The organism is Marinobacter sp. Hex_13, from assembly GCF_001566815.1.
Classification (GTDB): domain Bacteria; phylum Pseudomonadota; class Gammaproteobacteria; order Pseudomonadales; family Oleiphilaceae; genus Marinobacter; species Marinobacter salarius.
Map to the genome: position 1 here is coordinate 111622 of NZ_LSMM01000002.1, position 54210 is coordinate 165831.

Sequence of the window (54210 nt, forward strand, 5' to 3'; positions counted from 1 at the left end):
CTTCAGCGTTGGGTCCAGTGTTATCGCACCCATTTGTTCCCGGTGCAGGCTACTCACACGGTTGCCCGTTGCGTGGAACATACGCTTGATCTGATGATAGCGGCCTTCGTAGATCGTTACCCTGGATTCGTTGGCAGACAGTGGTTCCAGGCGCGCAGGAGAGGTGGTCAGTTGTTCGTATTCGAACCAGATTCCCTGTGCGAAGCGCTCTATGGCATCGGTTGAAACCGGTTCGACCGTGGTGACCCGATAGACTTTGGGGAGCTTTACCCTGGGCTCCGTAAGCCTTCGTGACCAGGTTCCGTCATTGGTCAGTATCAACAAACCGGTGCTGGCACGGTCAAGCCTGCCGGCAATGTGAAGGTCTTTTCGCAGTTCCGGGTCGATCAGCTCCATTACGGTTTTGTGAATCTTGTCCGCCGTGGCACTGAGGTATCCGGCCGGTTTGTTCAGCATCAGGTAGTGGGCCCGGTCCCCGTGCTGGATAACCCTGCCGTTGCAGGCTACAGTGCTGAAACGGTCGACTTCCCAGGCTGTCTCCCTGCAGATACAACCGTCCACTGTAACCGTTCCGGCCGCGACCAGGGCGTTGGCCTGCTTGCGGCTGACACCGTTTTGATTACTGAGAATTCGGGAAAGCTTCATAGTGGCAATGTTATAGTCTTTCCGACTTTCTCCGTGATTCCCAAACCTGGGTGATGATAACACCGTGGCTCAACGATCCGTGATCCAAAAATCCCTGCGCGCGCTTGCCTGGTTACTGGTGGGCTTTTTGCTGCTGATAATCGCATTGATTGTCCTGCTACGGTTCGTGAATCCGCCGACGTCCACCTTCATGCTGGGGCATCTGTTTTCCGGTTCCAGCCACGAGCTCAGACAGGAGTGGGTTAGCCTGGACGAGATATCACCCTGGGTACCGTTGGCAGTGGTGGCCAGTGAGGATCAACGCTTTCCGTACCATCAGGGGGTGGATTTCAGCGCCATTCGCAAGGCACTTGCGGAATACCGTGCGGGCCAGGGTTTGCGGGGCGCCAGCACCATCACCCAGCAGACGGCAAAAAACCTGTTCCTGTGGAACGGACGCAGTTTCGTGCGCAAGTCGTTGGAGGCCGGACTGGCGCTCGGTATCGACGCTATCTGGCCGAAGCGTCGGATCATGGAGGTGTACCTGAATATCGCCGAATTCGGCCATGGGATCTACGGTGTTGAGGCTGCCAGTTGGGCCTTTTTCGGCATTCCCGCGAGCCGGCTGTCGCAAACCCAGGCAGCACGGCTTGCTGCGGTTCTTCCCAATCCGAAAGTGCTCAGTGCCGCCAGCCCCTCGTCCTATGTATGGGAGAGGGTGGCCTGGATTCGTGGGCAGATGGCTCAGCTGTCCGGGTTGCATTATCTGCGTGGACTGTATAATTAAGAGTTCGGTTTCTCTCAACGTAAGAGTCTGTCTGTGATGTCACTGAACCTGGCCCTGCTGTCCGCGTTTATCCCGACGTTTTTTGTGGTGTCCATTACGCCGGGCATGTGTATGACCCTGGCGCTGTCCCTTGGTATTACCATTGGCGTGAAACGGGCGCTGTGGATGATGGCCGGGGAGCTGGTTGGCGTGGCGGTAGTGGCGACTGCGGCGGCAGTAGGTGTGGCAACCTTCATGTTGAAGTACCCGACGGCCTTCGACGTATTCAAGGTTGTAGGCGGCGCCTACCTTGCCTGGCTGGGCATCCAGATGTGGCAGTCCCGGGGCAAAATGGCCATGCCGGAGGAGGATTCGCAACCGGTGGAGAGTTCAAGGGTGCAATTGGCGCTCCAGGGGTTTGTGACCGCTATTGCCAACCCGAAGGGCTGGGCGTTTTTCATTGCGCTATTGCCGCCGTTTATCGACAGTAAACTGCCAATGGCGCCACAACTCACGGTTCTCATCCTGATCATACTGGCCCTGGAGTTCCTCTGCCTACAGCTCTACGCCCACGGTGGAAAGACTCTGCGCAAGGCTCTAAAGCAAGGCGGTGGTGTTCGCACGGTTAACCGTGTGGCGGGCAGTCTGATGATGCTGGTGGGCGCCTGGCTGGCGTTCGGTTAGGCCGGTCAGTTACTGGCGTAGCGCTGATGAAGGATTCCAACCCGTTCCACATAGGCGCGGGTTTCCGCGTAGGGTGGTATGCCGCCATGGCGCCCGACGGCCCCCGGGCCGGCATTGTAGGCGGCCGTTGCCAGCTTGATGTCACCGTCGAAGCGCTTGAGCATACGGGCCAGGTAATTGACTCCACCGCGAATATTCTCCGGGGCCACCATGGCATTGCGAACACCCAGCTCCTCTGCGGTGGCAGGCATTAACTGCATCAGCCCCTGGGCTCCCTTGGGCGACAGGGCTTTGTCATTAAACGCCGATTCCGCATGGATGACAGCCCGAACCAGAGCGGGGTCAACGTTGAACTCCCTGGCGGCCGTCTTGATTTCATCCCGGTAGGGCGACAGGAACAGCGGTGTGGTGCGCCAATTAACGTTGGAATCCGGATCGCAGGCGTAGCAGTGGAACCGGATGACACTGAAATTCGAGCTGGCGGGCTGGATACCACTGTAGGCAACTACGCCATTGTCGTCAGTGTAGCGGTAAACCACTTCATCCTTTGTTGACGCACGCTTGTCGCCACTGCCCTTGACGTTGGTGTACTCCACGGTACCGTCGGGGTGCACAATACGCTTGATACTGTCCGCCGATACGGGCGCAACGAAAGCCAGTAGCAGAAATGCCAGCGAGGAAGTGAGAAGGGTTTTGCCGCTTATCATCGTTGACTCTTGGAGTGCATGATCAAGAACACCGCCTGCATTCGTAAATAACAACCGTAAGGCGGATTATACGGCGTTAATTGCCTGAAGAAACCGCAATGTTTGTCGGAAAAGTGTTACTTTTCTCAATATAGCCGGTCAATTCTCATTGTTGGCGACATCCTGGAGATTCTGTGCCTTTGAATACGTCCCGCAGCAACCTTGTACTCATCGGAATGCCCGGCAGCGGCAAAAGTACGGTTGGGGTGCTGTTGGCAAAACAGCTTGGCCTGGGGTTTATCGATACGGACCTGCTGATTCAGGAGGAAGCAGGTCGCACCTTGCAGGACATTGTCGACGGTGATGGCTATCAGGCACTAAGGCGAATTGAGGAGCAGGTATTGCTGAGGCTGGATGTGCGGCGTCAGGTGATATCCACGGGCGGCAGCGCCGTCTACAGCGAACCTGCGATGAGCCACCTGAAAGCTGATGGTCTCGTGGTGTTTCTTGATATTCCGCTGGAGGTGGTCATTGCGAGGATAGGGGATTACAGCGCCCGTGGCATCTCCCGACGACCGGATCAGTCGCTGGAACAGCTGTTTTGGGAACGTTTTGAGCTTTACTCGCGGGCTGCGGACGTGGCAGTCAATTGTGTTGGTAAGAGTCAGGAAGACGTTTGCGACGACATATCGGCGGTGATGTTGCAGATGCCGGCGACACGTTAAAAACATGCCGCCGGACGCGAAGACTTCTAGGGCTTCGGTCCTTTGCCCCGAAGCGCGTTGGCCACCAGTGAAATAACCAGCAGAACCAGAAAGATAAAGAACAGAATTTTCGCAAACCCTGCGGCTGTCCCCGCGATACCACCAAAACCAAGTACGCCGGCGATTACCGCGACGATCAGGCATACAATAGCCCAATAGAGCATAGTATTTCTCCTGTTGTGTAACGTCACCTTCAAAGTGGCACATGGGCCTGAAAGCCACAAATAGTGGAAGTCCGAAAACGCTTCGCAAGAGAATGATTTGTGCTGCAAACGATTGTTTTGTTGGTCTAATTACCTTTATTGTCGGTTGATTAAGCTTTGCTAAGGTGCGGTTTTACGACAAAAGTTGTTACTGTCTACCAAATAATATCGGGAGAATTTCAATGCTCTTCAAACAACTCGGTTATTCTCTGGCTTTCGTTCTTGCACTTGGCATGTCCGGTTCCCTGCAGGCGGAATCGTCCGGGGATTCTTCGGTTGAGTCGCTGAAAAAAGAAACCCGCGAGCTTGGCCAGGCGTTGCAGGAGTTCGGTGCGGACCAGAAAGCAGAGGCGGAAACAGCCATTGAAAATACGCTCTCAGCTCTCGACAAGCGCATAGACACGCTACAGCAGGAACTGGATCAGAATTGGGACGACATGAGTGACACGGCCCGGGAACGGTCAAGGAAAAGCCTTGAGTCACTGCAGGAGCAGCGGCAACGCGTCCAGCAATGGTATGACGAGCTGCAGGCCAGTTCATCCTCCGCCTGGGAACGTGCCAAGCAGGGCTTCTCCAACGCCTACGACGCTTTATCAGAACAGTGGAATGAAACCGAGCGCAAACTGATGGACGACTCGGACAAGAAGAACGGCAGCATTTAGATGGCGTTTCGGAATTGCACCGGCCATACAGACCCGCCCTGAACATCTGTACTGGTTGTTAATTCCGTTTACTGTATCTGTTTTGTTTGTCAGTCACAGGTTACAGTGGGCAGACTCACATTCGTCTGCCTCTCGGTTAACCGTATGCCCCCGATTTTCTATTCGTTTTTTGTGCCGGCGCTCTTTGTTTGGCTGTGGAGCACGGGCTTCATTGGCGCCAAGTATGGTTTACCCTTCGCTGAGCCGTTTACGCTCCTGCTGATACGCATGCTGTTTACGCTGGTACTGCTCAGCGTACTCGCCTGGATAATGAAAACCCGCTGGCCTGGTTGGCGTGGTGCCGGTCACCTGGCGGTCACAGGCCTGCTGGTGCATGGCTGTTATCTGGGCGGGGTTTACTACGCGATTCAGGGGGGCATGCCGTCGGGAATCGTGTCGCTAATTGTCGGCCTGCAGCCGCTGGTAACCTCGGCTGTAGCGATTCTGGTACTGAAGGAAAGTGTGTCTGGCCGGCAATGGCTGGGGCTGACACTGGGCCTGGTCGGTGTAACACTGGTGTTGCTGGAAAAGTTCGGCGGTGGTGCTTCCGCCTCCGATTTCCCGATTTGGACTCTGCTTTGGGCTGCGCTGTCCCTGGGCGGCATATCCTTGGGCACGGTGTACCAGAAACGTAACGGCACCCAGTCGGATCTCGTCGCAGGTACGTTCATTCAGTACAGTGCTGCGGCAACGTTTTTCGCCGTTGGTGCCTTTGCGTTTGAAACCCGTGAGGTGGTGTGGGCTCAGCCGTTGATCTGGTCGATGGTCTGGCTGGTGTTCGGTGTTTCCATCGGGGCGATTCTGCTGTTGATGTGGCTTATCAGGCGCGGTGCTGCCTCACAGGTGGCCAGTCTTTTCTATCTGGTGCCACCTGTCACAGCGCTGGAAGCATACTGGCTGTTTGATGAAAGGCTGGGCGTGCTTGCGATGATTGGGGGTGTTATCTCCATCACCGGGGTTGCCCTGGTGGTAACGCAGCAGCGAAAACAGGCGGCCTAGTTCCAGGGGTCTACCCGGAACAGGGTACCCAGGCCGGATTGCGGGGTCAGTTTGCCGCACAGCCTCAGCCCCTCCCAGAAGCTGACCTGATTAGCGGTCAGTACCGGCTTGCCCGCCGCTGCCTCCAGGTCTTCCAGCCAGGCGGCGGAATGCAATGCGGTATCGGGAATCAATAGCGCATCTGCGTCCGGGTGGTCATTGTCCGTCACGAACCTCAATACGGCCTCTTTCTCCAGCGTGCCCACCTCCGCTGCGGTAATAATGCCGCGGCAGTTTATGTGCACCACCTCGATATCGAAGTGCTCCAGAAACGTTTTGAACAGCAGGGCTATGTCCCGCGGGTAGGTAGCCGCGATGGCGACCCGCCTGGCGTTGATGGCGGTAACCGCCCTGGCGAATGCCATGGCCGTGGTAGAGGCCGGGATATGAAGCAGGTTTTCGAGCGTCTCGATCTGTTCCCCTATACCGTCGATGCCACGAACGAAACTGGCACTGGTGGAGGTCCATAAAACGGCTTCCATATCCGCATTTTCAAGGTGTCCGGCTCCTTCCGTAAGGCGCGCCGGGCTTCCCATTTCGGTGAGTGCGTCAACGGTATGTGCATCTTCATCGAACGCCGTATGTATGACTCTCACCTCAGCTGGTGGTGAGATCATTCCGGCCAGACGTGGGTAGTCATCCTCGGCAGCGTGTCCAGGATAAAGAAAGGCGAGGCGGGGAACCGGTGTGTTCTTGTCCATGCCTGAACAATATTAGAGTTCAGGCAGTGTTGGCAACAGGATTGCGGGATGTCAGAAGGTGGTGTCCAGTACGGTGCCCATTTTTTTCTGACCCAGTGCATTGTCGAACGACGTTCCGTGCCACGCTGGATGACCGGCAATCATCACCAGGGGCACCACACCGTCGGTGCGGTTAACCAGTTGCTCGTGCTGAAATGCCTCACGGTACTGACGTTGCACCGTATTGTTGTGGTTCATGCGGCGCAGGGCTGACGGGTCTACCAGGATAAGGTCGGCCTGATCGCCCACTTCGATGCCACCCCCTTTGACGCCAAATACACGCGCAGGGTCTCGGGTGAGACGGCGTACCATATACGCTACATCCATGTCGCCGCCGTCAGAGGCCAGTTTCAGGGCTCTGAGGTTGCCGTCGTAAAAGGCCATGTTGGTGAGATGGGCACCACTGTCATTGAAACCAGGCAGAAGTTGCCGATCCATCAGCAGGTTGCGGACAACGCGTTCGTTACGATTCGCGGACACGGTATACCAGCTCAGGTCACGGTCGAACGCCCGCAGCATCGCCAGCACGAAATCGCCTTCGTCTTTCACCCCAGAGAAGTGTTCTTCCAGCAGGGCCCGTTCCGCATCGCTGCCTTCGAGTGGTTTTTCTGCGTTGGCGGCTTTCACCCGCGCGAAGACATCGGCAAAGGTAAGTCCTTGCCATTCTCTCAGGGGGCATACGTCGATGGTCATGTCCGCCAGGGTACGATTGAAGGCGTAGTCCTCCAGGCGTACCAGTCGTTTGAGGCGCTTGAGACCAAAACCGGTTTTGCCGCTCATCCACATGGCTTTGAACGACTCGATGTAGGCTGGATCGTTGAGGATTTTCAGCCGGCCTTCACGGTCCTCCAGTTCGGTCTCATTGAGAATACGCAGTTCCTCAATCTCCTCGGAGAGCGGCGTTACGGCGCCGTCGGACCATACCTTGAAGGGGGCGGCCAGGGCCTGCAGGTGGAAGTCACCCCGCAAAAGGCGGGAATTGAGAACCCGGGCCAGCAATCTCGCCAGCCGCACGATCTTGCGGTTGCTTTGCACATCCAGGGCAGCCACCACCGTTGTTCTGAGTGGTTTGCCGTGGAGTAGGCCACAACTGAGCAGAAAAGTCTTGATGGTGCCCATGGTGCTGTCTTTCGGTGGCGTGGCCTGCCAGACACCGCCCTTGCGCCGTACCACGTCCGTCAGCCGTTTGATTTCCGGGTACTTGGCGAACTGCGTGGGTATGGTCTTGCGGGTATTGGGCTGGTTGGCCAGGTAATGGAACGGCAGGGCATCGGTGGAGAATCCGGCATAGCCGTCATCCATGGCCTGCTCCAGCAAGGCCTCCATGGCATTGAGTTCGTCTTCCGTGGGGTCACGGGAAATGCTGGCGTCAAACCCCATGACCTCAATCCGCAACATTGAGTGCGGCACCATGGTGACCAGATTCGGGCCCAGGCTAAGTCTGTTCAGATGCTGGATGTATTCCTTCGGGTTCTTCCAGTCCACTCGATCGGCGGTCGCCCGCAGGACGTCCTTGGGAATGTTCTCCACTCGGGCGTAACAGTCCACAATCGGGTCTGCACCGTCCTTGCGCTGTGCGCCAAACGCCAGCCCCAGGCTACAGTTGGCAATGACAACCGTGGTGGTGCCATGGCGCACGGATTCGGGCAGGCCAGGGGCAACCTCCAGCTCCAGGTCGTAGTGGGTATGAATGTCAAACAACCCTGGCATGGCCCAGCGTTCAGTGGCATCGATGACCTTGTGCGCTTTTTGCGGATCAAGGTCCGGCCCTCGTGCTGCGACCCTGCCATCTGCGATGGCGATGTCTTCGCGGACCGGTAATTCGCCAATACCGTCGAAGACCTTGGCACCCTGGATCAGATAGTCCCAGACTGTATCGGGTGTGGTATCGCTCATGCGTGCCTCATGGTTTGTTGTTATGGTTCTCCCTAGAAGCCAGACGGGGTGCTAGGGCCTGATCTCGGTGGTGCTACCGGCCGGATTGGCGGGCTCATCCTTGGCTATAACATAGATGGCGCCGAGCACGATGGCCAGGGCTGCGATCAGAACGCCGGCGGCGCCGATAATCATTTTGGGCCTGGAGCTCTGAAGGCTCCCGCATTCCGGGCATTTAGGCGTTTCGGTGGGAAGGCTGGCTCCGCAGTTGGAGCATTGGGTCTTTGCCATGTTGTCTGTCCTCTTGGTGATGACGGGTCACAGGCATAGGGTGACATGTACCGAGTTAAGGCCAGAAAGCATTGGGGATAAATCCGTAGTGACCCTGAGTCAGAGCGCAAACACCGCCACAAGGGCGGTGAATACTGCCAGGGTGCCCACGATCACCAGGAATTGCATCCAGGGGAACCGCGGCTTTTGCTGAACGTTCAGTTCGGATTCCAGGTGCTCCCTGAGCAGTTGGGTATTCCGGACATTGGCCTTCCAGGCGAAGTCGAAGACGTCGCCAATGACCGGAACAAGGCCGCCGAAAAAGTCGATCAGCATGTTCCTGACCATTTGCTGTTTGACCCGGGGGCTGGCTCCGGCACGGTGCGCTTCCAGGAGTACGTAGCAGGACATGAGCAGCCCGGCCAGGTCGCCGAGTACCGGAACAAGGCCGATGATGGGTTCCAGCCCGATCCGAAAGCGCGTGAAGGGTATGCCAATAGCGTTATCGGCCATCTGACTGAATCGGTTCAGGCGGGCCAGAGCTGCCTGTTTCTCTTCCTGGCTTACGGGCGTTGACATCCCATCAATCCCAGGATTTTTCCTTGAGCCGATAGAACTCCTCGACCACGGCATCCATGGCACCGGCGTCATAGTCACGAAGGCCACTGACCACAAGCTTTTTGGAAACCTCGCCGGCAACGTTGCCGTCTGAGATCAGCCGGTAGTCCAGTGAGACATTGCCACGCTTTCCGTCCGGCTTCAGCTCCGCGTTATGGAGTTCAAGGTCGGGGCTTGGCGCATCAAGCGTATCCAGGGCCAGGCTCATGCTTTGATACATGATCATTGGCCGGTCCGGATTGAACATCACGCCAGCATTTTCCATCAGCGGTTTGAGCGTATGGGGGAAGTTCTTGCCGGACGCGGCCACGTAGCAGCGAGTGAAGTTCTCAATCACGGTGTCATCGTGAGTCCGCTCACCACTGCGTTCCACCTCGATGTAGACCTTGTCATTCTGATCGTAGACGCGAATCAGGCCGTCGTCGTCCTCGCGGAAGTCCAGTGGAACATTTTCGCCGAGCAGGCTGCGAAAATGGAAGGTCATCTGTCGGGACAGGCCGAAGTGTGACAATAGCAGGGCAAACAACAGGTCTCCGGGAACACAGAAACGCCGGGCATCCGGATTGTGGATCGGATTAAAATCACCGGCCACTTCCTTGGCAAATCGACTGGCCTGGGTCGCGCTGATCAGTACGAGTCCGTTCTGGGTGGCGTGGTAGCGTTCAAGAAACATGCGTTGCCTTTTCGTTTTCGCAAATAGAGATGCCATGATAGTGGCCTGAAACGTCCTTTGCAGCAAGACACTACGAAACCAATGTCTAAGGCCTGGACGTAAATAAATGGTTTCGCTATGTCGCCCGGCGATGATGGCGGCCGGTTTGCATGTACACCAGAGTGCTCAGGCTGTGGGTACCCCGTCGGTATGGCCGAGTGATCGATCGGGCGAGACTTCATTTCGAACCAGTTGCTTCAGTTCCCGGATGTCGGGGAAGCCTTGCTGTTCCTTACGTGACCAGATGCGTTTGCCATTGACATGAATTTCAAAAATTCCGCCTGTGCCCGGTATCAGGGTCAGTTCGTTCAGCTCCTCTTCAAAGGTGCTCAACAGTTCCTGGGCCATCCAGGCGGATCGAAGCATCCACTTGCAGCCCGCACAGTACGTGATTCTTACGCTGTTTGGCATGGGTGGTCTCCCGTTGATTCGGTGATTGTGGTGTTTCAGGCTTTTGCGGTGGCCCCCAGACTATCCATCCGCCGGGGTTTTGCAATACAGAATCCCTGCCCGAAATCTACCTGGATCTCTTTAAGCAGCTCTAATGTCTCCATATCTTCCACATATTCGGCGATGGTTTTCATGTCGAGGAAATGACACAACTCGGTGATGGATCGAACCAATGCGTAGTTGGTCAGGTTACTGGCCATGTCACGGACGAATATGCCGTCCACCTTGACGTAGTCCACCGGTAGTTTTTGCAGGTAGGCGTAGGAGGACAGGCCGGTTCCGAAGTCGTCCAGTGCAAACCGGCACCCAAGCCGCTTCATCTCGGTCATGAAATCGGCGGCGTAATGCAGGTTGGCAACGGCGGACGTCTCGGTGACTTCGAAACAGATCTGATGGGTGAGGGCGTTGTGCTGCTTCATCCTCGTTTCCAGGGCGAACAGAAAGGCGTCGTCACTCAATGATGCGCCGGAGAGGTTGATGTTGAACGTATGGATGCTCTCCATGGCGCCTGGGTGTCCTTCCATCCAGTCTATTGCTTCGTCAATCACCCAAAGGTCAACACGGGAACTCCGGCGGAACTGTTCCGCGGCCTCAATGTAACTTTGTGGGGAAATTTCCTGGCCGGAGGAGTTCTGAAGGCCTAGCAGCAGTTCGTACATGTCACCGTTGCTGCCATCAGTCAGGGGAAGGATCCGCTGTGCTCTCAGGTACAGGCTGCCATCGCGTATGCTGCGGTCAATTTCGGGTACCCACTGGGGGCCCGAGGTGGGCACTTGCTGGGATTGGTCCCGAACCAGTTCAACGCTATTTCCGCCTTTCTTCTTGGCGGATTTGAGCGCCAGGTTGGCCTGGTTCATCAGTTCGCCGGCAGAGCGTAGGGTGTCTTCGAAAGGGCACACGCTCGCACTCAGGGTGGCGGAGAATTCGGTGTCGTCAACGGTATGTGACTCGGTTCGAAAGGCGTCACGCAGCCGTTCGGAGAAATCCAGTCCTTCCTCCACCGGCATCTTTTGGGCCAGCAGTGCGAATTCGTTACCTCCCAGTCGACCGATGCAGTGATCGCCGGAGTGTCCCGAAGCCTGATCCTGAAGCAGGGAGGCAAACCGTTTCAGGAGCTCGTCGCCGACGCCGGTGCCATAGGTGGCATTGATCACACTGAATTCGTCGATGTCGAACACCATCAGGGTATGACTACCGGGTTTGCCGTCCATTACGGACAGGGCCTGGGCCAACTGCTTCTCGAAATCATGCCGGTGAAGACATCCCGTGAGGGCGTCGTGAGTGGCTTCGAAGTTGAGCTTGCTGTAGACCCCCTGAACGATGTCGAACAGGCTCTGGTCGACAAAGGGAATGTCTCCCTGCTTGACGAGCCACGCGTCACCGCGGGCCAGTCTCGACACGAATTCGGAATATTGATAACTCACCTCACCCAGTCCCTGGGGCGAAAGGAACACAAAGCGAAAGACATCCTTGCCGCCCCAGACCAGTCGCATGCGACGTTTTTCACCATTGTCGAGGACAATCTCAACCCAATCGCCCACGCCAATTTCCTGGGCACGCCGGGCCCAGCGGGTGTCAACTGACTCTGTAGAGGCCTCCGCTTCCTCCAGCTGGCAGGAACCCGGGGGATAGGCGTCGAGGGTTACTGTTTCGGTCGATACCTGCTGATGCAATTCCCGGGTCAGCCTCGCCACCACATCGCGAACTGGAGACACTTCGCCAACCGTACGTAGTTCCCTGTCGATAAGCTGGATCAACGCGTCGCTTTCCAGTTCCCGCTCAAATGCGAGATCCTTGCTGGTTTCTCCGCCCGATAGCCAGAGGCGGATCTGCTCAACGATGTTAATGAAACTTGTGGCGGTTTGGCTCTCAGCGCCTTCCCGCAATACCGCCAGTACGATCAACTGCTCCCAGCCTGCGTTCAAAAGATCAAGCAGTACTGTTGGCACGGCTTTATCCGCCAGGATCATGTTCAGGCGTCGCTGCACGCCGAGCCGCGTCTGCCGCAGGCGCTCCTTGCCTTCCAGGGTCTTGGCGATACGCTCAGAGTTCCTCTGGAACGACTGTTCCTGGCGCTTTACCAGGCCCCTCAGCCGGGTGCCGATGGATCGGTAAAATGCTTCATCGCGTTCTTCCGTCTGGATGAGTTCGTCGATAATGCCCGTCACCGTCTGTTCCAGGTTGCGGCTTGAACTCCGCTCGGCGAGGCAGAGGCGCATAAGATCGTTGACGATGGTTCTCGCCGGGTGGTTGTCACGGTCAAGGAATTCAGAGGTATCGAGCAGGACCTCCAGAACCGGAAGTCTCAACTGTTCAAGCTGTTCCCTCAGCGTTCTGTTCAGCCCCTGTTCATGCTCCAGCGGCGCAAACAGACGATCCACGAGGGTGACTTTGTCCCACGTACCGTCATCAAGTGCCTGTTCCAGATCCGGATTGGAGGATGCCAGGTTTCGAATGGCCTCCTCCATGCTGGGGCCCGGCTCGCCCAGCACCTTGCGCAGATCGTCTCTGTGCGGTCGCAGTTCGGCGGTAAACTGTGGGTTGGTGCGTGGCCAGGTATCCCGCAGGTTACCCGGATCCTGTTGCAGGCTCATCAGTCGCAGTAACGAACGCCCAGGGGCAGAGGCGGGTGCCGCGGGGGGCGTGGAATCAACCACCGATGCTTCAGGATGGGGCGTCTCCGTTGGTGCTTCCCGGGCCTTATTGGATTCCCTCAGTGACCAGTTGGAAGGCAAGCTGGTCAGATCGAGCGCCAGCAGGCCCGCTGCACGAAGGTCGCGGTTCAGCGACTCTGCGGCTCGGGGCCAGAGGTCATCCAGCACGGTCTCGAAAGCAAGGTAGAGCGTGCCGCGATGCTGTCGGGCAATACCGAGTCGATCAATGGCGAATTGCAGACAGGTGCACAGTGACAGTGGTGAAAGAGGGTTGCTGCGGTCGCTGATATCGCAGGAAAAAAGCTGGTTGAGCAACTGGCTGAGCACGAACAGCGTATTGGTGTGTTTGCTGGCGAGCTCGGATGCCACCATCTGGAGTTCCAGCCAGTCCTCAAAAACATGCTGCTCCACGACCCTGAGTTCGCCGTTTTGGCTGTCGTTGTCCTTACTCGGGTTGAGCTGGTGGTCGAACGCTTGGAACTGCAGCGTAAAATCCCGGTATATCTGCTCCCCCCGACTGTTGAAGATAAAGCGCATGTCCTTCAGACGGGTGATCTCACGTACTTCCGCCGCTTGTTCAAGGTCGTTCCCGATACCCTCGCAGGCGTGGTCGATGAAGTCGGCTACCAGGGTGCCCAGCAGGCGCCGGGTGTGTTTTTGGTAGGTATCTCGCAACGACGGCAAGCTGGCGGAGGGTGGGGTGAGCTGATCAGGAATCCTTTGTGGCAAGCGTCGCAGATACTCAATGGTTTCCGCGTCGTGGGGATCACTGGTCATCCGCACACTGTCCCCAGCGGCAGCTTGTAGACCACCACTCACACGCGTGGGGTGATTACCGTCAAACAGAAATAGTTCGGCGGGAGTGTGGTCCGACCCATTCAGGTGTTGTATCAGACCAGGCGAAGTGAGGTTCGCCAGTGTCAGTTGGGCGCCGTCGTCGCCGGACGAGGCCGCGACCAGTTCACATCCACAAGGAATAAAACCGCGAACAACGATGAGAGCGTTTTGACGGAGGCCGGTGATACGGGTCTGGCTTTCTGTCATAAACGGGGTCCCTGGGCAGGCCGGCTGCCAACAATTCCATAAACATGCATTCAGATTTTACACTTCTTCACACCTCACGGTAGACCAGTTTCAGCGGAAAATCTGTTTATTCCGATGGATAAAGGTATTGACGGGTGTATTGGCATTATTGCTCAAAGTGACTAGCCTAAACTACCAATACCCCTACCCATTGCGACGAGGACAAAAGCATGCCAGCCAAACCAGGCCCAGAAATGACCGGCCCGTTGAAGTTCATTAGACCGGTCTTGCAAGGCCTCCTTATGCTGGCGGTGGTGTCGTCGGCCGTTGCTGACGAGAAGCTGTATATCTTCACCGAGAACTACCCACCCTATAACGCGTCAACCACGGGGCAGGGCTTCGCCCATAATGAAGACGATATCACCGGTATCTGTACCGATATGGTTAAAACCATGATGGAGCGGGTGGACTACGAATACGTCATGAAGATGCGGGACTGGAGCCGTGCCTACGAATGGGTCCAGGGGCGGGAGAACCATGCTCTGTTCTGCACTGCCAGAACCGAGGAGCGGGAAGACGAGTTTCAGTGGGTCGGCCCGCTGGCGTCGATCAAGTGGACCCTGTTTGCCGCGCCCGATTCCAACATCCAGTTGGAGTCCCTCGAAGGTGCCCGGCAGTACAAGATTGCCGGGTACAAGGGCGACGTCATGTCGGACTATCTGGTGAGTGAGGGGTTTGATCTGGTCATGAATGTATCCGGTGAGCAGAATCCTCGACGTTTGGTGCTGGGCCAGGCCGACCTTTGGGTGACAGATGGTCTCGTGGGGCCTCTGGTGGCGGAGGAAGAGCACGACATCACTGGCCTGAAACCGGTTCTCGTTTTCCGTGAGACGCCGATGTACCTGGCGGTCAGCAACGAAACGGCCCCGGCCATTGTGGAGGACCTTCAGGCAGCGCTTGATGAAGCGCGCGACAGCGGCGCCCTGGACAGTATCGCTCAACGCTACGAGCCTTGAGCGGTGGTAACAAATCCTTAACGCAACCAGTGGGGTTGTGGACAGCAGTAATGGCAAGCTTGTGCTAGCTTTTAACGTGTTTCCCGACGAATGCGGTGGCGTTAATGAGCAATCCCAAGCATACCCTTTTCTGGATGACGCTCTTCCTGGTGGTCGTTGTGGTGGTTTGTGCATTGATCCACAAACCATTGCAGGCCGCGTTTATGGCGAACTGGGTGTTCAACCTGTTAATTGTTTGTGTGCTGCTGGTTGGCATTGCCATCACCTATCGCCAGGTGTTTGTGCTGTTTCCGGAATTGCGCTGGATTGCGCAGTTCCGCACCGGCAACGCCGGGCTCTCCGTATTGCAGGAACCCCGTCTTCTGAAGCCGCTGGCGCGACAGTTGGATGACGACTCCAAGCGTGACCGCTTCTCGTTGTCCACCATGTCGTTGCGTACGGTGCTGGATGGCATCCACAGCCGCATGGACGAACAGCGCGAAATCACCCGCTATTTCATCAGTCTTCTCATCTTCCTGGGATTGCTGGGCACCTTCTGGGGCCTGCTTGGAACCATCAATTCCGTAGGCGCCGTCATTGTAAACCTGGATATGAGTCAGGAAGACTTCGGCAAGGTGTTTGCGGGCCTGCAGTCTGGGCTGCTGGAACCCCTGGAAGGCATGGGAACGGCGTTCAGCTCGTCGCTGCTGGGGCTTGGCGGCTCCTTGGTCCTGGGTTTTCTAGATATCCAGGCGGGCCACGCCCAGAACCGGTTTTACGACGGCCTGGAGGAATGGCTGACTGGTGTAACCAACCTCGTGGACCGGGTTGACGATGATCCGCGATAGCAGGCCAGTCCCATGATCGGTTCCCGGCGTCGAACCCGCAGCAGCATCAACGTATGGCCCGGATACGTCGATGCGTTGTCGGCACTGCTGATGTTGATCATCTTCATGCTGCTGATTTACGTGGTCAGCCAGCTGTACCTGTCGCAAACCCTCTCGGATCGGGATTCGGAACTGGCCAGGCTCAATAGCCGCTTGCAGGAAATTTCCCGGTTGCTTGGTCTTGAGCAGGAAGAGACCGCCGCCCTGGAAAACGAGATGGCGGCGGTCCAGAACCGCTTCAGCGAAAGCCTCGCGCTGAACGATACACTTCGTGAGGAGCTGGAGGAGGAGAAGGCCCGGCGGTTGGAGCAACAATACAATGCCGAGGCCCAGGCCCTGCGGGTTGAAGATCTTGGCAAGGCCGTCGCCAGGGCGGAGTCGGAGTTGGAGGATGAAGAGCAACTGACGGCTTCCCAGCGCGCAATCATCCAGCAGCTTTCGAACCAGATTGCGGCGCTGCAGGATCAGCTCGGCCGCATCACCGCTGCGTTGCGTTTACAGGAGGACCTCACCGCCGAGAAGGAAGCCGAACTTGAAGAGGTGGGAAAGCGCCTGAATACATTGCTTGCCGAACGAGTCAATGAACTGGAACGCTATCAGTCGGAGTTCTTCGCCAGGCTGCGGGATATTCTGCAGGATAACGAGAACATCCGCATTGTCGGCGATCGCTTCCTGTTACCTTCGGAATTGCTGTTTGCCTCCGGCTCCGCCAGCCTTGGGCAGGAGGGTCAACAGGAGCTGGACAAACTGGCAGAAGTGCTGCTGGACGTGGTGGACGCCATTCCCGAGGATATCGACTGGATTCTGCGCATCGACGGTCACACCGACCGGATTCCCATCAATACCGAAGCGTTTCCCTCGAACTGGGAACTCTCCACGGCCAGGGCAGTCGCCGTCGTGCGCTACCTCGCCTCTGCAGGCGTTCCCCAGAACCGCATGGTAGCTGCCGGTTTCGGGGAGTTTTTCCCGGTTGCTTCGGGCGGTTCTGCCGAGGCGCTGCGACAGAACCGACGTATCGAGATCAAGCTGACAGACCGTTAAACGCTAGAGGCTGTGTCAGCCTGTCCGCCCGAAGAAACGTTCGAAGAACCCGGTTTCCCGCACGTCGGGAATGGGCAGGTCGGCGTTATCCTCAAGCGCCTTGCGCCAGAACTTCTCGGGGTCATCGAGGTGGGCAACTTTTTCCCGTTCCTGTGTGCTGTAGGAATTGTGGTCTCCACTGAGCCCGTGTTCCATGAGTTCCTGTTCCCAGAGATACAGGGCGCAGCGAACAACGCGAAGCAGCTTGTTATAGCTGTCCCTGCTGATGGTAATGGCCAGTTCGGCGGTCAGGTTGATATGCGCCTGAAGCGTGGCCATTTCCTCTTTGTCGAAAACAATACGGTGGCCCGTGCCTTTCTTGCAGGCCATACAGGTTTTTTCCAGGGATTTGATGCCTTCTGGCATGTCCCGATGGCCGAAGTCCTGCTTCTGCTTGTCGTCGACCGGGGCGGGGATCCAGCCATACTGGGGTGAGCGGGCCACGATATGGCCGGGAACATCGCGCCGGTAGGGCGGGAGTTCCGAAGTATCACTGTAGCCGTCAAACTCGATTCGCATCCACGACGCCATCGTCCGGTGGCGCAACATCATGGCCAGGGTGATGGCTGAGGGCATGATCTCCTCAAGTGATTCTCCGTCGTCCCGGAGCCGTTCGTCCAGATGATCAACTGCTGCTGACATGGCTGTTCTCCATTTACCACGGGCAGAAGGGCCCACCTCCTGCCTGGCTGTTGTTCTTGTCGGAAATTCTGTCCGGCGGCTTTACCGGAGGCATTGATTAAAAACTAGGCGCTTTCTGTCATTTCTTCCGTTGTAGAAAAGTAGCCAGTTTGTTACTGGAAGTAAGGGCTTCCCGGCAGGTATGCTCATACACCTTTGTATTCGCGAACCTGGCTCCCGGAACCTCGATACCTCTATGTCTGACTTGGCGTTGTACCAGTATGTCCTGATTGGCCTGATTTTTATCTGGAGCGGGTTTGTCCGTTCCGGGCTGGGATTCGGCGGGGCGGTGCTTTCACTGCCTTTCCTGCTGCTGGTGCTGGACGACCCGCTGGTGTTCCTGCCCATCATTGCAGTGCACCTGTTGGTGTTTTCCTCCCTGACCATCTGGATGAATAATCGCAAGTCGTCGGGTACGGGTGATGATGGCGCGGCGGTCGTGGGTACGGTCGATTGGCATTATCTCTGGCGGATTCTGGCGATCATGATCGTGCCCAAGCTGATCGGGGTGTTCGGACTGATCACACTGCCGTCAGAGATCATGAGCACGATTATCTTTGTGATTGTGTCCCTGTACTCCATCTCCTACATCCTTGACCGGCCTTTTCGCAGCGGCAGCCGGACTGTGGACGCGGTGTTTCTGATGGTGGGCGGCTACATCAGTGGTACGTCCCTGATTGGTGCCCCGCTGATTATTGCCGTTGTGGCGCAGCATCTGCCGAAAGAGCGCCTGCGGGACACCCTGTTCGCACTCTGGTTCATCCTGGTGGTGATCAAAATGGCGGCGTTTATCTGGGTGGGCGTCGACCTGCAGCTGATCCACCACCTGTGGCTGTTACCCTGCGCTGCCATTGGTCATGTCATCGGGCTTTACGTTCACGACCGCATGCTGAAGGCGGAAACACCGATCTTCTTCCGGGTGCTGGGCGTTGTGCTGTTGATCGTCAGCAGCATCGGTATGGCGAGGGTGTTGTTTCCCGGCTAACCCAGCGTGGCGTCAAGGAACATCATGATGACGAAGCCGCCCAGAAGCGAGAAGGTGGCCAGGGTCTTGAAGCGGCCACGATGGGTCTCGGGGATGATCTCATCACTGATAATGAACAGCATGGCACCGGCCGCGAAGCCGAGGGTCCACGGCATGATGGGTTCTGCCAGCCATACCATGGTGCTGCCGAAAAGCCCGCCAACGGGCTCGAGCAGCCCGGTCAGCACCGCGATCCCGAAGGATTTCAGGCGTGAGTGCTCGATGGCCAGCAGGGAGACGGCCACGGCCAGGCCTTCGGGGATGTTCTGAAGCCCAATGCCCACCGCCAGGGCCACCCCATTACCGATGTCACCACCGGCAAACCCGACGCCAACGGCCATGCCTTCAGGGAAGTTGTGCAGGGCAATGGCGATGATGAACAGCCATATCCGGCGTATACGTGCGCTGTCAGGGCCTTCCCGGCCCAGGGTGAAGTGTTCGTGGGGTAGCCGCTGATGAATGCTGAAGAGCAGGCCTGCGCCCATGAGAAGGCCGGCGATAACCATCAACGCGGCGCTCCAGGTAGCGCCGGTGAGCTCCTCGCCGTATTCGATGCCCGGGAGTAGTAGCGAGAAGAACGACGCCGCCAGCATGACCCCCGCAGCTGCGCTGAGCATGCCGTCCTGCAGCTGTGGCGTGAGCTTTCTGACCAGGAATACACCCAGGGCGCCGACACCTGTCCCAAGGCCTGCCAGCAGGCTGGCAATCGACCCCAGCCAGACAACATTGACATCTTCCAGCATCGGTCTCCCTTAGTTCGTCGGTGGCGGCGTTACAGCGCCGTTAAACCTTGACCATGTTGATGGCAAGTTCCGCTACCATGGCTTATACCTTAGTACGTCAAAAATCCAAAACAGACCCAGGAAGACGGTATGCAATGGTTTACTGGTTGATGGCCAACCCCAACGCCGGGGAAAAGGACAATCGTGGCGCTGAGTTCTGGCGAAATTACCTGGAAAGTGCGGGCATTGTCGATATCCGGGATTGCAGTCTTGACGATAAGAGCTGGACCGAAGAGGTGGGCCCCAGGGACTTCATCCTCGCGGCTGGAGGCGATGGCTCAGTAAATGCGGCGGCCGGTTTTTGTCTCGATACCGGCGCTACCCTCGCGGTTCTGCCTTCCGGGACCGCCAATGATTTTGCCCGCAACCTGGGGCTGCCTGACGATCCCCAGCATGTTTGCAATCTGGTCTCGGCAGGACGGACCCGTATGCTGGACGTAGCCACCACCGATAACGGTCTGTTTCTGAACGTGGCTCATATCGGACTCGGCACATTGCCGGTTCGAGAGTCGTCGGCGGACGCCAAACGACTTCTCGGTCGCTTCAGCTATGGCGTAGCGTTGCTGCAGAAACTGCGGGTGTATCGGGGTTTCCATGGCCTCATCGAAACCGAGAAGGGAACCGTGGCCGGGCGGTGGCTGACCATTGCGGTGTCCTCCGGTGCTTTTTTCGGCGGTGGCAACGAGATTCCCCAAGCGTCGGCAGGGGATGGTCAATTGGATGTCGTGGCCGTGAGGCCGCGTTCGCTGTTCCAGCTTTTCATGACTTTTCTGACGGTGCGGTTGAGCCGTAACTCTCCGAAACGAACCAGCACAGTGGTTCACCTCAAAAGCCCGACCGTGTCGATCACCACCCGTTCGCGCCGAACGGTCACCATGGATGGGGACATCGCCGGCGATACACCACTTCGTGCTCAATGCAGGCCAGCCTGCCTGAAGGTCATCTGTGAGGAACTGGTAACGACCTGAAGGCTTTGTCCTTCAGGTTCGGCTGTCCGTGCTCTCGAAAATCTTGTCCGCCGAGGCGGCAACAAAGCCACTGTAGAGCTCTCCGTCAGGCTTGGCATAGCGACGTGCGAACTCGTAGAAGCAGCTTGGTATGGCCGCCGTCTGATCTGTAAACCGGACGTCGGCGCGGTCCGCCATGGTGGAAGATTGTTCCAGCAGCTCTTCCGGAGAGCCTTTGATCTCACCTCCGGAACTGTTCACACGGTAACCGTTGTCTTTGAGGGTCTGATTGATTTCAGCCACGGTTTTGAATCGGCTGAGATGATTGATGCTCACCGTAAAGTGGTTGGCCCGATAACCCCAAGCCGCTACCCAGGCCGCGTATTCACTTTCCTCCAGCAGGGTCTGGTAGGTGGCGTGGTCGACATCCCAGTGACGACCGGAATAGAGAAAGTCGTCCCGGGTGACGGCGGTAGGGTCCATCTGGCTCACCAGGCCTTCCACAATGGATTGCAGCGACCCGGAACACTGATCAACCAGCAATTCGGAAATGAACACCTTGGGGGCAGTCGGATCCGGATGCTCGTAGTGTTTTGCGTACAGTTTCTTGGCGTCGAAGTGATAGTCGCCGCCTTCGTGATATCCCAGCGCCAGGAAGTGCGCGGCCAGTTTGTCCAGGTTTACCTTCTCGATGTTGAAGGTACGCAGGGCGATGTGGTCATTCACAATTTCGCCGCCCTGGGTGTCATCCAGCAACCGGTGGATATCCTGTGCCGAGGGTGTCACCTCGCAGTAATTGTCCCAAAGGTGGCGGAACAAAGTATCTCTATCGGTGTGCATGGATGGCCTCCTGTTGTTGGCGCAGTGGAATGGCTGTGGTCGCAGCTCCGCTCTGTGCGGCTGCAAGTTCCATGAAACGGACTTCTCCATCGTTGCGCAGATTAAGCGACTTTGCCAGTGCTGCCGGTACCTGCAGGAGATTGTGAGCAGGCAGGTATCGGGCAGCACTGGTGACGGTGGCGCGGAAATTCGCCGTTTCGGTATTGGTGATGGCCAACAGTCGGCCCTGGCCACCCCGGTTCCATTCCTCGAGCGTCGGTCGCACATCATCAACAATCTGGATACGGCAGCCGACGGACGTCGATACCGAGCGGATATCGGCCAGTCTCGCCTCAACGGTCGGGCCGGCATCAAACAGATCCACGTAACCATTATGGCGGAACCCTTCGGCTTCGAGCATGGCCAGCGCCGGACGGGTTTGCGGGTGTACCTGCCCGATAACAGCGCGGGCGTTTTCGTCCATCAAATGGGTGTAGAGCGGGTGTCGGGGCATCAGGTCGGCGATAAAGCCGTTGTCGCCCGTGCCCACCATGCGTGTCACCGTGCTGAAATCAAGATCCACGAAATGGGTCCGCAACCAATCCCAGAAGGGCGACTGCCCGCCTTCGTCCGAGATGCCCCGCATTTCAGCGATGACAGTCTCAGCAAAACGCTGCGGATGCTGGGCCATAAACAGAAAGCGAACCCGGGAGAGCAGCTTGCCCGCGTGCGCCCGCCGAAACCTGGGCCGCAAAAACAGTGTGCAGATCTCGCTGCAACCGGTGTAATGATTGCACATGTTGAGGACTTCCAGTCGGCGGAGCAGATTCAGTTCCGGCGAGTGGTGAACGACCTGGCTGCGATGATAATGATACAGAGGGCGTCGGATGCCTACAGAGGCTTCAATACCGGTGGTACCCATGATTTCGCCGGTTTCCGGGTCTTCCAACACGAACAGATAGCCTTCGTCGCCTGGGGTACCGGTATGGCGGTTAAAACTGTCCATGGAATGACGGATTTTCTGGGTCAGGAAATCACGGTCATCGACCAGTGAGGTGAAACCGGGGCCGGATTCCACGGCAATCTGCTGCAGAGCGGCGAGGTCTGAGAGGGCAACCGGGCGGATAATCATAGACATGTCCTCATCTGCTGACCGCTGGAAGCGGAGAGTGGCAGGGCCAGTATGATGGGGTGTAGTGCCATTTTGTAGCGTCAAAAAATGATAAATGATGATATATTATGGCAATTTGACCAGGAATGATGTCGATATGATCAGCAAGCAGGACCAAAGGCTACTATTACACCTGCGCCAGAATGCCCGTTGCAGTGTCTCGGACCTGGCCAGGGCACTGGACCTGTCGCGCTCAACGGTGCAGAACCGCATTGCAAAGCTCGAAGCGAGTGGCGTGATTCGCGGGTATTCCGTTGAGCTTGGAGGCGAGTATACGGCAACCCAGGTGGAGGCCCATGTGTCGATCAAGGTTTTCCAGAAGCTGACGGCTCGAACCAACGCAGCCCTGGAACAGATCAGCCAGGTATCCCAGTTGTATTCTGTCAGCGGCGAGTATGATCTGATTGCCATCGTCCAGGCTCAGTCCCTGGAGGAGCTGAGTGCGGTTCTGGACGAAATCGGCAATCTTGAGGGTGTGGAGCGAACCAATTCGGCGGTGGTTCTGGAGACGCGTTTCAGGCGTTGATACCAGTATTTCCGGAAATGGTTTGTAAAAGCTGTAATGAGTTTCAACATCTTTGCATATGCGACATATCGTCTGAGTGTTGATTCCTCGCCCAGGTCTGTACCCATTCAGGTGGCTGATTTTACGGGGCAATGCTATTTAGGGCTGAGATAGGGGCTGGTCATTAGAGCTCGAAGTGGAAAACGCCAAGGGCGTTCGGCTAAAAAGTGTCAAGTTTTGATACGTAGGGTGTAAAGCAAACCAGAAAACTCTGTAAATGTGTTTAAAGTGCAGTGATTGTGTTGGCTCCTGTCTGCAAAAATCTCAAATCCGTACTTTTTCGTGCTCTCCTGAAAAAATTCCGTCGTCACCCGCTGTCAGCAATGTATGCAGGCGTGCTGTTTTCCGGCGGTCGTGGAAGTTGTCCAATGTTGGCTGTCGGTCCTGAATGTGCCTGGCTGTTGTTGTTAACTGCCTGTTTGAGCATGGGATTCCGATGGACCCGTAGTTCGGTTTTTTCACTTGATATCTCGCTGGCATGGAAGCTGCTATTTCCCTGGGGCTCGTCGCGAAGGGCACGACGCCCTGGCCGTTGTTCGCGGCTTCGACGGTCTGAGGACCTGATAGTCCAAATGGGAGAGAGGAATGAATATCAAGGAAACGTTCGAAACGAGCGAAAAAACGTACAAGAAAGTCAACATGTGTCCCGGCCATGGCATGGGCGGACGGCACCCGTCACGCAAGGGGCTTGACCAGTTATCCGGCCACGATGACCCAGGCATGTTTGGTCGTATGTTTCCGGGCCTGTCGGCCCTGGATGTGCCAGACAACAAGTTACAGGCGCTGGCGGAAGCCATGCTGGATCCCGATCCGACGGACAGTTCACTGGACAATCCGGGCATTCCGGGCGGTTACACCTACTTTGGCCAGTTTGTCGACCACGACATCACGCTCGATCTGAGCTCTTTGTCCGATAAGAAAAGGGACCCGCTGGGACTGGAGAACTTCCGTACCCCGGCGCTGGACCTGGATAATGTCTATGGTCTCGGCCCTGACGGCTCACCCCATCTGTATGCCAGGAACCCGGCGGACCCTTCGCAACGTGGTCCCAAGTTGGTGATTGGCCGGAACATCAACGTCGATTTTGGTGGCATCACCGGCGATTTTGCCAACGACCTTCCCCGCAGCCCGGAAGGCGTGGCATTGATTGGTGACCCGCGCAACGATGAAAACCTGCTGGTTGCGCAGACCCACCTGGCCTTCCTGAAGTTCCATAACGCTGTGTGTGACAAGCTGCAGAGCGAGGGCGTAGCGGCTGAACAGCTCCTGACTGAAGCCAGGAAAACCGTGACTTACCACTATCAGTGGATGGTGCTCCACGACTGGATGGAGCGTCTGTGCGGGGAAGGTGCGACCGACCGAATTCTCAACGATGGCCGGCAGTACTACCGGTTCAAGAAAACCCCTTACATGCCGGTGGAGTTTTCAGTGGCGGCCTATCGTTTGGGGCACAGCATGGTGCGCCAGCGCTATAGCCACAACCGGATCTTCGCGGATACCGGTTTTGATCTGTTGTTTGCGTTCTCCGGACTGTCTGGGGACATTATTGGAAATCTCGCACCGCAGCCTCCCACCGGGCCAACGCCAGTCAGTGTGTTGCCCAGCAACTGGATTATCGACTGGCGGCGCTTCCACGACCTTGACCGTCCATCGTCGATGCCATTCAATCCGTCGCGGAAACTGGACCCGTTGTTGGTGGAGGAACTTCATAATCTGCCGGGTGGTGGCGGTAACCTGGCTTTCCGTAATCTCAAGCGCGGCGTGAGCCTGGGCTTGCCCTCCGGCCAGGATGTGGCCCGTGAAATGGGCGTAGCCAATGCGTTGACTGCCGATGAAATTGCGACCGGGCCGGATGGCGAGGAAGCCAAGCGCCAGGGGCTGCATGAGTCAACACCGCTGTGGTACTACATCCTGAAGGAAGCGCAGGTGAAAGAGGCCGGTGACCGGCTGGGCCCGGTTGGGGCAGCCATCGTGTCCGAGGTGTTCGTGGGGTTGATCCACGGTGATCAGCAGTCGTTCCTCTGGCAGGAGGGCAAAGACTGGAAACCATCCCTGCCGGCAGCCACGCCAGGAACCTTCACCATGGCGGATATGTTGAGGTTTATTGGGGATATCAATCCCCTGGGAGACTGATCCGCGCAGACGTACCGAGGCGGGGAGGCGTGTGGTGAATGAGCGCCTCCCCGCCCATTCTGGGTTATGCGTCGGTGGTTTCGTTCAGCAATGAGGGTTTTTTCAGGGCCTTGGCGAACAGGTCCTTTTCCTCGGCAATGGCGAGTGCCGCTTTTTCCGCCATGGCTTCATCCAGGCCCTCAACTCGCGCCTGTAGAAACTGGGTGATTTCCTCGGCCAGTTCCAGGACTTTGTCCCGGGCATCGGCTTCCGCTTTGGACGAGAAGAGCATTGTGTCGGGGTGTTTCAGTGCCATCTCCAGTCCATCCCTCTCCGAGTAATACAGCGCTTGTACGGCCATGACGTTCTCCAGTGTGTTCCCGCACGTTGTCGTGTCTGGTGGGGTTCATTGAATCTGCGGTGAGTATACTTAAGGTATCTGTATATGTATACAGTGTTTTCGGTCGCCTGGGCGGCAGATGTCGGGCGGAAAAATGTGATAGTGTCTTAGGCCGGCGATGACCAGACCCACCATCAAGGAACCGATACGCTATGCACGACCGACCCATGGCCAGCCCAGGCCAAACGCCCTTTCAGCTTGCTGCTCTGGCCTTGCTGGCCATGCTGCTCACAGGCTGCGGCATCAACAACATTCCAACGTATGACGAGCAGGTTAAATCAGCCTGGGCGCAGGTGGAGAACCAGTACCAGAGGCGGGCGGATCTGGTGCCGAACCTCGTTGAAACGGTGAAAGGTTTTGCGGATCAGGAACAGGAAACCCTGACGGCAGTCACCGAAGCGCGCTCGAAGGCGACCTCTATTCAGGTCGACGAAAGCATTCTCAACAACCCCGAGAAGCTGAAACAGTTCCAGCAGGTTCAGGGTGAACTCAGCAGTGCGCTCAGCCGCCTGATGGCGGTTTCAGAGCGCTACCCGGATCTGAAGTCAAACCAGAACTTCCTGGCGTTGCAGTCGCAACTGGAAGGTACGGAGAACCGTATCTCGGTCGCAAGGCGTGACTTTATCCAGGCGGTTGAACGCTACAATACGGAAATCCGGACCTTTCCAGGCCGTCTCTGGCACAGCATGCTTTACAGCGACCTTGAGTTGAGGGCCAACTTCGAGGCCACTACCCCCGATGCCCAGGAAGCGCCACAGGTGGAGTTCTGATGCCTGTTCGTTTCCACCCCGTTATCGTTTTTCTGGCCTTGATTGTGCTGTGCCAGGCCAATGCCCAGGCGCAATCCACTCCTGATTTCCCCGACCTGACCGGTCGCGTGGTGGACCGCGCCGACATGCTGCCCGCCAAAGTTGAACGTCGCCTCAGCCAGATGCTGGAGGCCCACGAGCAGTCAACGACCGAACAGGTGGTTGTGGTGACGCTGCCGAACCTTCAGGGCTATGCCATTGAAGACTTTGGCTACCAGTTGGGTCGCCACTGGGGAATTGGCCAGGAAGGTGAAGACAACGGTGCGTTGCTGTTGGTAGCCAAGGATGAGCGGCGGATTCGCATCGAGGTTGGCTACGGCCTCGAAGGTCGACTGACCGACGCCACATCCGCCACGATTATTAATCAGATCATTACCCCGGCGTTCAGGCAGGGGGATTTTGCCACCGGCATTGCCAACGGTGCTGCGGCCATGGTTCAGGTATTGGGTGGTGAGCCACTTGCGGTTCCGAAGTCCAGTCGCCAGGCAGCCGAAGACGACCGGCCCCATCCGGCGTTGGGCATCCTGTTTTTCGTCATTGTGCTGATTGCGTTCTTTAGAGGCGGTGTCGGCGGGGGCCGTGGTGGCCGCAGTGCCCTGCTGGCCGGTGCGCTCGCTGGTGGTCTTGGTGGAGGTCGCGGCGGCGGTTTTGGCGGTGGTGGCTTCAGCGGCGGAGGCGGTGGCTTCGGCGGCGGTGGTGCCTCCGGCGGTTGGTAAACCAGCGACTCAACGCGAGTAGACAGCGAACCTATTGATTCAGCAACACCGGAACGAACATGACGACGTTACTAACAGACAGTGAGCAACAACAGGTGGCTGCGGCCATCACAGAGGTGGAGCGTGAGACCGACGCGGAACTGGTAACGGTTCTTGCCGCAGCCTCCGATGATTATTCCTATATCCCTCTGCTCTGGGCCGGGGTTATTGCACTACTGGTGCCCGGAGCGATCAATTACTTTACCGGTTCGCTGGGCGCGGACTGGTTGCTGGTGGTTCAGTGGGTGACCTTTATCCTGTTATGCCTGTTGTTTCGGTTTCCGGGTGTGGGACATCATCTGGTTCCAAAGGCTGTTCGCTTCTGGCGGGCGTCCAACATGGCCCGGCGGCAATTCCTGGAGCAGGATCTTCATCACACCCAGGGCGGCGTTGGCATGCTGATTTTCGTCTCGGAAGCGGAACACTATGTTGAAATTCTGGTGGATCAGGGCATTGCCGATAAGGTCAGCGACGGCGTTTGGGAAGAGATTGTCGGCACCTTTACCAACCAGGTTCGCAGTGGCGATACCCTGGCCGGCTTCCTCGGTTGCATCGAAAGTTGCGGCCAGCACCTGCGGGAGCAGTTGCCCGCAACCCGCGAGAAAAACGAATTGCCTAATCATCTGGTGCTAATACCGAAACGTTCTTAATGCCTGCCGCCGGTCTGCCGATAAACAGGGGCAGGCTGCGGAAGCATCCCATGTCCTGCCTGCAGACAGCGCTGATGAGGGGTGAGGGTATGGTTTCTCCAATTAATATTCCCGGTTCCGGAATGCCAGGTCGCTCCGGCGCGGAGCCATCGGGAAGCCGGTCGACAAACAATGCCCCCGAGCCTACCAAGGTCCGGGAACAGGGCAGGGGGGCGATCCGCACGCCCGAGGATGCTATTAACGCACTTCGAAGCAGGCTTGAACAACAGCTTCAGCAACGACTCGGGGCATCCGGCCCCGACACATCTGCCTCCACCCGAAATCGATTCGAACCGCCGACCGCCGCCGACGTGGCCAGCCGCGTGCTGGGCTTCGTCCAGCAGCGCCTGCAAAAGGAAGCGGCTGCCGGTGCAGACTCGGAGCGCCTGGCAGGCCTGCTTTCCGATGCACGCCGTGGTGTTGAGCAGGGGTTCTCCGAGGCGCGGGAGCAGATCGAAGCCCTGGGGTTGATGACGGACACATTGAATCGTGATATCGACGACAGCTTCACGCGCATCCAGGACGGTTTGTCTGATCTGGAATCGCGGTATCTGCAAAACGGGATGCCGTCAGAGAGCCGGGTAGCAGCGGCGATGGTGGAGAGCGCCAGCAAAGAGTCTTTTGCGTTTGAGGTCACCACCCGTGACGGCGACCGTGTGACCGTTCGCATGGAGGAGCAACGCTACTCGGCGATGTCGGCAAGTGCCCGCGAGAGTGATGGCGTCCGGTCTGAAGAAGTACGCTCGGCCAGCCTGTTTTCGGGGCGTTATGCATTCTCGGTGGAGGGCAGTCTGGATGACGGCGAGAAGGCCGCGCTCGCGGATCTTTTTGGCAAAGTGCAGCAAGTGTCTGGCCGTTTTTTCGACGGCGATATCCAGGGTGCCTTTCAAGCGGCCCAGTCGTTGAGTTTGGGCGGGGATGAACTGGCGAGCTTCAGCCTGAACCTCTCTGCTACCCGGATGGTGTCTGCCGCTGCTTACGAGTCTGTATCCCGTGAGCCTTCATCCGAGCCCTCCGCAAACATGCAGTTGCGACCGCTTGGCAGTCTCGCCCGGGATATCCAGGGGCTTGCTCAGGAGTCGGTTGCCAAAGGCATGGACCTTCAGGCAATGGAAGGGCTCATGCAGGAACTGCTGGACGATATCCAGCGGCTCCAGAACGAGCGGGGCGGCGAAAACAACCCCGCGCCGCGCTCGTTAATGGATGATTTCCTGTCGTCAGTGTTGGCCGCTTTCGAAAGTGCCGGCCAGAAGGGCGAGCCGGCTTGAGGCATCAGGCCGGCTTGATCGCATAACCCTGTTTCGGGAAGTGGACATGGACCTGCCCGACACGCGCGTGGGAACGCTCCAGAATCAGGGTTTGCTCATCTGCGAACACCAGGCGTCCTGCGACCGGGTCGCGCCCGTAGTCATCGGGTGCGACTTCGACATTCTTTCCTGTTAGCTCATTACCACCGGCAGACTCAATGGCTCGCGGCGTTTCATTGCGGGCAATGTCCAATGCCTGGTCAGCGGTGATCTCACTAGGTTTGCCGTGTCCGAAGGCTTTCATTCGCTCCAGCCACGCTGCCACGTTGGGAGCGTCCCGCAGCCAGGGTTTGCCCGCCAGATCGCAGACAAACCACAGGCCATGATAGGCCGAAAAATCCGCAATACAGGGGGTGTCACCAAACAGAAAGTCTTTCGCCAGCATCGACTCCATGGTTTCGATGTGCGCCATAACCTTGGCTTTTGCCTGCGGCCCTCGTACCGCTTTCACGCGGGACTTTGTGCCCATGGTGATGCGGTCCTTGAGGAAGCGTAAGGCGTTCAGCAGCGACGTGTCGCGGATCAGCTTCCGCAGCATGCGGCCATCGCTGGCGGCAATCACGCAGGCAAGAAACACCTCAAGGTCCGTGGTGCGCACAAAGTCGATGACTGCTTGCGGCTGGTTGGCCAGGCTCAGTTCCGGTTTGCCACTCAGGCGTGCGATTTCGTCAGCGATGGCGCGGCTGTCGCAGAACACATCGGCGCCACTCTGGGCCACGGGAACTTTGCGGTAACCGCCCGCCAGCGCGGAAAGCATAGGCCGGGGCGGCATTTCCCGGACGATAACAGACTGCCAGGAAAGGCCGGCGTAGCCGAGCATGGCCCGGACCTTTTCGGAAAAAGGCGACATGGCGTAGTGGTACAGAATGAACTCTTGCATGGGGAAACCCATCCTTATTTGGCAATGTTATCTGGCGCGACCCGGGAGGTTACCCTGCAATCCTGTCGGGCGAAAGCCCGGGAGTTGTCCGTGTGGGCCAGCTGGCCCGTCACCATCGCCCAGGCTTGAGGAAACGGGAAATACAGGTACTATGCTTTAGTTGCCCAAAAATAACGTCAGAAAAGACGACAACAATAAGGAGCCCTTGATGGCTGCAGACAGCAACAAGCAAACGTCCCTCCACTGCCTGTATTACTGGGCAAAGCAAACCCCCGACAAGGTATACCTGACCCAGCCATTTCCGGATGGCACCACCGAAGACATTACCTGGAAACAGGCCGCCGACCAGGTGTCCCGGATGTCGGCTCACTTGGCAACACTGGGCCTGCCGGAACGCAGCAATGTCGCCATTCTTGGCAAGAACAGTGCGCACTGGATCCTGTCAGACCTCGCCATATGGGCTGCCGGCCACGTTTCAGTTCCGCTATATCCGACGCTCAATGGTGAGACAGCAGCGTATGTGCTGGAGCACAGTGAAGCGAAACTGCTGTTCCTGGGGAAGTTGGACGGCAAGGCGGACGGCTGGAACGATATCAAGGGCCACATTCCCGGAGACCTGCCGGTTATTTCTTTGCCGATGTCGCCCCGGGACGACACGCCGAAATGGCTGGACGTTATCGCCCAGCAGCAGCCGGCCGAACCCAGCTTGCCGGACCCTGATGACCTGGCCACCCTGGTTTATACGTCTGGAAGCACCGGTCGCCCGAAAGGCGTTATGCACAGTTTTCGCACCATGATTTCCGTCGCCGATGGGCTGCAGCAGATATTCCCTGTCACCCAGGATGAAAGAATGCTTTCCTATCTGCCTCTTGCCCATGTTGCTGAACGTGCGGCGGTGGAAACCCAGTCGCTTTATTACGGATTCCACCTGTATTTTGCCAATTCCCTGGACACCTTCCAGGAAGATCTGCAAAGAGCCCGGCCGACCCTGTTCTTCTCGGTGCCCAGGCTGTGGATGAAGTTCTACCTGGCCATCAACAGCAAGTTGCCGCCGAAGAAGCAGAAGGTGCTGTTCAATATTCCGGTACTGAACAAACTGGTGAAAAAGAAGGTATTGAAGCAGTTGGGCCTGGATCACTGCCGTGCGGCCCTCACGGGGGCGGCACCGCTCTCGGGTGAAATTATTGGCTGGTACAGGAACCTTGGGCTGGAGCTGCTGGAGGTGTATGGGATGTCGGAAAACTTCGGCTATTCTCATGCCAATCGCCCGGGCCGGGCCAAGGTGGGTACCGTGGGTGTCACCAATCCTGGTGCGGAGCATCGTCTGGCTGAGAATGGCGAAGTGCAGGTCAAGAGCCCCGGCCAGATGCTGGGCTACTATAAGAACGAAGAGAAAACCCGCGAGGACGTTACCGAGGATGGCTTCCTTAAAACCGGGGATATGGGAGAGATCGACAGCGAGGGGTATCTGCGCATCACTGGCCGCGTGAAGGATCTTTTCAAAACCTCCAAGGGCAAGTATGTGGTGCCAGTGCCCATCGAAAGCCGTTTTAATCATCCCAAGGCAGAGGTTGTGTGCGTGGCGGGAGCCAACCAACCTCAGCCCTGCCTGATGGTGCTGTTATCCGAAGAAGCACGGGAAGCGCTGGAAGCAGGAGGCAGTCGTGATGAGCTGGAGAGGGAGCTGGCTGCGGAGCTGGACGCCGTTAACAGTGGGTGCGAGGCTCATGAGAAGCTGGCGTTCGTGGTGGTGGTGAAAGAACCCTGGACCATGGAAAACGGTATGCTCACACCCACCATGAAGATCAAGCGGAATGTGATCGAGGACTTCTACAACCGCAAAATGGACGAGTGGTTTGGCAAGAAGCAAAAGGTGATCTGGGAGTTCTGATCCCCAAAACGAAAACACCGGTGAGCCTGGGTATCCAGGGCCACCGGTGTTTTCGAAATCTGTCTTCCCTTACTTTCCCATACAGGGACGGGCTTAGTGCTCGCCCTGCATCATCTGGGGCATCTCCGGCGACGCGGTTGCTGCCCTCTTTCTCCAGGAATTCATCTTCCGGCTGATAACCTGTACGGCTTGCTTTGCAGCTGCACGGGTATATTGGCGCCTGACCTCAGTACTGTTGTGGAGGATACTGGACGGCAGCGGGTGTACGGTTGCGATATGGTCTTGAGTCATAGCGCCTTCCTCCTTATCTGGTGGATTAAAATATTGGTTAGCTGACTATATAAAGAAGTTTACGGCTTCGTATTTGCAGTTTAAATACGTTAAACTCCGTACTCACGTTGCAAATATGCAGTATCTATGGATTGGGATTATCTTCGATATATACACGCCCTGGCAATAGGGGGAACCCTTGCCAAAGCCGGTGAGATGCTGGGCGTTCACCAGACCACGGTGCTTCGTCGCCTGGATCAGATGGAAGAGCAGATGGGCGTTCAGTTCTTTGAGCGCAACCGGGATGGTCTGCAACTCACACCCGTGGGTGAAACCGCATTCCGCGAAGCCGAAAGGCTGGCCGCCGATATGGAAAATCTTGAACGGCAGTTGGTCGGGCAGGATTCAGCGCCCGTCGGTAAGGTCCGGTTGGCGGCCACCGACACCATGGTGAATGCCCTTATCAGTCCGATGATTGCAGAGCTCGTCCGGGAATACCCGGACATCGAACTGGAAGTGCTCACCGACAACGATGTGCTGAACCTGAGCCACCGCGAGGCAGACCTGACACTGCGGCCGGTAAACAAACCCCAGGCCACACTGGAAGGGGAGCGAATAGGCACGATCGAGTCGGCTATCTACGCTGCTACCAGCTACCGTAAGCGTCATACCGACCTGGACCTTGAGCATTCGCCGGAGCAGGCGCTCTGGATTCTGCCGGATGAGAGCTTTAGCCACCTGGCAACGGGGCGGTGGTATCGCAAGCACCTGAAGAATGCGTCGTCCATCATCCGTTGCAACAGTCTCCAGGCAATGCACGCCCTGGCGCGGGCCGGGGCAGGGCTGGCGGCATTGCCCTGCTACCTGGGCGACAGTACCAAGGAGCTGACGCGCCTGTCGGAGCCACTTGAAGGCGAGGGCGTTGACCTGTGGCTGATGGTGAACCACGACACGCAACAGATGGCACGGGTACGGATTGTAATGGAGTTCCTGACCGCCAGGCTGACCCAACTGACACCCCAGGTGGAAGGCGAGAGCTGACGCCGAATCATTGTCTGGGCTTACCAGTCACCACAGAAGGGCCAGAACTGGTAGAAACGCCAGCACTGGAATTCTTCCTCGCAGGTCTGGAGCTGGCGGTCATAGCGGAAGGCCCGGTTCTGGACCCGAGTGGCCAATGACCTTACCTCCGGCTTGGCGAGGTAGCTCTGTCGCTGGTAGCCGGTCCTGCCTTCGTGGTAGGCGAGGTACAGTTTCTCGGGGCTGGTGAGAGGAATGCCCACTTCTCTGCGGGTCAGGTGGTTATACCAGCCCACGAAATCGAGTGCGTATTTCATGTTGGTTCGTACCACGGACAGACCGTCTCCGTTTGCGGCCAGGTACTCGGCCCACGCCGGGTCGAGCGCCTGGGCGTAGCCGTAGGCGGATGTTGGCCGGCGCCAGGGAATGAACCCCAGCAGGCGGGTCCGTGGTGGACGGGCATGACTGCGAAACGACGATTCGTAGTAAACAAAAGCCATCTGCGTTGCAATCGGGGTGCCCCAGCGCTCCCGTGAACGGCTGGCATAGTCGTACCATACCGGATGCTCACGGAAGATCTCACAGACGTCGTCCGGGTTTGCCGGTGGGTCTGGCTCCAGCAGGCTGAAACGCATGATGGCGACAATGGCGATTGCCAGCCCCAAGCCCAGTGTTGGCAGGCCATACCATCGCATTCGGGACTTCCAGATTTTCACCCGGTTGCTTTTAAGTCGTCCAGGTCGTCTGTTTTTCGGTCGATTACGGCGTTTCTTCATGGGCGGGACCGGGCCCTGTCACTCCACACTACAAAATGGTCATCTGTTACTGGCCGGCTTTGCTTGCAGCTCTCGCCAGCTCCATGGCATAACAGACCCTCGTTATCAGAGGATACTAGGTTCATGCGCACACTATCCCAAGTTAAACCGGCATTACTTTTTCTTTTGCTGGTCTGTGGTTCTGCCACCGCAAGCCCTTTGGCGGACTCGGTGCTCCGGGTGTCGCCCATTGATGAGGTTGTCGCCCAGTACCCGGCGATGATGAGCCAGGGCATCCGCCAGGGCCTGAAACAAAGCGGGCGGGTTGAGCCGTTTGTTGCCAACACCATCAGCAGTGTTGTGAGTAATGCGTTCAGTGTTGCCGAGATTCGCGCGCGGCTGATAGAAGACCTGGACCAGGGGCTCAGCGAGGGGCAGTTGAACTCGGTACTGGCCTGGTATGAAACGCCGCTGGCGGAGAAAATTTCCAAGGCCGAGGTGGCCGCCTCCAACCCTGACACCTGGAAGCAGGTGGAAGCCAATGCCGCGTCGTTGCAGGAGAAGTACAAGGGCAGCGAAAGGGCCAAACTGTTTACCCGCTTTGACCGGGCTGCCCGTGCAACGGAGAGTGCCGTGGATACCACCGTTGCTGTCCAATTGGGTTTAGCCTCTGCCATGGCAGCGTTCAACGGTAGCAAAGGCCCAACCTTCGAACAGCTTCAGCAACAGATCGAGAACCAGCGTGGCATGTTGCGGGGCATGGTCGCCCAGCAGGTCTACGATGGCTACCTCTACACCTATCAGGATCTCAGCTCTTCCGAATTGAAGAAGTACATTGAGTTTCTCGAAAGTGATGCTGGCTCGGCATTCACCCGCGTGGTTACCAACAGCGTTCAGCGCTCGATCACGGACCCTGTGGAGTCCATAGGGAACCAGTTGGGGCGCTTTTTTAATCGGCGGTAACACCGCGAAAGATTGAAAAGCCCCTGTTTTGGGTCCAGTCTCCAGTAGTCACTTTCCGTAACGGAGACGGCCCCATGGATTTCAATGCCTACCAGCAAACCCTGGCCACCGAACTCAGGGGCCGGGAATGCCCCTTTCCTGAGGCGGAGTACCAGCAGCGTCTCAAACACCTTCGCGCCAGTATGCATGCGGACGGTCTCGGAGCTGTTCTGTTAACCGACCCGTCCGATCTGTTTTATCTGACCGGTTACAGTACCTTTGAAGTCTCCGTTCACGTCGCACTGGTGGTCACCGCCGATACGCTTACCCTTCAAGTGCCCTCCATCGAAACCGGTCCCGCCATGGTTACCACACGGGTCGATCACGTTATCGGTTACCGTTGGGAAGGCGTGGGCGATGTGTTGGATCCCCTGGCACACGCGCTGATAGGGCATGGCGGAAAGGTCGGCGTTGACTACTGGCATGGCTCGCTCCGCCAGGGGGTCCTGGAAGGGCTCAAACTGCGACTCCCGGACACACAGTTTGTGGATGCTTCAGGCCTGTTGAAAAGCATCCGTATTGTGAAATCAGCGGCCGAAATTGATTGCCTGCGGCACAGCGCCCGCATAACGGGGCAGGGCATCGAAGCCGCAGCAGCGGCCATCCGCCCCGGGATGACCGACAACGAAATAGCGGCCATCGGCGCAGAAAGCCTTCTGGCGGGCGGCAGTGAATTCATGAGTATGCAGCCTATCGTAACGGTGGGGCTGCGCAGCAGTGTCATCCATACCAATCACAAGCGGTGCAGGATCGAAGACGGCGATACGGTGTTCCTCGAGTTTGGTGCTGCCTGGCAACGTTACACGGCACCGATGATGCGTACGCTGGTGGCGGGTCATCCCTCGGCAAGGATGCGGGCCGTTTTTGACGGCTGCCGTCGCGTGGTGGATGTCCTCAAGGCATCCATGGTGCCAGGGCGAACCTTCGATTCCGCCGCCAGGGCTGCGGAGCAGGTTATGGCTCCACTGGCCAGTGAGGTGTTTTTCTCCGGGGTGTTTGGCTACACGGTGGGGGCGCAGTTTCCTCCTTCATGGGTGGAGGGCTCCGGTTTTATAGCCCGAGGAGAGTCGACGGTGTTCCAGTCGGGAATGGTGTTCCACCTGCCCATATGCCTCAGGATTCCGGGGCAATGGGGCATGGGTTGCAGCGATACGGTACTGGTGGGCGAGCATGGTGGTGAACCGCTGACGGCCAATCCCTGGCGGCTCGACTGAGTTCAGCCGGCTGTTACCTCACTTTGTTCAGTGATGCCTGGGGCCTGGTTTCAAAGTAGGTGTCATAGCGGCCATTTTCACGGAATATCTGCAGGCGCTTGTTGAATGCCTCTAGCAGGGCTTGTGTCCCCGGTTCGTTGGCTGGAAACAGCAGGAAGCTTTGATTCTCCAGAATGGGCTCCGGGTGGTGGGTAATCCGGCGGGCTTCCTGTGGGTCTGTTTCCCGGCGAAGAATGTAGTAGCCGACGTTGATTTCTTCCGGGAAAGCATCAATCCGGCCAAACAGCAGGCGGCGAAAATTAAGTTCCGTGGAGGCGACCCATTCCACGTTCAGAATCCCGTTCTCGATTGCACGATCAAACTCAGGGCCGTAGCTGTACCCGATGCTTCCTCCAAGCTTAAGGTTGGCAAGGTCCTGCATCTGGTTCCATTCAATGGGCGTGTCCTTGCGGTAGAACAGCACGAAGCGTTCGTTCATCACCGGTTCACTGTAGATAAAATCTTTCTGTCGGTCGGCGGTGTGCATCCAGATTGCAGTGGCGTTGTGCTGGCCAATTGCGGCTTCCCGATAGGCGCGTTTCCAGGGCCGGAAGTGAAACTCCACTTTGTAACCTTCCGCAGCGAAGATGTCCCTGACCAGCCGTGCAACTGTGCCTTGACCAGGCTCGCTTTCCACGAAAAAAGGAGGCCAGTCGCCAACGCTAATGCTCAATGGTCGCTCACCATCATTCGCTAATGCCAGAGTTGACCACAACGCAACCAGCGCAACGAAATACGCTTTTAAAGCTTTCATGCAATCGCCTACGCAAAGATACTGCACAAATAGGCAAGGGGATACCTTACGGACGCTTCTCCTTTTGATAGTAGACCAGGGATGATGATCCGTCATTCCAGCCGAATGTCACGCAGATAGAGGGTTTTGGGTTCCGGCAACGCAACCGTGAACAGAATTAGCCGTCTGATGGTCTGCATATTCATTGATCGGCTTTCGGGGGCTGCCTTGATCCTGTCGAGGTCCAGTTTGAATTGGTTGGGGCCGGGAGTCAGGGGAAGGCGAGTGTTGAAGCGGTCATTGTAGTTGTTGTCGCCCAGGTCATGCTCCATGTCGTTGATTCTCAAAATCATCGGCAATGGGTGGTCCTGAGGGTTGTACAAGTCGATGACGAGGCGGTCATAGTCGCGCCAGTCTTCGGGTAAATTGTGTAGGGAAACTCCGGAATAATGCGCTGTGGACAGGGATATCCTGAGTGCGCGCTTGTGGGCGTCTATGGCATGGTCGGTTACGGGCGCTATGACGCCATCCCAGAATGGTGAGGGATCTGGCTGGCGGAAGTCGTAGAGTGCCGGCAGCAGTTGGCTGACGTGGTACTGCTGAATGGCGACCCTTGCCGTGGCACCGATTTCGGCGGCCAGTAGCGCAGCCACGATGAGCCTCAGTGGCCAGACCACCGGCCGTGACTTCCGGGTGAGTGAGGCCCGTGGCCGCAGGGCCAGGATGGTCCATACGCCCACCTGGTTGCGTAGGATATCCTGCCAGTCCATCTGGCGGCTGGTTCCGTGTTGTAGCAGTTCGATACCGGTGCCAAGCAGGAGTACGGCAAGTGTGCTGATGCCCCAGAGAGTCCAGCCCGTCCAGATCCGCCAGGGCTGAATGGCGAGGGTCAGCAGAGCAAAGAACAGAATATGCCCGAGATTCCAGGCTGATTTGAACAGCGGCCCGTCGGACCAACCGGGGCCGCCGACAAAAAACAGAGGGGCAATCAGAATCATGCCCGCAAAAGCCAGATACCGGAGTATCTGGGTATTGCGGGCGGGCCGGTACGCTGGCAGGTTTAAAGCCATCAGCTCCGGCTGGTCACTTCCAGCAGGTGGTAGCCGAACTGGGTTTTCACCGGGCCGAGCACCTTGTTCACTTCACCACTGAAAACCACCTTGTCGAATTCCGGAACCATCTGGCCCGGGCCGAAAGCGCCCAAGTCGCCGCCGTTGCGGCCTGAGGGGCAGGATGAATGTTGCTTCGCCACTTCCGCGAAGTCCTGGCCGCCTTCAATGGCTTTCTTCAGTTCTTCACATTTCGCTTCGCTGTCTACAAGGATGTGACGCGCGGTTGCCTGTGTCATGGTGTGTTTCCTTTTTTCGAATGAGGATCATGTTGCGATCACCGAGGGTGAAATGCTGCCCGCACTGGGCCGTTGAGGCAAGCGCTTTTTATCCGTGTTTCTGCTGTCTCACGGTTTTGGCCACAAACCTGTACAATGCCGGCTTTTCCTTCGCCGGCCCGTGCCCGGTCTTCACTCTCAGCAGGTCTATTCTTGATATCCACCGCGAACATTACCATGCAGTTCGGGGCCAAACCCCTTTTCGAAAATGTGTCCGTCAAATTCGGCAATGGCAACCGCTACGGTCTGATCGGCGCCAATGGCTGCGGCAAGTCCACGTTCATGAAAATCCTTGGCGGCGACCTGGAACCGTCGGCCGGCCAGGTCATGGTGGACCAGAATCAGCGGCTGGGTAAGCTGCGCCAGGACCAGTTTGCCTACGAGGACTGCTCGGTGATTGATACGGTCATTATGGGCCACGAAGAGCTCTGGCGTGTAAAAGCCGAGCGTGATCGTATCTACTCGCTCGCTGAAATGAGCGAGGAAGACGGCATGGCCGTGGCGGACCTGGAAGTGCAATTCGCCGAGATGGACGGCTATACCGCCGATGCCCGCGCTGGCGAACTGCTGCTGGGCCTGGATATTCCCCTGGAACAGCACAACGGCCCCATGAGCGCTGTTGCGCCGGGCTGGAAACTGCGTGTTCTGCTGGCCCAGGCGTTGTTCTCTGATCCTGATATCCTGCTTCTGGACGAGCCCACCAACCATCTGGACATCAATACCATTCGCTGGCTGGAAAACATCCTGGTGGCTCGCAACAGCACCATGATCATTATTTCCCACGACCGCCACTTCCTGAACAGCGTGTGCACACACATGGCGGATCTGGATTATGGCGAGCTTCGGCTGTTCCCTGGCAATTACGACGAATACATGACCGCTGCCACCCAGGCCCGCGAGCGCATGCTGTCGGATAACGCCAAGAAGAAAGCCCAGATTGCCGAGTTGCAGCAGTTTGTCAGTCGCTTTTCCGCCAACGCTTCCAAAGCCAAGCAGGCAACCTCCCGCGCCCGTCAGATCGACAAGATCCAGTTGGAGGAGGTCAAACCGTCCAGTCGGGTAAGCCCGTTCATCCGGTTTGAGCAAACCAAGAAGCTGCATCGACAGGCGGTAACGCTGAAGGAATTTACCAAGGGCTTCGATGGCAAGCCCCTGTTCGACAAAATGAACCTTCAGATCGAAGCGGGTGAGCGAGTGGCCATCATCGGGCCCAACGGCATTGGCAAAACCACTCTGATGCAGTGTATGGCCGGCGCCATGACGCCTGACAGCGGCGATGTTAAGTGGACCGACAGTGCCCAGGTCGGCTACTACGCCCAGGATCACGGCGCCGACTTTGATGAGGACATGGATCTGACCGAGTGGATGTCGCAATGGACCACCGGCGGAGAACAACTGGTTCGGGGAACCCTCGGCCGCATGTTGTTCTCAGGGGATGATATCGGTAAATCGGTGAAGGTCATTTCGGGCGGAGAGCAGGGCCGTATGCTGTTCGGTAAGCTGATCCTGGAAAAGCCCAACGTCATGCTGATGGACGAGCCCACCAACCACCTGGACATGGAATCCATCGAGGCCCTGAACCTGGCGCTGGAAAATTACCCGGGCACGCTGGTGTTTGTCAGCCATGACCGGGAGTTCGTGTCATCCCTTGCCACCCGAATTATTGAACTGAAGGCCGACGGCATAACCGACTTCAGCGGCAGTTACGATGACTACCTGCGAAGCCAGGGTTATGTCTGATCGCTTTCGTCCAGGCGAGCCAGCAGGGTATTGATCGCCCCCGCAAACTCAACCGGTGAGTCTTCCTGCAGGAAGTGTCCGCCGGTGAGAGTGGTGTGGGGCTGGCCCTTTGCGCCGGGAATTCTCTCCTGCATATAACGGTCGCCGCCCCGGGTGATCGGGTCGCCGTTGCTGAAAGTGGTCAGGAACGGCTTCTTCCACTGCTCCAGAACCTTCCAGGCCTCGCGATTGGCTTCGCTGGCAGGGTTGTCCGGTGTCACCGGCACCAGTTTCGGAAAAGCGCGAGCACCGGCCTTGTACTTCTTGTTGGGGAATGGCGCATCGTAGGCACGACGCTCGTCGGGCCCCAGGGTGCGAAAGCTTCCGGTATTGATAATGCGGGCAATGGGAAACCAGGGACTGTACAGCGCGAAGTTCTTCCACAACTGGAACGCTTTTGGCACGGGCTGGTCGCCGGTAGGCAGCATGCCATTACCCACAACGATGGCTCGGAACCGCTCCGGATTTTCCGCCGCCAGTCTCAGGCCGAGAAGAGATCCCCAGTCCTGGCATACGAGGGTGATGTTCTGCAGGTCAGTCTGTTCCAGAAACGCCTGCATCCAGTCCATATGGCTCTGGTAACTGTACGCGTTGATATCCGTGGGTTTGTCGGATTTGCCAAAACCGATCAGGTCTGGCGCGATCACCCGGTGCCCTGCCGCTGCACAGATGGGAATCATGTGGCGGTAGAGGTACGACCAGGAAGGTTCGCCGTGCATCATCAGCACCGGGCTGGCGTCCGAGGGGCCTTCATCGACGTAATGCATGCGCAGTCCTTCGACCTCCACGTAGTGAGGGGCGAAGGGATAATCCAACAGGCGTTCAAATCGTTTGTCAGGTGTTCGCAGCGCGTTCATCGTGTTCTCCGGCAGCCATCGGTCACGGAATTATTGTAAGCTTGCTTAACGTATCATGACTTGCGCTGGCTGTGTCGGTCCTTTCAGGTCCTTTTCAGTCTTGTTCGGCGCTCGGGCAGCATTTTCGCCATCCTTTCCCCGCTTTTAACGTATGGGAGTTTCAACTTGGAGTGTAATACCGTTCTGGCCGCCACGCGGCGGTGGGTGTCAGAGGTGGTCATTGGTCTCAACTTGTGCCCGTTTGCCCGTCGGGAGTTGGTGAATGAGCGCATTCGATTTGTGGCGACGGATGCCAACTCGGAGGAGGGGCTGTTAACTGCACTGCAGGAAGAAATGATGCATCTGGACCAACATCCGGAGGTTGAGACAACGCTGCTTGTGCATCCCGACGTGCTGACGGACTTTATGGACTACAACGATTTTCTCGACGCAGCCGACGGCCTTCTTGTGCATCTCGAGCTGGACGGGGAGTATCAGATTGCCAGTTTTCATCCCGACTATCAGTTTGGCGGCACCAGTGCGGCTGACGCCGAAAATTACACCAATCGCTCTCCTTACCCGATGCTGCACCTGCTGAGGGAACGCAGCCTTGAGCGTGCCATCGCCGGCTATCCCGGAACAGAATCGATACCGGAGCAGAACGTTGAGCTAATGAATCGATTGGGTGCAGACCACATGCGCAACCTGCTTATCCGGACTTTGTCCCCCGGATAAGAGCTCTGACGGGTAATGAATCGCTCAACTGTTATGGTCAAAAAACCACACTTCTGAATCTGTTTCACTGGCGGCCCACTTTGTAGGATTGACGAGTAACGAATCGGTAACAGGGAACTCGGCAGGGAACATGGAAATCGTATTAAGCGTATTGCTCTTCGCGCTGGTGTCGACGGTAACGCCAGGCCCGAACAACATCATGATCATGACATCGGGCGTCAATTTCGGGGTGTGGCGAACGCTACCTCACTACCTGGGTATCTGCTTTGGTTTTCCCGCCATGGTGGTAGCGATCAGCCTGGGCCTGGGGAAAGTGTTTGAAGCATTTCCGCAGTTACACCTGGTGATCAAGGTTCTTGGTATAACCTATTTGCTGTATCTCGCCTGGCGAATCGCGACCACAGCCACAGAGATCGACGGTGAGAAAACCAGCAAGCCGTTGTCGTTCCTTCAGGCGGCGGCCTTCCAGTGGGTGAATCCCAAAGCCTGGGTCATGGCGGTTGGCGCTTTGGCGACTTTCACCACGGTCAGTAGTGGCGAGGTGCTGCAGCAGTCGTTCTGGATCGGGCTGACCTTTTTGCTGGTCAGCGTGCCCTGTGTCGGTAGCTGGATGCTTGGGGGGGCAGGATTGCGGAAATTGTTGCGCAAGCCGTTATATCGAAGGATGTTCAACTGGAGCATGGGCGCGCTGCTTGCGCTGTCGGTAATTCCCATGCTCTCGGTGGAAACCGCAAAGCTGGTCTAGCCGGTTCCTGACAGCGGGCAGGTAGCCCGCTGTCAGATTTCGGTGATCGACCAGGTCGATATCAATCCACCCGGGTCAATGTCACATCGATGTTGCCACGGGTGGCGTTGGAGTAGGGGCACACCTGGTGAGCTGCATCGATCAGCTGCTTGGCCTGTTGATCGTCCATGCCCGGCAGAGAGATTTTCAGTTCCACCTCGATCCCGAAGCCTCCGGGAATCTGGCCAATGCCGACTACACCCTCAATAGACGCATCTTCTGGCATGGGAAGCTTGTCCCGGCCAGCGACGAATTTCATGGCACCGATGAAGCACGCAGAATAACCAGCCGCGAACAACTGCTCCGGGTTGGAGCCTTTGCCGCCGGCACCACCCATTTCTTTCGGTGTTGTCAGCTCAACATCGAGGACGCCGTCTGAGGAGATGGCACGGCCGTCACGGCCGCCGGTAGCTTCTGCTGACGCGCGATAAACAACCTGTTCAATAGACATGTTTTCGACTCTCCTTCGTGCGCATTACAACGCATCGTGTGTTGATGACTTCATTTCGCCTTTAATGGTTGCACAAAATTAAATTTTGCACAATGCAAATAGAATATTGTGCCCTCATCAGAATCTTTTCCGGTTGTTACCATTGGCAGCGGTGGATTTGCTCCCTAAAGTAGAGGAGTTCCCAACGAGTGTGAGTGTGATGCCTGTCATTCAAAAACCTGTTAAAGGCGTAACAATGCCGGCCGCTGACCAGCCACTGGAGCTGCATTCTCCCGAGCAGGCGGGGGCCATGCTGGCGGAATTCATCCACCGGCATCCTGGCCTGATGATATTGACGGGAGCCGGCGTCAGTACCGATTCCGGCATTCCTGACTATCGGGATGGCGATGGCGCGTGGAAGCGCAAACAACCGGTCCAGCATCAGGACTTTATGACGAGCACGATGGTTCGTCAGCGTTATTGGGGACGAAGCCTCATTGGTTGGCCAATCATTCGCAACGCCAGGCCCAACATCGCGCATCATCGTGTTGCCGAGTTGGAGCTTCGCCGCTACAGCCGCCTGCTTGTCACCCAGAATGTGGATCGCCTGCATCAGCAGGCGGGTAGCCGTTCGGTAACCGATTTGCACGGCAGGGCAGACGAGGTTGTCTGCATGGATTGCGGATATCGCTGCAAGCGGGACGAGGTCCACGAGCGTTGCGCGGACATGAACCCGACTTTTGGGCACTATTCCGCCGGTGCCGCGCCGGATGGTGATGCCGATCTGGAAGTGGACTTTTCTGAGTTTCGCATCGCGGACTGTCCCTGTTGCGACGGCATTCTGAAACCGGATGTGGTGTTTTTCGGCGACTACGTGCCCAAAGACCGGGTGACGTCCACACTGGACACGCTCAAGACGTGTGATGGCCTGTTGGTGATCGGCTCTTCGCTGATGGTCTATTCCGGATTTCGATTTTGTCGCTATGCCAAGGAATGGGGTAAACCCATGGCGACACTGAACCTGGGGCGTACCCGTGCCGATTCACTGGTGGACCTGAAGCTTAACGCGGGTATCAGTGACACCCTGGCCTACACCCTCGGCCAGCTCTGACTCTTCGGCATCTACCTATACGCATCTGAAGCTGGTTTCATTAGCTTGCTTAGATGAACGTTCATACATATTCCTACCAGCTTCAACCCGAAAAAGTCCGCGCGGAGTTTTTCCGGCTTCTTCCCATCTCGTTATTTGTGGTGGCCTTTGGTGCTGCCTTCGGATTGGCGGCCATCCAGAAAGGATTGGAGCCACTGCAAGCGATACTCATGAGCACCACGGTATTTGCGGGCGCTTCCCAGTTTGCCGCTGTCGATATGTGGGGTAGCGAGGTGTCGCTGATTCCTTTGATGGCCGTCGTGTTCGCCATTAATTCCCGCCATCTGCTGATGGGGGCCTCCCTGTACCCCATGCTCAGGGATGTGTCCCCGGGTCGGCGCTATGGCTTACTGCTGCTCCTGACCGACGCCAACTGGGCCGTGTCCGCGCAGGAATACCAGAGTGGTAAACGGAACCTGGAGGTTATCCTCGGCGGTGGTCTTGTTCTGTGGGTGGCGTGGATTATCGGAACCTGGCTGGGGGTTTACTTCGGTGGCCTGCTGCAGAATCCCAAGTCTCTGGGCCTGGATATGGTGCTGGGTTGCTTCCTGCTGGCCATGGCACTCGGCGGCAAAAAATCCCCCCGAACCCTTGTGGCCTGGACCGTCGCGGCAACCTCATCGCTGGCCGCCTGGAAATGGCTACCGCCCAATACCCACGTGGTTGTCGGTGCGTTGGCAGGTGGCGCTATTGGTTTTTTCTGGATGGAAAAGAAGACTGAAGCACCGGAATCTGTTGAAGAGGGACGTTCATCATGACGGTTGAAACCACGGTTGCTGGCACTCTGGCCCTGATCGTCATCATGACGCTTGTCACCCTGGCGACTCGCTTCGGCGGTGTGTTCCTGATGTCGTTCGTAACGATCAACCCGCGCATCGAAAGCTTCATCAACACCATGGCCAGTTCGGTGCTGATCGCGATCATCGTCCCCATGGCGGTAAGCGGCGATGCCGGCTCATTGGCAGCACTGGTTGTCACCGCTGTTATTATGCTGGCAACGAAGAAGCCCTTACCCGCTATCGCAGCCGGTATTGCCAGTGCGGGGTTGGTCCGTTACCTAGGAATCACAGCACTGTAAGACGATTTGCCAATCAGGACGGGGCAGGAGCGGTCTCCCAAAAATGTGCGGAGCCATGGATGGTGGAGCCCAAGCGTACAAGGACGTATTCACAGCGTTTTTTGGGAGACCTGCCCTGCCTCGGCCGACTCAGCGGCACCAGTTTGAGGCACAGCGTCGGTCTCAGGCTCAGAGTTCGAGCCAGACGGTTCATGCATCGGATTGGTGCTGCGGAACGCCAATTCGCCGACTCCGGGGAGTTTGATGCCAAGCGCCAACGGGTTGATGCCCATCGAGAGCCCCAGAATGTTCAATTCCAGTCCTTCCCGAACACCGGCCAGAATACCAAAATAACCACCGAGCGATAGTTGATAACCGCTGCCGCCAGGTACCTCGGACACAACGCCATTTCCCAGATAATCCTTGCCAATCGCGTGGTTGGGCAGGGCCACATCCATTTCCGGAATCTGACGGATCACCCAGGCGACGAAGGTGTTGCTGTTGGGGCCGGGCCAGGCGGTGTATTCCGTTGGGTATGGGTAGCGGTCAATCACCTCATTCAGCTGATCAATAATCCGCTCGGCCTGCTCACCGCGGATATCCGCAATCAACGTCGGCGGCGCGCCATACCAGGCACGATCCGGGTCGTCTGGCCGGGACTGGACCACGTAGTGACGCCAGCCCGTGACTTCATGAACATAATAGCCATCGGCGCCCGCCTCTTTGGTGCTGATCCAGGTATGCAATGAAAAATACCCCCGCCAGTTATAGGCACGGGCCCCGTAGACCTGAACCACAGCCGCCTGCTCCTGCTCCGGGCGTGGGGCAATGCCCGCGCTGGAGCGGTCTGCCGTTCGCCAGCTCCCTGAGTCCTGGAGGCCGGCGCAGGCGGCCAGGAACAGCGGGCCGGCGAGCAGAAGTGACAGTGTCAGGGTGAAACCGATAAAACAGCGTTTGAAGGTTTTCATCTGAATCCGGAAACGTTGAATGACCCATGTTTTGCGATGGTACGACGAAAGAAACTCAGAGTTCATTCATGCCGTAAAGTTCCCGTCGCCCGTGCTCTTGGCCATTTGATGGTCACGGTTTACTGGTATACGCTGAAAATACAGGCATTCGAAGCACTTGCCTGACACTTACAGCCTTGGAACAGGAGGCGTCATGTCCGACCATCATGTTTACAAGAAGGTGGAAGTGGTTGGCTCTTCGAAGAAAAGTATCGAGGATGCCATTGAGAATGCGATTGCCGAATGCAGCAAGAATCTTCGCAACATCGAATGGTTCGAGGTGCAGGAGACGCGCGGCCATGTGGTCGACGGAAAAGTCGGACACTATCAGGTCGTGCTCAAGATAGGCTTCAAGATTGAGGGAAGCTGACATCCGGTGATCTGAGCAAATTTTTGGTAAAACCATGGGAGGTATTCTTATGGGCACTGGACCAAATGCTCTGTTACTGGTTGATGTTCAAAATGATTTCTGCGAAGGCGGCAGCCTGGCGGTGCCTGGCAGTGATGACATTTTTCCGGCGATCAACGGATGGATCGACAAGGCCCAGTCGTCTGGATGGCCGATTCTTGCCAGCCGGGATTGGCATCCGGTGGATCACATAAGTTTCAGTGATCGCGGTGGGCCCTGGCCCGTCCATTGCGTTCAGGACACCCCCGGGGCCGAGTTTCATCGAAACATGGCACTGCCTGACTCGGCCATCCGGTTGAGCAAGGGCACCGCATTCGATACCGATGCCTATTCCGCGTTCGACGCTACCCAGCTGGACAGCTACCTGCGCCGCCACGGCATTCATCGGCTGTTTGTAGCCGGGCTTGCACTGGACGTGTGTGTCCAGGCGACAGTGAGGGATGCGTTGAAGCTCGGCTTCGAGGTTGAGCTCATTACCGATGGAACACGGGCCGTTCAGGCTGATAACGCCCCAGCGGTTTTCAAACAACTGGAAGAGGAGGGCGCGGAACTGTGCTGAAACACCCCCCGGTTGTAAAAGAGACTGACCTGCCTCTGCTGGTGGATCTGTATGAGCTGGCTATGGCCCAGGCGTACTGGTCCGAAGGCATGAACGAGAACGGGGTTTTCAGTCTCTTCTTTCGCACACTTCCTGAGAACCGTAATTTCGTTCTTGCCTGTGGCCAGCAGCACGTGGCCCATATTATTGAATCTCTCGCCTTTACCGACGAACACATAAAGCGCCTGGAATCCCTGGGCAGGTTCCAACCCCGGTTTCTGGACTGGCTGCGGGAATTCCGCTTCAGTGGTTCTGTACATGCGATTGCGGAAGGAACGCCGGTATTCCCTCAGGAACCCTTGCTGGAAGTGGAGGGGCCTGTTGCCGAGGTTCAGTTGCTGGAAAGCCTGGTGATGAACTACGTGCATCTGGAGTCTGTGCTGGCCTCCAAGGCGGTCCGCCTGATATTCGCGGCGCAAGGCCGGCCGGTCGTCGACTTCGGGATGCGCCGCACCCATGGTATGGACGCGGCACACCGAGGTGTGCGCGCGTACCGATTCGCCGGCCTGGCCGGAACCAGCAATGTCCTGGCAGGCCTGGATTTCAACATGCCGGTATACGGCACCATGGCACACAGCTTCGTTCAAGCCTGTACAGGTGAGATGGAGGCGTTCAGAACCTATGCCCGGCTCTACCCGGGCACAACACTGCTGGTTGATACCTATGACACCCGCTCGGCGGTGGCGAGGATCATCGATTGGCTGCAAGAAGAACCGGAGGTGCGCATTGGTGGTATCCGCCTGGATTCCGGCGACCTTGCCTCGGACGCTGCTGAATGCCGGCGTATGCTGGATGAGGCGGGCCTTGGCGATGTAAAAATCATGGCGAGCGGCGGTCTGGATGAATACAAAATCGCGACACTTGTCTCCGACAACGCCCCCATCGACGGCTTCGGTGTTGGCACTGCCATCGGGGCCTCGAACGACGAGCCGGCATTGGAGCTTGCCTTCAAGCTTACGGAGTACGCGGACCTGCCAAGAATGAAAAACTCCCCTGGCAAGCAGTCGTTCCCGGGCCGCAAGCAGGTCTACCGTCGCCTTGATCCGAACGGCCGCCTCGCGCAGGACGTCGTTGCCGGCCGGGACGAAGTGTTTGATGGCGAGCCGCTGTTGAAGCCGGTCATGAAGCGAGGCCTGATCATCGAAGGCGCCATTCCGACACTGGATAGTCAGGTGGACGATGCGAAGCGGGCGTTGGATGCCCTGCCGAGCCAGTTTCGCTCGCTGGAGCCTGCATATGAAAATCCGGTTGTGATCAGCGACTTTCTCAGGGCATTGCAGCGGGACACGCTGGCAAAGGTTCGGGGCTGACTGAAAGGCAGAGGTGCGAGATTCCGCGTGGCCCGGGATTACCGAAGCATGCGCCGTCTGATGGCGCCAACCAACTGGTTCAGCAGCTCGCGGGATTGGCCCTCGTAAAGCGTGTGAAACTTTTCTTTCTGCACCTCTCGTTCATGGCTGGTGTTCGACGACAGGGAATCCTTGCGCAGATCCATGAAGTGGCAGGCGGCCAGATGGGCTTTTATATGGTTGTCAATTAGTTGCGTAATGAGCCCATCGACGTCGTCATGGCAAAAGGGGCGTACGCGATTGAGGGTACTGCGTGCGTCCAGTGCCGCCTTGCGGGCTTCCAGGCGTAATTCGCCGGCCGGTTCATCAGACTCCACAGAACGCAGGAACATGCCCAGCTTGTCGTGCAATAGCCAGACCAGAGGCCAGATGGCCTCGTAAGCGGCCTTTTCAGCAGAGAACTGCTCACTGGCAATCGGGTTTCTTCCGGCTTCCGTGGAGTCGGGGCCATTGAACTGGGACACGCGTATTTCGTCCATGTCGTGCCACAGGCTTTCGACGCGCTGCTTCACGGTGTCACTCTGTTCAGCCGCGGCCCGCCTGGCGGCGGAGGCCGAAAACAGGGCGACAATTGCCACAACGAGTGCGGCAATTGCGATGAAGAACGTCAGCTGTGTTGTCGCGAGAAAGTCGAAAAGGTAGTCCATGTCCATGGCTGCCCGCTCCGGTAAGTGTCTGCACGACCCCTGGCTCGCTACTGGTTCTGCTCGGTCTGTCTGAATGGCAGCGCCTGCAGGGCATCTTCAGTATAGGCCATGACATGCTCCGCTTCTTCGCTGGTAAACCTTTCGATGGCGTCGCGAAAACCGGGGTGCATAACGCCATGCCAGGAATGGGTGATCACCGGCTCAAACCCCCGAACCAGTTTGTGCTCCCCCTGCGCACCAGCATCGAAGCGTGCCAACCCCAGCTGTATGGCCAGTTCAATGCCTTGATAGTAGCAGGTTTCAAAATGCAGGTGGTCGAATTCCTCCAGGCAACCCCAGTAGCGCCCGTAGAGCGTATCCTCGCCCGTCAGGAATAGCGCACCGGCGATCATCTCACCCTCTTTTACCGCCATGACAAGGTGAAGATGCTCCGCTTGGCGGTCTTTAAGCAGGCGGAAAAAGGCCTTGTTCAGGTATGGCCGCTGGCCCCGTTTCAGGTAGGTGGCCTGGTAAAATACATGGAAGGCCGCGAGCACGTTATCCGGGATATCGTCTCCCGAAAAATGTCGGAATGAAATGCCCTGATCCGCAACCTGTCTTCTTTCCTTGCGGATTGATTTGCGCTTGCGCGACGTCAGCCGGGCGAGGAAATCCTCAAAGGTGTTGTACTCGTGGTTGTGCCAGTGGAACTGGCAGCCGATCCTGTGCAGTTGATCGTTCCTGTCCAGCAGTGCCTGGTCCTGGCGATCCGGGAATAGCAGGTGCCAGGAGTGGGCCCCCAGGCGTGTGGTGATGGCATCCAGCGCATCGTGGATTCGTGCGGGCGTCATCCACTGGCGAAGGGTTTCCGAAAACAACAGCCGTGGCCCCTGGCAGGGTGTGAACGGGATGGCAATCAGCAGCTTGGGATAGTAATCCATGCCATAGCGCTGATAGGCATCGGCCCAGGCCCAGTCGAAGACGTATTCTCCCATGGAGTGAGCTTTCAGGTAGGCCGGAGCCACTCCGGCAAGCCGGTTGTCCAGGTAGAACGCCAGATGGGCCGGTTGCCAGCCTGTCGCGGTGTTTGTGCAGCCAGACTCTTCCAGTGCAAGCAGAAACTCGTGTTGAAGAAAGGGGTTATAACGGCCGACAAACCCGTTCCAGTCTTGCGGATGGATGTCATCAATCGACTGGACGGGGCGGATTGTCAGTTCTGCGGTACCGGGTTCTGGCATGGTCGGGGCTTCTCCGTGGTTTACCCAGTACCATACGTCAGAACCCGGCCTGTGATCACTGCTCGGAAGTGCGGTTTTCCATGTCTTTGCAGCGCTTTTCCATTTTCTTTTGCCGTTTTTCCATCTTGGCGCTGTGTTTCTCTCGCCTTTCCTCGTGGATCTCGTCCCAGATCTCGCGTTGCTCGTCGGTCAGTTTCAGGCGATCCGCCATGTCGTTGCGGTGCTCTGCCCATTTTGCCTGGCGCTTTTCGTCATTGAACCAGCCTTTGCCCTCGCGCATGTTCTCGCACATCTCGGCTTTGTCGTGTTTGCCGCGGTGGTGTTCGCCGTGGTCCGAGGCCATCGCCATTGGGCTGGTCAAAAGAGTTGCTGCGATCAACGCGCTGGCAATGCGTCCGGAAGTGATGTGTTTCATTGGGTGTTCTCCTGTGTTGTAAATAAGCCTGCTCCAGCAGGCCCGGTCTGAACTCACAGGGACTATGCTAGCGGAGGACGGTGTCAGGCGGCGTCAGCGAACTGTAAAGGTTATGCAAAGGAAAATGATGCAAATCAGTGGGCTTGTGGGAGCGTGTTAGACTGCATTCAGTCACAACGGAGGATTGCCATGCAGAACCGGGTGCTGTTGGTTGAAGACGACGAGGAGTTGCGGGAACTGCTGTCCCGCTATCTGACCAATCAGGGCTTCACCGTAAGAGAAGCCGCAAACGGTCAGGATGGATTGTCACTGGCGCTGGGGCAACACTGCGACCTGGTGGTGCTCGATATCATGTTGCCGGATATCAGCGGCCTGGAAGTGCTGCGTCAGTTAAGGGCAAAAACCCATCTTCCCGTTGTACTGCTGACGGCCCGTGGCGATGAGACGGATCGAATCGTGGGTTTTGAGGTTGGCGCGGATGATTACATACCCAAACCCTGCAACCCCCGGGAACTGATCGCTCGGCTACAGGCGCTGCTTCGCCGTGTTGCCTGGGATCAGGAAGTGGGAACGGATGAATCAAGGGCATACGGCGACTTGCGGGTCGAGCCGGTTCATCGTCGAATCTACCACAACAACGTGGCACTGGATCTGACCGCTACGGAATACGAAGTGTTGCAGGTACTGCTGGCCCACGCAGGCAGTGTGGTACGCAAGACGGATCTTATGCAGTGGGCTCTGGGCCGTCGGCTGGAAGCCTATGATCGTACCCTGGATATGCACATCAGCAACCTCCGGAAAAAATTGGGCAACGACGACCCGCCCCGAATCGAAACCGTACGCGGGCTGGGCTATAGCTATCGGGTGCCGGTATGACCCGGCGGCTCAGGTTTCCTCTATTCTGGCGGATATTCCTGTCGATCTGGCTGGCTATGGCGGTCACAGTGCTGATGAGTAATGTGGCAACCCGTGCCCTGATGGAACGGGAGCGAATGGCCATCGAACGACAGGTCGGTCTGCGGGAGCTGGCGCTGGAGGCTCTGGTGGTCAGGGAAAACGAGGGCCGCGGAGCGGCTTGGCGCTTCCTTAAGGAGCAGGGGCGGAGCCTGGACCTTCACCTGTCGCTGATAGACGCAGATCGCAACGACGGAGACCTGCCTTCATCCATCCGCGAGCGGATGAAGTCTGGGGGGTGGCACCGGCAGAAACCGGCAGTTATTGAGGTCGGTGCGGACCATCGCCTGGTGGCCTGGCCCCGCCTGGATGGCGAGGGCTGGCTTGATCCCAAGTTGTTCCGTCTCCTGGAACTGGGGCTGGCGTTCGTTATCATCACGCTTGCCTGTTGGTGGATTGCGCGTCTGGTTTCCCGCCCCCTTAAACATATGGAATCCACCGCTCGTGCCATTGCTGGAGGGGACAATGCGCTTCGGGTCAGTGATCGCATCGCGAGTCGACGGGACGAGGTGGGTGCTTTGGCGACAGCCTTCAATGCCATGACCCAGCAACTGTGCAGTTTGCTCGATCGCCAGACACACCTGTTGCGTGATATATCTCACGACCTCCGAACCCCCCTGACGCGGCAACGGATTGCCATTGAGCTGGCCAGTGACGGTAGCGTGGATGCGGATCTGCTGGCCTCGATCCTGCGGCAGAACGAACGTCTGGAAGCGATGACCTCCCAGATCCTGACGCTCTACCGGGTCTCGGAGCAAGGAGGCGATATCGAGCGGGAAGCCGTGCAGCCAGTCGTGGTGATCAATGACGTTCTGAGGGATGCGGCGGACTACGCCGAGCACCGGGGAGTGGATTGCCAGCTTTTGGTGGATGAGGGCTGCCGCAACACGTCGTTGTTAGGGGATCGCGGGCTCATCCAGCGTGCGCTGGACAATGTCCTTCAGAATGCCCTGGATCATACGCCGCCGGGAAAGAATGTGCATGTCGCGCTGCGCTGTGATCAACGGCACTTGTTGGTGGAAATACGGGATGAAGGCCCAGGTGTGCCTGAAGACGTTCTGCCCCATCTCTTTGAGCCCTTCTACAGGGCTGACAAGTCCCGCGGGGGCAAGGGGTGGGGGCTTGGTCTGGCTATTGCGAGGGACATTGTTGCCATCCATGACGGCCGGATAGAAGCGCTCAATGGCGAGCCGGGCGGTTTGATGGTGGTGTTGAGATTTCCGCTCTTTACCTCTGGGTGAAGAGGATAGAAAGGCTTGATGTTGGCCTCATGATGGCTGTGTGTCAGGAACTGGTTTTATGTCCAAGGATTACCCGATACCCGCTGGCTTTCTTGAGCGGGAGACTGAGATCAAAAAGAGTCGGTTTATTGCCCGGGTTGCGCCGGTGTCGTCCCGGGATGAGGTCAAGGCCTGGCTTGAACAGGCCCGGAACGACCACCCGGATGCTCGTCATATCTGCTGGGCTTATCAGATAGGCCGGCCCGGCGCGGCCGCTGAAGCCGCCATGAACGACGATGGCGAACCATCAGGAACGGCCGGTAAGCCCATTCTCAGTGTCATTCAGCACAAGGACCTGGGAGACGTGCTGGTGATGGTGATACGGTATTTTGGAGGTATTAAACTCGGGGCTGGCGGCCTCGTCAGGGCCTACGCAGGAGCAACCGAAGCTGTCCTTTCGGGGGTTGAAAGGGTGATTCAGCAACCCATGTCACAAGTAACGGTGACGATGACCTTCGCAGATGAGCAGCCACTCAGGCATTGGTGTGACCAAAACGGTGCCGAGATTGGCAACGTTGGGTACAGCGCCGGTGTAACGGCTGACGTGAGCCTGGTGGATGAGCGGAATCAGGAATTTACGGCGTTTTGCGAGAGCCGGGGTATGGGTTACCGTTTTGACAGCTAAGGAACCATTTGCGAAACGCTTCGTGTCGACTGTGCGTATACTTTAATAAATGAAGTATGGAAAGAGGCAACCAAGATTATGAAAGCTATCGTTGTGTCCCTGTTTTTGATGGCCCTGACGGGCTGCGCCAGCAACGTAGTCACCGACTACGATTCCAACGCGGTCTTCGGTAACTACAGTTCCTGGGCATTTGCACCGAAGGGCGAGGACCAGTCTTTCACCTCGCTTGATGGTGGTCGGATAGAGAGTGCGGTTGAGCGAGAGCTGAACCGAAAGGCCATGCGTAAAGTGGGCGAAAGCGAGGCGGATCTGCTTGTCACCTGGCAGGTGGTTGAGGAGGAGCGTCTCGAGCGCAGCGGTGTTGGGCTCGGCTTCGGTTTCGGCAGTGGTAACTTTGGCTGGGGGCTGTCGTCGGCTCCACCAGTGCGTGAAATCCAGGAAGGCAAGCTGGTGGTGGAGCTGGTAGACACGGAGACTGATCGTGTCGTCTGGCGCGCAGCAAGCCGGCGCTATCTGAATGAGAACCAGGCAACCGAGTCGCGGCGGGAGCTGATCGACGAGATTGTCGCGGACATGTTCGAAAAATACCCTCCCGGGGCGTGAGTGTCTCAACAGGGCTCTTAAACAACATGAGGACGTTATGAAGAATCGTTCTGGGGGACTGGTGTTCTCCACGGAACAGGGGCGTATGTGCCCGGACTGTCGCCACCCCGTTGATGAATGTGTTTGCGGGGCACCGGCTCGCCCCTCCGGTGATGGCGTTGTGCGCGTCAGTCGGGAAACCAAGGGGCGCAAAGGAAAGGGCGTTACCTTGATTACCGGTATTCCGATGGACGACAAGGAACTGAAAGCGTTCGCGAAGGTGTTGAAAGCCCGATGCGGAACCGGCGGCACGGTGAAAGAAGGCACCGTGGAG

General features: G+C 57.4%; 60 protein-coding genes and 1 pseudogene (2 of these 61 cut by a window edge). 34 read left to right on the plus strand and 27 right to left on the minus strand.

Annotated features, from left to right (window positions below):
• Positions 1-645, minus strand: the 5' portion of a protein-coding gene (locus AXW11_RS01800) for a pseudouridine synthase (RefSeq protein WP_091640842.1). 48 nt of this gene lie to the left of the window's left edge; the window shows 645 of its 693 coding nt (coding positions 1-645); its start codon is at positions 643-645; its stop codon lies off the left edge, out of view.
• 64 nt (positions 646-709) lie between these two features.
• Between AXW11_RS01800 and mtgA the strand changes: the two genes are divergently transcribed.
• Both mtgA and AXW11_RS01810 read left to right on the plus strand, forming a co-directional pair.
• Positions 710-1411: a monofunctional biosynthetic peptidoglycan transglycosylase gene (gene mtgA, locus AXW11_RS01805; RefSeq protein ID WP_036209384.1), complete on the plus strand. Its 702-nt coding sequence runs from the start codon at positions 710-712 to the stop codon at positions 1409-1411.
• Between the two features lie 36 nt (positions 1412-1447).
• The gene (locus tag AXW11_RS01810; protein ID WP_036209386.1) at positions 1448-2074 is read left to right on the plus strand and encodes a LysE family translocator; all 627 of its coding nucleotides are present in this window, start codon (positions 1448-1450) and stop codon (positions 2072-2074) included.
• 5 nt (positions 2075-2079) lie between these two features.
• Here AXW11_RS01810 and AXW11_RS01815 read toward each other — a convergent pair whose 3' ends face one another.
• On the minus strand, positions 2080-2781 hold the full coding sequence (locus AXW11_RS01815) for a lytic transglycosylase domain-containing protein (RefSeq protein ID WP_075197010.1): 702 nt from the start codon (positions 2779-2781) through the stop codon (positions 2080-2082).
• Between the two features lie 179 nt (positions 2782-2960).
• Here AXW11_RS01815 and AXW11_RS01820 point away from each other — a divergent pair, with 179 nt between their 5' ends.
• Positions 2961-3485 (plus strand): shikimate kinase, encoded by a 525-nt coding sequence (locus AXW11_RS01820; protein ID WP_036210277.1) that lies wholly within the window; start codon positions 2961-2963, stop codon positions 3483-3485.
• 26 nt (positions 3486-3511) lie between these two features.
• On the opposite strand, the gene AXW11_RS01825 is transcribed toward AXW11_RS01820, so the two are convergent.
• A complete protein-coding gene (locus tag AXW11_RS01825; RefSeq protein ID WP_007152648.1) occupies positions 3512-3688 on the minus strand; it encodes a DUF1328 domain-containing protein in 177 nt (58 codons plus the stop codon).
• A gap of 221 nt (positions 3689-3909) precedes the next feature.
• Here AXW11_RS01825 and AXW11_RS01830 point away from each other — a divergent pair, with 221 nt between their 5' ends.
• Complete coding sequence (locus AXW11_RS01830; RefSeq protein ID WP_052479482.1) at positions 3910-4389, plus strand: sll1863 family stress response protein; 480 nt, start codon at positions 3910-3912, stop codon at positions 4387-4389.
• 144 nt (positions 4390-4533) lie between these two features.
• Entirely contained in the window at positions 4534-5427 is an 894-nt protein-coding gene (locus AXW11_RS01835) for a DMT family transporter (RefSeq protein ID WP_091640845.1), read from the plus strand.
• Here the strand turns inward: AXW11_RS01835 and AXW11_RS01840 are convergent.
• The 7 genes from AXW11_RS01840 to AXW11_RS01870 form a co-directional block, all read right to left on the minus strand.
• Positions 5424-6167 carry a maleate cis-trans isomerase family protein gene (locus AXW11_RS01840; protein WP_041334178.1) on the minus strand — a complete coding sequence of 248 codons (744 nt, stop codon included), beginning with the start codon at positions 6165-6167 and terminating at the stop codon, positions 5424-5426. The genes AXW11_RS01835 and AXW11_RS01840 overlap by 4 nt on opposite strands.
• 51 nt (positions 6168-6218) lie before the next feature.
• Positions 6219-8102 carry an N-acyl-D-amino-acid deacylase family protein gene (locus AXW11_RS01845; RefSeq protein ID WP_091640847.1) on the minus strand — a complete coding sequence of 628 codons (1884 nt, stop codon included), beginning with the start codon at positions 8100-8102 and terminating at the stop codon, positions 6219-6221.
• A 51-nt stretch (positions 8103-8153) separates the two neighbouring features.
• On the minus strand, positions 8154-8372 hold the full coding sequence (locus tag AXW11_RS01850; RefSeq protein ID WP_126811866.1) for a hypothetical protein: 219 nt from the start codon (positions 8370-8372) through the stop codon (positions 8154-8156).
• A gap of 99 nt (positions 8373-8471) precedes the next feature.
• Complete coding sequence (locus AXW11_RS01855) at positions 8472-8930, minus strand: DUF4112 domain-containing protein (RefSeq protein ID WP_041334179.1); 459 nt, start codon at positions 8928-8930, stop codon at positions 8472-8474.
• A 4-nt stretch (positions 8931-8934) separates the two neighbouring features.
• Positions 8935-9642, minus strand: a complete 708-nt coding sequence (locus tag AXW11_RS01860) for a DUF3581 family protein (RefSeq protein WP_036209399.1) — start codon at positions 9640-9642, stop codon at positions 8935-8937.
• A gap of 165 nt (positions 9643-9807) precedes the next feature.
• A complete protein-coding gene (locus AXW11_RS01865; RefSeq protein WP_041334180.1) occupies positions 9808-10092 on the minus strand; it encodes an Rdx family protein in 285 nt (94 codons plus the stop codon).
• A 35-nt stretch (positions 10093-10127) separates the two neighbouring features.
• Positions 10128-13829 (minus strand): DUF1631 family protein, encoded by a 3702-nt coding sequence (locus AXW11_RS01870; RefSeq protein WP_091640850.1) that lies wholly within the window; start codon positions 13827-13829, stop codon positions 10128-10130.
• A gap of 209 nt (positions 13830-14038) precedes the next feature.
• On the opposite strand from AXW11_RS01870, the gene AXW11_RS01875 reads away from it, so the two are divergent.
• The 3 genes from AXW11_RS01875 to AXW11_RS01885 all read left to right on the plus strand — a co-directional run bounded on the left by AXW11_RS01875 (position 14039) and on the right by AXW11_RS01885 (position 16731).
• Positions 14039-14824, plus strand: coding sequence for a substrate-binding periplasmic protein (locus tag AXW11_RS01875; protein WP_075197018.1), 786 nt, complete (start codon positions 14039-14041; stop codon positions 14822-14824).
• Between the two features lie 104 nt (positions 14825-14928).
• Complete coding sequence (locus tag AXW11_RS01880; protein ID WP_036209409.1) at positions 14929-15651, plus strand: hypothetical protein; 723 nt, start codon at positions 14929-14931, stop codon at positions 15649-15651.
• A gap of 12 nt (positions 15652-15663) precedes the next feature.
• The gene (locus AXW11_RS01885; protein ID WP_041334182.1) at positions 15664-16731 is read left to right on the plus strand and encodes a peptidoglycan -binding protein; all 1068 of its coding nucleotides are present in this window, start codon (positions 15664-15666) and stop codon (positions 16729-16731) included.
• Between the two features lie 15 nt (positions 16732-16746).
• On the opposite strand, the gene AXW11_RS01890 is transcribed toward AXW11_RS01885, so the two are convergent.
• Positions 16747-17412 (minus strand): AbiTii domain-containing protein, encoded by a 666-nt coding sequence (locus tag AXW11_RS01890; protein ID WP_041334183.1) that lies wholly within the window; start codon positions 17410-17412, stop codon positions 16747-16749.
• Between the two features lie 235 nt (positions 17413-17647).
• On the opposite strand from AXW11_RS01890, the gene AXW11_RS01895 reads away from it, so the two are divergent.
• Positions 17648-18436 (plus strand): TSUP family transporter, encoded by a 789-nt coding sequence (locus tag AXW11_RS01895; RefSeq protein WP_075197021.1) that lies wholly within the window; start codon positions 17648-17650, stop codon positions 18434-18436.
• Here the strand turns inward: AXW11_RS01895 and AXW11_RS01900 are convergent.
• Positions 18433-19218, minus strand: coding sequence for a ZIP family metal transporter (locus AXW11_RS01900; protein ID WP_036209419.1), 786 nt, complete (start codon positions 19216-19218; stop codon positions 18433-18435). The genes AXW11_RS01895 and AXW11_RS01900 overlap by 4 nt on opposite strands.
• Before the next feature lie 134 nt (positions 19219-19352).
• On the opposite strand from AXW11_RS01900, the gene AXW11_RS01905 reads away from it, so the two are divergent.
• A complete protein-coding gene (locus AXW11_RS01905; RefSeq protein WP_041334184.1) occupies positions 19353-20225 on the plus strand; it encodes a diacylglycerol/lipid kinase family protein in 873 nt (290 codons plus the stop codon).
• A gap of 12 nt (positions 20226-20237) precedes the next feature.
• Here the strand turns inward: AXW11_RS01905 and AXW11_RS01910 are convergent, their stop codons facing one another.
• A complete protein-coding gene (locus AXW11_RS01910) occupies positions 20238-21044 on the minus strand; it encodes a DUF1338 domain-containing protein (RefSeq protein WP_041334185.1) in 807 nt (268 codons plus the stop codon).
• Complete coding sequence (locus AXW11_RS01915; RefSeq protein ID WP_082040547.1) at positions 21031-22161, minus strand: arginine N-succinyltransferase; 1131 nt, start codon at positions 22159-22161, stop codon at positions 21031-21033. Before AXW11_RS01915 ends, AXW11_RS01910 begins: the two co-directional genes overlap by 14 nt.
• 130 nt (positions 22162-22291) lie before the next feature.
• On the opposite strand from AXW11_RS01915, the gene AXW11_RS01920 reads away from it, so the two are divergent.
• Positions 22292-22720, plus strand: coding sequence for an Lrp/AsnC family transcriptional regulator (locus AXW11_RS01920; protein WP_040474313.1), 429 nt, complete (start codon positions 22292-22294; stop codon positions 22718-22720).
• Between the two features lie 624 nt (positions 22721-23344).
• The gene (locus AXW11_RS01925) at positions 23345-24892 is read left to right on the plus strand and encodes a peroxidase family protein (protein WP_085679639.1); all 1548 of its coding nucleotides are present in this window, start codon (positions 23345-23347) and stop codon (positions 24890-24892) included.
• 64 nt (positions 24893-24956) lie between these two features.
• Here the strand turns inward: AXW11_RS01925 and AXW11_RS01930 are convergent, their stop codons facing one another.
• Positions 24957-25232 carry a YebG family protein gene (locus tag AXW11_RS01930; RefSeq protein WP_007152627.1) on the minus strand — a complete coding sequence of 92 codons (276 nt, stop codon included), beginning with the start codon at positions 25230-25232 and terminating at the stop codon, positions 24957-24959.
• 206 nt (positions 25233-25438) lie between these two features.
• Here AXW11_RS01930 and AXW11_RS01935 point away from each other — a divergent pair, with 206 nt between their 5' ends.
• From AXW11_RS01935 to AXW11_RS01950, 4 genes are all read left to right on the plus strand, one after another.
• Positions 25439-26041: a LemA family protein gene (locus tag AXW11_RS01935; RefSeq protein ID WP_041336953.1), complete on the plus strand. Its 603-nt coding sequence runs from the start codon at positions 25439-25441 to the stop codon at positions 26039-26041.
• Positions 26041-26796 (plus strand): TPM domain-containing protein, encoded by a 756-nt coding sequence (locus AXW11_RS01940; RefSeq protein ID WP_036209438.1) that lies wholly within the window; start codon positions 26041-26043, stop codon positions 26794-26796. The genes AXW11_RS01935 and AXW11_RS01940 overlap by 1 nt, the downstream gene beginning before the upstream one ends.
• Positions 26797-26855: 59 nt before the next feature.
• Positions 26856-27485 carry a TPM domain-containing protein gene (locus AXW11_RS01945; RefSeq protein WP_041332340.1) on the plus strand — a complete coding sequence of 210 codons (630 nt, stop codon included), beginning with the start codon at positions 26856-26858 and terminating at the stop codon, positions 27483-27485.
• Between the two features lie 89 nt (positions 27486-27574).
• A complete protein-coding gene (locus AXW11_RS01950; protein ID WP_143071120.1) occupies positions 27575-28792 on the plus strand; it encodes a DUF5610 domain-containing protein in 1218 nt (405 codons plus the stop codon).
• A 4-nt stretch (positions 28793-28796) separates the two neighbouring features.
• On the opposite strand, the gene AXW11_RS01955 is transcribed toward AXW11_RS01950, so the two are convergent.
• Complete coding sequence (locus AXW11_RS01955) at positions 28797-29711, minus strand: glutathione S-transferase family protein (RefSeq protein ID WP_041332341.1); 915 nt, start codon at positions 29709-29711, stop codon at positions 28797-28799.
• 208 nt (positions 29712-29919) lie between these two features.
• Here AXW11_RS01955 and AXW11_RS01960 point away from each other — a divergent pair, with 208 nt between their 5' ends.
• The gene (locus AXW11_RS01960; protein ID WP_036209447.1) at positions 29920-31602 is read left to right on the plus strand and encodes an AMP-binding protein; all 1683 of its coding nucleotides are present in this window, start codon (positions 29920-29922) and stop codon (positions 31600-31602) included.
• Between the two features lie 93 nt (positions 31603-31695).
• On the opposite strand, the gene AXW11_RS01965 is transcribed toward AXW11_RS01960, so the two are convergent.
• Positions 31696-31893, minus strand: a complete 198-nt coding sequence (locus tag AXW11_RS01965; RefSeq protein ID WP_036209452.1) for a hypothetical protein — start codon at positions 31891-31893, stop codon at positions 31696-31698.
• A gap of 126 nt (positions 31894-32019) precedes the next feature.
• Here AXW11_RS01965 and AXW11_RS01970 point away from each other — a divergent pair, with 126 nt between their 5' ends.
• Positions 32020-32913: a LysR family transcriptional regulator gene (locus tag AXW11_RS01970; protein ID WP_091640855.1), complete on the plus strand. Its 894-nt coding sequence runs from the start codon at positions 32020-32022 to the stop codon at positions 32911-32913.
• A 20-nt stretch (positions 32914-32933) separates the two neighbouring features.
• Here AXW11_RS01970 and AXW11_RS01975 read toward each other — a convergent pair whose 3' ends face one another.
• Positions 32934-33587 (minus strand): transglycosylase SLT domain-containing protein, encoded by a 654-nt coding sequence (locus AXW11_RS01975; protein WP_075197031.1) that lies wholly within the window; start codon positions 33585-33587, stop codon positions 32934-32936.
• Positions 33588-33791: 204 nt separating this feature from the next.
• Here AXW11_RS01975 and AXW11_RS01980 point away from each other — a divergent pair, with 204 nt between their 5' ends.
• Both AXW11_RS01980 and AXW11_RS01985 read left to right on the plus strand, forming a co-directional pair.
• Complete coding sequence (locus AXW11_RS01980; RefSeq protein WP_041332345.1) at positions 33792-34610, plus strand: DUF2059 domain-containing protein; 819 nt, start codon at positions 33792-33794, stop codon at positions 34608-34610.
• Positions 34611-34684: 74 nt separating this feature from the next.
• On the plus strand, positions 34685-35863 hold the full coding sequence (locus AXW11_RS01985; RefSeq protein ID WP_091640859.1) for a M24 family metallopeptidase: 1179 nt from the start codon (positions 34685-34687) through the stop codon (positions 35861-35863).
• Between the two features lie 13 nt (positions 35864-35876).
• Here AXW11_RS01985 and AXW11_RS01990 read toward each other — a convergent pair whose 3' ends face one another.
• The 3 genes and pseudogenes from AXW11_RS01990 to AXW11_RS02000 form a co-directional block, all read right to left on the minus strand.
• Positions 35877-36656 (minus strand): substrate-binding periplasmic protein, encoded by a 780-nt coding sequence (locus AXW11_RS01990; RefSeq protein ID WP_041332346.1) that lies wholly within the window; start codon positions 36654-36656, stop codon positions 35877-35879.
• A gap of 92 nt (positions 36657-36748) precedes the next feature.
• A complete protein-coding gene (locus AXW11_RS01995) occupies positions 36749-37705 on the minus strand; it encodes a succinyl-CoA synthetase subunit beta (RefSeq protein WP_091640862.1) in 957 nt (318 codons plus the stop codon).
• Positions 37705-37989: pseudogene (locus AXW11_RS02000) on the minus strand (peptidylprolyl isomerase); the annotation flags it as partial. The gene AXW11_RS01995 and the pseudogene AXW11_RS02000, both read right to left, overlap by 1 nt.
• A gap of 186 nt (positions 37990-38175) precedes the next feature.
• On the opposite strand from AXW11_RS02000, the gene AXW11_RS02005 reads away from it, so the two are divergent.
• Positions 38176-39762 (plus strand): ABC-F family ATPase, encoded by a 1587-nt coding sequence (locus AXW11_RS02005; protein ID WP_036209478.1) that lies wholly within the window; start codon positions 38176-38178, stop codon positions 39760-39762.
• Here the strand turns inward: AXW11_RS02005 and AXW11_RS02010 are convergent.
• Complete coding sequence (locus AXW11_RS02010; RefSeq protein ID WP_091640865.1) at positions 39753-40658, minus strand: haloalkane dehalogenase; 906 nt, start codon at positions 40656-40658, stop codon at positions 39753-39755. The genes AXW11_RS02005 and AXW11_RS02010 overlap by 10 nt on opposite strands.
• Positions 40659-40823: 165 nt before the next feature.
• Between AXW11_RS02010 and AXW11_RS02015 the strand changes: the two genes are divergently transcribed.
• Positions 40824-41372, plus strand: coding sequence for a DUF1415 domain-containing protein (locus AXW11_RS02015; protein WP_041336336.1), 549 nt, complete (start codon positions 40824-40826; stop codon positions 41370-41372).
• Positions 41373-41502: 130 nt separating this feature from the next.
• A complete protein-coding gene (locus AXW11_RS02020; RefSeq protein ID WP_041332348.1) occupies positions 41503-42117 on the plus strand; it encodes a LysE family translocator in 615 nt (204 codons plus the stop codon).
• A gap of 61 nt (positions 42118-42178) precedes the next feature.
• On the opposite strand, the gene AXW11_RS02025 is transcribed toward AXW11_RS02020, so the two are convergent.
• Complete coding sequence (locus AXW11_RS02025; RefSeq protein WP_075197036.1) at positions 42179-42607, minus strand: organic hydroperoxide resistance protein; 429 nt, start codon at positions 42605-42607, stop codon at positions 42179-42181.
• A gap of 235 nt (positions 42608-42842) precedes the next feature.
• Here AXW11_RS02025 and AXW11_RS02030 point away from each other — a divergent pair, with 235 nt between their 5' ends.
• The 3 genes from AXW11_RS02030 to AXW11_RS02040 are packed head-to-tail and all read left to right on the plus strand — an operon-like array spanning position 42843 to position 44814.
• Positions 42843-43697 (plus strand): NAD-dependent protein deacetylase, encoded by an 855-nt coding sequence (locus AXW11_RS02030; RefSeq protein ID WP_087148971.1) that lies wholly within the window; start codon positions 42843-42845, stop codon positions 43695-43697.
• A 53-nt stretch (positions 43698-43750) separates the two neighbouring features.
• Positions 43751-44494, plus strand: a complete 744-nt coding sequence (locus AXW11_RS02035; RefSeq protein ID WP_041332350.1) for an AzlC family ABC transporter permease — start codon at positions 43751-43753, stop codon at positions 44492-44494.
• Positions 44491-44814: an AzlD family protein gene (locus AXW11_RS02040; RefSeq protein WP_091640867.1), complete on the plus strand. Its 324-nt coding sequence runs from the start codon at positions 44491-44493 to the stop codon at positions 44812-44814. The genes AXW11_RS02035 and AXW11_RS02040 overlap by 4 nt, the downstream gene beginning before the upstream one ends.
• Positions 44815-44903: 89 nt before the next feature.
• Here AXW11_RS02040 and AXW11_RS02045 read toward each other — a convergent pair whose 3' ends face one another.
• Positions 44904-45761 (minus strand): DUF3750 domain-containing protein, encoded by an 858-nt coding sequence (locus AXW11_RS02045; RefSeq protein ID WP_075197075.1) that lies wholly within the window; start codon positions 45759-45761, stop codon positions 44904-44906.
• 193 nt (positions 45762-45954) lie between these two features.
• On the opposite strand from AXW11_RS02045, the gene AXW11_RS02050 reads away from it, so the two are divergent.
• From AXW11_RS02050 to AXW11_RS02060, 3 genes are read left to right on the plus strand one after another with little or no spacing between them, the layout of a single operon-like run.
• Positions 45955-46170 carry a dodecin gene (locus tag AXW11_RS02050; protein WP_007154494.1) on the plus strand — a complete coding sequence of 72 codons (216 nt, stop codon included), beginning with the start codon at positions 45955-45957 and terminating at the stop codon, positions 46168-46170.
• Positions 46171-46219: 49 nt separating this feature from the next.
• The gene (locus AXW11_RS02055; protein ID WP_091640870.1) at positions 46220-46768 is read left to right on the plus strand and encodes an isochorismatase family protein; all 549 of its coding nucleotides are present in this window, start codon (positions 46220-46222) and stop codon (positions 46766-46768) included.
• On the plus strand, positions 46762-48117 hold the full coding sequence (locus tag AXW11_RS02060; protein ID WP_091640874.1) for a nicotinate phosphoribosyltransferase: 1356 nt from the start codon (positions 46762-46764) through the stop codon (positions 48115-48117). Before AXW11_RS02055 ends, AXW11_RS02060 begins: the two co-directional genes overlap by 7 nt.
• A gap of 38 nt (positions 48118-48155) precedes the next feature.
• On the opposite strand, the gene AXW11_RS02065 is transcribed toward AXW11_RS02060, so the two are convergent.
• Genes AXW11_RS02065 through AXW11_RS02075 form a run of 3 tightly spaced genes read right to left on the minus strand, consistent with a single transcriptional unit; the run spans position 48156 to position 50435 of the window.
• Positions 48156-48809 (minus strand): hypothetical protein, encoded by a 654-nt coding sequence (locus AXW11_RS02065; RefSeq protein WP_036209499.1) that lies wholly within the window; start codon positions 48807-48809, stop codon positions 48156-48158.
• A 41-nt stretch (positions 48810-48850) separates the two neighbouring features.
• Positions 48851-50020, minus strand: a complete 1170-nt coding sequence (locus tag AXW11_RS02070; protein WP_075197042.1) for a GNAT family N-acetyltransferase — start codon at positions 50018-50020, stop codon at positions 48851-48853.
• Positions 50021-50075: 55 nt separating this feature from the next.
• A complete protein-coding gene (locus AXW11_RS02075; protein ID WP_091640877.1) occupies positions 50076-50435 on the minus strand; it encodes a hypothetical protein in 360 nt (119 codons plus the stop codon).
• A gap of 189 nt (positions 50436-50624) precedes the next feature.
• On the opposite strand from AXW11_RS02075, the gene AXW11_RS02080 reads away from it, so the two are divergent.
• The 5 genes from AXW11_RS02080 to AXW11_RS02100 form a co-directional block, all read left to right on the plus strand.
• Positions 50625-51311, plus strand: a complete 687-nt coding sequence (locus AXW11_RS02080; RefSeq protein ID WP_075197044.1) for a response regulator transcription factor — start codon at positions 50625-50627, stop codon at positions 51309-51311.
• Positions 51308-52630, plus strand: a complete 1323-nt coding sequence (locus AXW11_RS02085) for a sensor histidine kinase (protein ID WP_091640880.1) — start codon at positions 51308-51310, stop codon at positions 52628-52630. Before AXW11_RS02080 ends, AXW11_RS02085 begins: the two co-directional genes overlap by 4 nt.
• Before the next feature lie 58 nt (positions 52631-52688).
• Entirely contained in the window at positions 52689-53294 is a 606-nt protein-coding gene (locus tag AXW11_RS02090) for a YigZ family protein (RefSeq protein ID WP_091640882.1), read from the plus strand.
• Positions 53295-53372: 78 nt separating this feature from the next.
• Positions 53373-53897: a DUF4136 domain-containing protein gene (locus tag AXW11_RS02095; RefSeq protein ID WP_075197047.1), complete on the plus strand. Its 525-nt coding sequence runs from the start codon at positions 53373-53375 to the stop codon at positions 53895-53897.
• Between the two features lie 37 nt (positions 53898-53934).
• Positions 53935-54210, plus strand: partial view of a translation initiation factor Sui1 gene (locus AXW11_RS02100; protein WP_036209515.1) — the 5' portion only. It continues 78 nt past the right edge of the window; 276 of the gene's 354 nt are visible here — the first part of the coding sequence; it begins with the start codon at positions 53935-53937; the stop codon falls past the right edge of the window.

What these genes read in the sequence shown, in the direction of transcription:
- AXW11_RS01925 (WP_085679639.1), top strand. Translation starts at nt 23,345, where the DNA reads ATGAATATCAAGGAAACGTTCGAAACGAGCGAAAAAACGTACAAGAAA.
- AXW11_RS01960 (WP_036209447.1), top strand. Translation starts at nt 29,920, where the DNA reads ATGGCTGCAGACAGCAACAAGCAAACGTCCCTCCACTGCCTGTATTAC.
- AXW11_RS01985 (WP_091640859.1), top strand. Translation starts at nt 34,685, where the DNA reads ATGGATTTCAATGCCTACCAGCAAACCCTGGCCACCGAACTCAGGGGC.
- AXW11_RS01870 (WP_091640850.1), bottom strand. Translation starts at nt 13,829, where the DNA reads ATGACAGAAAGCCAGACCCGTATCACCGGCCTCCGTCAAAACGCTCTC.
- AXW11_RS01910 (WP_041334185.1), bottom strand. Translation starts at nt 21,044, where the DNA reads ATGCACACCGATAGAGATACTTTGTTCCGCCACCTTTGGGACAATTAC.
- AXW11_RS02050 (WP_007154494.1), top strand. Translation starts at nt 45,955, where the DNA reads ATGTCCGACCATCATGTTTACAAGAAGGTGGAAGTGGTTGGCTCTTCG.
- AXW11_RS02020 (WP_041332348.1), top strand. Translation starts at nt 41,503, where the DNA reads ATGGAAATCGTATTAAGCGTATTGCTCTTCGCGCTGGTGTCGACGGTA.
- AXW11_RS01930 (WP_007152627.1), bottom strand. Translation starts at nt 25,232, where the DNA reads ATGGCCGTACAAGCGCTGTATTACTCGGAGAGGGATGGACTGGAGATG.
- AXW11_RS02030 (WP_087148971.1), top strand. Translation starts at nt 42,843, where the DNA reads ATGCCGGCCGCTGACCAGCCACTGGAGCTGCATTCTCCCGAGCAGGCG.
- AXW11_RS01935 (WP_041336953.1), top strand. Translation starts at nt 25,439, where the DNA reads ATGGCCAGCCCAGGCCAAACGCCCTTTCAGCTTGCTGCTCTGGCCTTG.
- AXW11_RS02080 (WP_075197044.1), top strand. Translation starts at nt 50,625, where the DNA reads ATGCAGAACCGGGTGCTGTTGGTTGAAGACGACGAGGAGTTGCGGGAA.
- AXW11_RS01840 (WP_041334178.1), bottom strand. Translation starts at nt 6,167, where the DNA reads ATGGACAAGAACACACCGGTTCCCCGCCTCGCCTTTCTTTATCCTGGA.
- AXW11_RS01880 (WP_036209409.1), top strand. Translation starts at nt 14,929, where the DNA reads ATGAGCAATCCCAAGCATACCCTTTTCTGGATGACGCTCTTCCTGGTG.
- AXW11_RS01875 (WP_075197018.1), top strand. Translation starts at nt 14,039, where the DNA reads ATGCCAGCCAAACCAGGCCCAGAAATGACCGGCCCGTTGAAGTTCATT.
- AXW11_RS01860 (WP_036209399.1), bottom strand. Translation starts at nt 9,642, where the DNA reads ATGTTTCTTGAACGCTACCACGCCACCCAGAACGGACTCGTACTGATC.
- AXW11_RS02010 (WP_091640865.1), bottom strand. Translation starts at nt 40,658, where the DNA reads ATGAACGCGCTGCGAACACCTGACAAACGATTTGAACGCCTGTTGGAT.
- AXW11_RS01995 (WP_091640862.1), bottom strand. Translation starts at nt 37,705, where the DNA reads ATGGCTTTAAACCTGCCAGCGTACCGGCCCGCCCGCAATACCCAGATA.
- AXW11_RS02075 (WP_091640877.1), bottom strand. Translation starts at nt 50,435, where the DNA reads ATGAAACACATCACTTCCGGACGCATTGCCAGCGCGTTGATCGCAGCA.
- AXW11_RS01815 (WP_075197010.1), bottom strand. Translation starts at nt 2,781, where the DNA reads ATGATAAGCGGCAAAACCCTTCTCACTTCCTCGCTGGCATTTCTGCTA.
- AXW11_RS02055 (WP_091640870.1), top strand. Translation starts at nt 46,220, where the DNA reads ATGGGCACTGGACCAAATGCTCTGTTACTGGTTGATGTTCAAAATGAT.
- AXW11_RS01980 (WP_041332345.1), top strand. Translation starts at nt 33,792, where the DNA reads ATGCGCACACTATCCCAAGTTAAACCGGCATTACTTTTTCTTTTGCTG.
- AXW11_RS01945 (WP_041332340.1), top strand. Translation starts at nt 26,856, where the DNA reads ATGACGACGTTACTAACAGACAGTGAGCAACAACAGGTGGCTGCGGCC.
- AXW11_RS01855 (WP_041334179.1), bottom strand. Translation starts at nt 8,930, where the DNA reads ATGTCAACGCCCGTAAGCCAGGAAGAGAAACAGGCAGCTCTGGCCCGC.
- AXW11_RS02090 (WP_091640882.1), top strand. Translation starts at nt 52,689, where the DNA reads ATGTCCAAGGATTACCCGATACCCGCTGGCTTTCTTGAGCGGGAGACT.
- AXW11_RS01990 (WP_041332346.1), bottom strand. Translation starts at nt 36,656, where the DNA reads ATGAAAGCTTTAAAAGCGTATTTCGTTGCGCTGGTTGCGTTGTGGTCA.
- AXW11_RS01865 (WP_041334180.1), bottom strand. Translation starts at nt 10,092, where the DNA reads ATGCCAAACAGCGTAAGAATCACGTACTGTGCGGGCTGCAAGTGGATG.
- AXW11_RS01950 (WP_143071120.1), top strand. Translation starts at nt 27,575, where the DNA reads ATGGTTTCTCCAATTAATATTCCCGGTTCCGGAATGCCAGGTCGCTCC.
- AXW11_RS02070 (WP_075197042.1), bottom strand. Translation starts at nt 50,020, where the DNA reads ATGCCAGAACCCGGTACCGCAGAACTGACAATCCGCCCCGTCCAGTCG.
- AXW11_RS01970 (WP_091640855.1), top strand. Translation starts at nt 32,020, where the DNA reads ATGGATTGGGATTATCTTCGATATATACACGCCCTGGCAATAGGGGGA.
- AXW11_RS02065 (WP_036209499.1), bottom strand. Translation starts at nt 48,809, where the DNA reads ATGGACATGGACTACCTTTTCGACTTTCTCGCGACAACACAGCTGACG.
- AXW11_RS02035 (WP_041332350.1), top strand. Translation starts at nt 43,751, where the DNA reads ATGAACGTTCATACATATTCCTACCAGCTTCAACCCGAAAAAGTCCGC.
- AXW11_RS02025 (WP_075197036.1), bottom strand. Translation starts at nt 42,607, where the DNA reads ATGTCTATTGAACAGGTTGTTTATCGCGCGTCAGCAGAAGCTACCGGC.
- AXW11_RS01890 (WP_041334183.1), bottom strand. Translation starts at nt 17,412, where the DNA reads ATGTCAGCAGCAGTTGATCATCTGGACGAACGGCTCCGGGACGACGGA.
- AXW11_RS02095 (WP_075197047.1), top strand. Translation starts at nt 53,373, where the DNA reads ATGAAAGCTATCGTTGTGTCCCTGTTTTTGATGGCCCTGACGGGCTGC.
- AXW11_RS01915 (WP_082040547.1), bottom strand. Translation starts at nt 22,161, where the DNA reads ATGTCTATGATTATCCGCCCGGTTGCCCTCTCAGACCTCGCCGCTCTG.
- AXW11_RS01830 (WP_052479482.1), top strand. Translation starts at nt 3,910, where the DNA reads ATGCTCTTCAAACAACTCGGTTATTCTCTGGCTTTCGTTCTTGCACTT.
- AXW11_RS01810 (WP_036209386.1), top strand. Translation starts at nt 1,448, where the DNA reads ATGTCACTGAACCTGGCCCTGCTGTCCGCGTTTATCCCGACGTTTTTT.
- AXW11_RS01835 (WP_091640845.1), top strand. Translation starts at nt 4,534, where the DNA reads ATGCCCCCGATTTTCTATTCGTTTTTTGTGCCGGCGCTCTTTGTTTGG.
- AXW11_RS01825 (WP_007152648.1), bottom strand. Translation starts at nt 3,688, where the DNA reads ATGCTCTATTGGGCTATTGTATGCCTGATCGTCGCGGTAATCGCCGGC.
- AXW11_RS02085 (WP_091640880.1), top strand. Translation starts at nt 51,308, where the DNA reads ATGACCCGGCGGCTCAGGTTTCCTCTATTCTGGCGGATATTCCTGTCG.
- AXW11_RS01895 (WP_075197021.1), top strand. Translation starts at nt 17,648, where the DNA reads ATGTCTGACTTGGCGTTGTACCAGTATGTCCTGATTGGCCTGATTTTT.
- AXW11_RS02040 (WP_091640867.1), top strand. Translation starts at nt 44,491, where the DNA reads ATGACGGTTGAAACCACGGTTGCTGGCACTCTGGCCCTGATCGTCATC.
- AXW11_RS02045 (WP_075197075.1), bottom strand. Translation starts at nt 45,761, where the DNA reads ATGAAAACCTTCAAACGCTGTTTTATCGGTTTCACCCTGACACTGTCA.
- AXW11_RS01885 (WP_041334182.1), top strand. Translation starts at nt 15,664, where the DNA reads ATGATCGGTTCCCGGCGTCGAACCCGCAGCAGCATCAACGTATGGCCC.
- AXW11_RS01920 (WP_040474313.1), top strand. Translation starts at nt 22,292, where the DNA reads ATGATCAGCAAGCAGGACCAAAGGCTACTATTACACCTGCGCCAGAAT.
- AXW11_RS01940 (WP_036209438.1), top strand. Translation starts at nt 26,041, where the DNA reads ATGCCTGTTCGTTTCCACCCCGTTATCGTTTTTCTGGCCTTGATTGTG.
- AXW11_RS01955 (WP_041332341.1), bottom strand. Translation starts at nt 29,711, where the DNA reads ATGCAAGAGTTCATTCTGTACCACTACGCCATGTCGCCTTTTTCCGAA.
- AXW11_RS01905 (WP_041334184.1), top strand. Translation starts at nt 19,353, where the DNA reads ATGGTTTACTGGTTGATGGCCAACCCCAACGCCGGGGAAAAGGACAAT.
- AXW11_RS01900 (WP_036209419.1), bottom strand. Translation starts at nt 19,218, where the DNA reads ATGCTGGAAGATGTCAATGTTGTCTGGCTGGGGTCGATTGCCAGCCTG.
- AXW11_RS01845 (WP_091640847.1), bottom strand. Translation starts at nt 8,102, where the DNA reads ATGAGCGATACCACACCCGATACAGTCTGGGACTATCTGATCCAGGGT.
- AXW11_RS01965 (WP_036209452.1), bottom strand. Translation starts at nt 31,893, where the DNA reads ATGACTCAAGACCATATCGCAACCGTACACCCGCTGCCGTCCAGTATC.
- AXW11_RS01975 (WP_075197031.1), bottom strand. Translation starts at nt 33,587, where the DNA reads ATGCGATGGTATGGCCTGCCAACACTGGGCTTGGGGCTGGCAATCGCC.
- AXW11_RS01850 (WP_126811866.1), bottom strand. Translation starts at nt 8,372, where the DNA reads ATGGCAAAGACCCAATGCTCCAACTGCGGAGCCAGCCTTCCCACCGAA.